Annotated in this window: 46 protein-coding genes and 2 pseudogenes; 19 read left to right on the top strand and 29 right to left on the bottom strand. The window is 67.8% G+C overall.

Translation table 11 applies throughout. The features are described 5' to 3' along the window. Nucleotides 1-503 (top strand): annotated as a pseudogene (locus HMPREF2581_RS33660) (IS3 family transposase); the annotation flags it as partial. Between the two features lie 44 nt (nt 504-547). On the opposite strand, the gene HMPREF2581_RS25705 reads toward HMPREF2581_RS33660, so the two are convergent. The 8 genes from HMPREF2581_RS25705 to HMPREF2581_RS25670 all read right to left on the bottom strand — a co-directional run bounded on the left by HMPREF2581_RS25705 (nt 548) and on the right by HMPREF2581_RS25670 (nt 12,633). Continuing rightward, nucleotides 548-1,897, bottom strand: coding sequence for a coiled-coil domain-containing protein (locus HMPREF2581_RS25705; RefSeq protein WP_003138852.1), 1,350 nt, complete (start codon nt 1,895-1,897; stop codon nt 548-550). After that, nucleotides 1,894-8,190 carry an AAA domain-containing protein gene (locus tag HMPREF2581_RS25700; protein WP_003138853.1) on the bottom strand — a complete coding sequence of 2,099 codons (6,297 nt, stop codon included), beginning with the start codon at nt 8,188-8,190 and terminating at the stop codon, nt 1,894-1,896. The genes HMPREF2581_RS25705 and HMPREF2581_RS25700 overlap by 4 nt, the downstream gene beginning before the upstream one ends. Nucleotides 8,191-8,204: 14 nt before the next feature. Next, nucleotides 8,205-8,843, bottom strand: coding sequence for a 4Fe-4S single cluster domain-containing protein (locus tag HMPREF2581_RS25695; RefSeq protein ID WP_003138856.1), 639 nt, complete (start codon nt 8,841-8,843; stop codon nt 8,205-8,207). Between the two features lies 1 nt (nt 8,844). Beyond that, the gene (locus tag HMPREF2581_RS25690) at nt 8,845-10,728 is read right to left on the bottom strand and encodes an AAA family ATPase (protein ID WP_003138858.1); all 1,884 of its coding nucleotides are present in this window, start codon (nt 10,726-10,728) and stop codon (nt 8,845-8,847) included. A 76-nt stretch (nt 10,729-10,804) separates the two neighbouring features. Then, nucleotides 10,805-11,347: a hypothetical protein gene (locus tag HMPREF2581_RS25685; protein ID WP_003138859.1), complete on the bottom strand. Its 543-nt coding sequence runs from the start codon at nt 11,345-11,347 to the stop codon at nt 10,805-10,807. Between the two features lie 74 nt (nt 11,348-11,421). Then, nucleotides 11,422-11,700, bottom strand: a complete 279-nt coding sequence (locus HMPREF2581_RS25680; RefSeq protein WP_003090604.1) for a hypothetical protein — start codon at nt 11,698-11,700, stop codon at nt 11,422-11,424. 29 nt (nt 11,701-11,729) lie between these two features. Then, a complete protein-coding gene (locus tag HMPREF2581_RS25675; RefSeq protein WP_003090602.1) occupies nt 11,730-12,122 on the bottom strand; it encodes a GFA family protein in 393 nt (130 codons plus the stop codon). Nucleotides 12,123-12,153: 31 nt separating this feature from the next. Continuing rightward, entirely contained in the window at nt 12,154-12,633 is a 480-nt protein-coding gene (locus HMPREF2581_RS25670) for a VOC family protein (RefSeq protein WP_003090600.1), read from the bottom strand. A gap of 168 nt (nt 12,634-12,801) precedes the next feature. On the opposite strand from HMPREF2581_RS25670, the gene HMPREF2581_RS25665 reads away from it, so the two are divergent. From HMPREF2581_RS25665 to HMPREF2581_RS25655, 3 genes are all read left to right on the top strand, one after another. Further along, entirely contained in the window at nt 12,802-13,341 is a 540-nt protein-coding gene (locus HMPREF2581_RS25665) for a sigma-70 family RNA polymerase sigma factor (RefSeq protein ID WP_003131039.1), read from the top strand. A gap of 2 nt (nt 13,342-13,343) precedes the next feature. Beyond that, complete coding sequence (locus HMPREF2581_RS25660) at nt 13,344-14,279, top strand: FecR domain-containing protein (RefSeq protein ID WP_016254227.1); 936 nt, start codon at nt 13,344-13,346, stop codon at nt 14,277-14,279. Nucleotides 14,280-14,707: 428 nt separating this feature from the next. After that, entirely contained in the window at nt 14,708-15,346 is a 639-nt protein-coding gene (locus HMPREF2581_RS25655) for a DUF6348 family protein (protein ID WP_003138862.1), read from the top strand. A 159-nt stretch (nt 15,347-15,505) separates the two neighbouring features. Here the strand turns inward: HMPREF2581_RS25655 and HMPREF2581_RS25650 are convergent, their stop codons facing one another. Both HMPREF2581_RS25650 and HMPREF2581_RS25645 read right to left on the bottom strand, forming a co-directional pair. Next, on the bottom strand, nt 15,506-16,192 hold the full coding sequence (locus tag HMPREF2581_RS25650; RefSeq protein WP_003138864.1) for a type 1 glutamine amidotransferase domain-containing protein: 687 nt from the start codon (nt 16,190-16,192) through the stop codon (nt 15,506-15,508). Nucleotides 16,193-16,291: 99 nt separating this feature from the next. Further along, on the bottom strand, nt 16,292-16,780 hold the full coding sequence (locus HMPREF2581_RS25645; RefSeq protein ID WP_003090587.1) for a MerR family transcriptional regulator: 489 nt from the start codon (nt 16,778-16,780) through the stop codon (nt 16,292-16,294). A 232-nt stretch (nt 16,781-17,012) separates the two neighbouring features. On the opposite strand from HMPREF2581_RS25645, the gene HMPREF2581_RS25640 reads away from it, so the two are divergent. Both HMPREF2581_RS25640 and HMPREF2581_RS25635 read left to right on the top strand, forming a co-directional pair. Continuing rightward, nucleotides 17,013-17,843 carry an alpha/beta fold hydrolase gene (locus HMPREF2581_RS25640; RefSeq protein ID WP_003116692.1) on the top strand — a complete coding sequence of 277 codons (831 nt, stop codon included), beginning with the start codon at nt 17,013-17,015 and terminating at the stop codon, nt 17,841-17,843. A gap of 126 nt (nt 17,844-17,969) precedes the next feature. Further along, a complete protein-coding gene (locus HMPREF2581_RS25635; protein WP_003138867.1) occupies nt 17,970-19,205 on the top strand; it encodes an NADH:flavin oxidoreductase/NADH oxidase family protein in 1,236 nt (411 codons plus the stop codon). A gap of 14 nt (nt 19,206-19,219) precedes the next feature. On the opposite strand, the gene fdxA is transcribed toward HMPREF2581_RS25635, so the two are convergent. Both fdxA and HMPREF2581_RS25625 read right to left on the bottom strand, forming a co-directional pair. Next, nucleotides 19,220-19,558 carry a ferredoxin FdxA gene (gene fdxA / locus HMPREF2581_RS25630; protein WP_003090580.1) on the bottom strand — a complete coding sequence of 113 codons (339 nt, stop codon included), beginning with the start codon at nt 19,556-19,558 and terminating at the stop codon, nt 19,220-19,222. Between the two features lie 16 nt (nt 19,559-19,574). Beyond that, a complete protein-coding gene (locus tag HMPREF2581_RS25625; RefSeq protein WP_003138868.1) occupies nt 19,575-21,884 on the bottom strand; it encodes a molybdopterin oxidoreductase family protein in 2,310 nt (769 codons plus the stop codon). Between the two features lie 353 nt (nt 21,885-22,237). Here HMPREF2581_RS25625 and HMPREF2581_RS25620 point away from each other — a divergent pair, with 353 nt between their 5' ends. Beyond that, on the top strand, nt 22,238-22,717 hold the full coding sequence (locus HMPREF2581_RS25620; RefSeq protein WP_003090577.1) for a winged helix-turn-helix transcriptional regulator: 480 nt from the start codon (nt 22,238-22,240) through the stop codon (nt 22,715-22,717). A 47-nt stretch (nt 22,718-22,764) separates the two neighbouring features. Here HMPREF2581_RS25620 and HMPREF2581_RS25615 read toward each other — a convergent pair whose 3' ends face one another. The 4 genes from HMPREF2581_RS25615 to cysK all read right to left on the bottom strand — a co-directional run bounded on the left by HMPREF2581_RS25615 (nt 22,765) and on the right by cysK (nt 26,985). Next, on the bottom strand, nt 22,765-23,628 hold the full coding sequence (locus HMPREF2581_RS25615; protein WP_003131044.1) for a DMT family transporter: 864 nt from the start codon (nt 23,626-23,628) through the stop codon (nt 22,765-22,767). A 419-nt stretch (nt 23,629-24,047) separates the two neighbouring features. Beyond that, a complete protein-coding gene (locus tag HMPREF2581_RS25610; protein WP_003090575.1) occupies nt 24,048-25,139 on the bottom strand; it encodes a polyamine ABC transporter substrate-binding protein in 1,092 nt (363 codons plus the stop codon). A 198-nt stretch (nt 25,140-25,337) separates the two neighbouring features. Continuing rightward, nucleotides 25,338-25,952 carry a LysE family translocator gene (locus HMPREF2581_RS25605; protein WP_003090574.1) on the bottom strand — a complete coding sequence of 205 codons (615 nt, stop codon included), beginning with the start codon at nt 25,950-25,952 and terminating at the stop codon, nt 25,338-25,340. 58 nt (nt 25,953-26,010) lie between these two features. Continuing rightward, nucleotides 26,011-26,985, bottom strand: a complete 975-nt coding sequence (gene cysK, locus HMPREF2581_RS25600; protein WP_003090573.1) for a cysteine synthase A — start codon at nt 26,983-26,985, stop codon at nt 26,011-26,013. Nucleotides 26,986-27,105: 120 nt separating this feature from the next. On the opposite strand from cysK, the gene HMPREF2581_RS25595 reads away from it, so the two are divergent. From HMPREF2581_RS25595 to HMPREF2581_RS25575, 5 genes are all read left to right on the top strand, one after another. Continuing rightward, nucleotides 27,106-28,191: a DUF748 domain-containing protein gene (locus tag HMPREF2581_RS25595; RefSeq protein WP_003090572.1), complete on the top strand. Its 1,086-nt coding sequence runs from the start codon at nt 27,106-27,108 to the stop codon at nt 28,189-28,191. Nucleotides 28,192-28,353: 162 nt separating this feature from the next. Next, nucleotides 28,354-29,199 carry an AAA family ATPase gene (locus HMPREF2581_RS25590; RefSeq protein WP_003090571.1) on the top strand — a complete coding sequence of 282 codons (846 nt, stop codon included), beginning with the start codon at nt 28,354-28,356 and terminating at the stop codon, nt 29,197-29,199. A 64-nt stretch (nt 29,200-29,263) separates the two neighbouring features. Next, nucleotides 29,264-29,659: a GFA family protein gene (locus HMPREF2581_RS25585; RefSeq protein WP_003131045.1), complete on the top strand. Its 396-nt coding sequence runs from the start codon at nt 29,264-29,266 to the stop codon at nt 29,657-29,659. Nucleotides 29,660-29,707: 48 nt separating this feature from the next. Next, complete coding sequence (locus tag HMPREF2581_RS25580; RefSeq protein WP_003090569.1) at nt 29,708-30,889, top strand: vWA domain-containing protein; 1,182 nt, start codon at nt 29,708-29,710, stop codon at nt 30,887-30,889. 113 nt (nt 30,890-31,002) lie between these two features. Continuing rightward, nucleotides 31,003-32,022, top strand: coding sequence for an AraC family transcriptional regulator (locus HMPREF2581_RS25575; RefSeq protein WP_003090568.1), 1,020 nt, complete (start codon nt 31,003-31,005; stop codon nt 32,020-32,022). Nucleotides 32,023-32,058: 36 nt separating this feature from the next. Here HMPREF2581_RS25575 and HMPREF2581_RS33655 read toward each other — a convergent pair. The 6 genes and pseudogenes from HMPREF2581_RS33655 to HMPREF2581_RS25550 form a co-directional block, all read right to left on the bottom strand. After that, nucleotides 32,059-32,244 (bottom strand): annotated as a pseudogene (locus HMPREF2581_RS33655) (DUF6434 domain-containing protein); the annotation flags it as partial. Between the two features lie 59 nt (nt 32,245-32,303). Next, nucleotides 32,304-32,537 carry a type IV secretion system immunity protein Tsi2 gene (gene tsi2, locus HMPREF2581_RS25570; RefSeq protein ID WP_003090566.1) on the bottom strand — a complete coding sequence of 78 codons (234 nt, stop codon included), beginning with the start codon at nt 32,535-32,537 and terminating at the stop codon, nt 32,304-32,306. A gap of 9 nt (nt 32,538-32,546) precedes the next feature. Beyond that, nucleotides 32,547-33,023 carry a type VI secretion system effector Tse2 gene (gene tse2 / locus HMPREF2581_RS25565; RefSeq protein WP_003090565.1) on the bottom strand — a complete coding sequence of 159 codons (477 nt, stop codon included), beginning with the start codon at nt 33,021-33,023 and terminating at the stop codon, nt 32,547-32,549. 146 nt (nt 33,024-33,169) lie between these two features. Then, nucleotides 33,170-34,759 carry an MFS transporter gene (locus HMPREF2581_RS25560; RefSeq protein ID WP_003131047.1) on the bottom strand — a complete coding sequence of 530 codons (1,590 nt, stop codon included), beginning with the start codon at nt 34,757-34,759 and terminating at the stop codon, nt 33,170-33,172. Nucleotides 34,760-34,761: 2 nt separating this feature from the next. Then, nucleotides 34,762-36,069, bottom strand: coding sequence for an OprD family porin (locus HMPREF2581_RS25555; RefSeq protein ID WP_003131049.1), 1,308 nt, complete (start codon nt 36,067-36,069; stop codon nt 34,762-34,764). A gap of 48 nt (nt 36,070-36,117) precedes the next feature. Then, nucleotides 36,118-37,956, bottom strand: a complete 1,839-nt coding sequence (locus tag HMPREF2581_RS25550) for an amidohydrolase (protein WP_003131051.1) — start codon at nt 37,954-37,956, stop codon at nt 36,118-36,120. Nucleotides 37,957-38,563: 607 nt separating this feature from the next. Here HMPREF2581_RS25550 and HMPREF2581_RS25545 point away from each other — a divergent pair. From HMPREF2581_RS25545 to HMPREF2581_RS25525, 5 genes are all read left to right on the top strand, one after another. Continuing rightward, nucleotides 38,564-39,244 carry a hydrolase gene (locus tag HMPREF2581_RS25545; protein WP_003090561.1) on the top strand — a complete coding sequence of 227 codons (681 nt, stop codon included), beginning with the start codon at nt 38,564-38,566 and terminating at the stop codon, nt 39,242-39,244. A 56-nt stretch (nt 39,245-39,300) separates the two neighbouring features. After that, nucleotides 39,301-39,582 carry a XapX domain-containing protein gene (locus HMPREF2581_RS25540; RefSeq protein ID WP_003090560.1) on the top strand — a complete coding sequence of 94 codons (282 nt, stop codon included), beginning with the start codon at nt 39,301-39,303 and terminating at the stop codon, nt 39,580-39,582. Nucleotides 39,583-39,751: 169 nt separating this feature from the next. Further along, complete coding sequence (locus HMPREF2581_RS25535; protein WP_003119473.1) at nt 39,752-40,645, top strand: helix-turn-helix domain-containing protein; 894 nt, start codon at nt 39,752-39,754, stop codon at nt 40,643-40,645. A 113-nt stretch (nt 40,646-40,758) separates the two neighbouring features. After that, nucleotides 40,759-41,862 carry a DUF1615 domain-containing protein gene (locus tag HMPREF2581_RS25530; RefSeq protein ID WP_003119474.1) on the top strand — a complete coding sequence of 368 codons (1,104 nt, stop codon included), beginning with the start codon at nt 40,759-40,761 and terminating at the stop codon, nt 41,860-41,862. A gap of 80 nt (nt 41,863-41,942) precedes the next feature. Beyond that, nucleotides 41,943-42,269, top strand: coding sequence for a thioredoxin family protein (locus tag HMPREF2581_RS25525; RefSeq protein WP_003131054.1), 327 nt, complete (start codon nt 41,943-41,945; stop codon nt 42,267-42,269). A gap of 27 nt (nt 42,270-42,296) precedes the next feature. Here the strand turns inward: HMPREF2581_RS25525 and HMPREF2581_RS25520 are convergent, their stop codons facing one another. After that, nucleotides 42,297-42,797 carry an acyl-CoA thioesterase gene (locus tag HMPREF2581_RS25520; protein WP_003090555.1) on the bottom strand — a complete coding sequence of 167 codons (501 nt, stop codon included), beginning with the start codon at nt 42,795-42,797 and terminating at the stop codon, nt 42,297-42,299. 169 nt (nt 42,798-42,966) lie between these two features. Continuing rightward, complete coding sequence (locus HMPREF2581_RS25515; RefSeq protein ID WP_003090553.1) at nt 42,967-43,491, bottom strand: RrF2 family transcriptional regulator; 525 nt, start codon at nt 43,489-43,491, stop codon at nt 42,967-42,969. A gap of 268 nt (nt 43,492-43,759) precedes the next feature. On the opposite strand from HMPREF2581_RS25515, the gene HMPREF2581_RS25510 reads away from it, so the two are divergent. Continuing rightward, on the top strand, nt 43,760-44,965 hold the full coding sequence (locus HMPREF2581_RS25510) for an NAD(P)/FAD-dependent oxidoreductase (protein ID WP_003138874.1): 1,206 nt from the start codon (nt 43,760-43,762) through the stop codon (nt 44,963-44,965). A 34-nt stretch (nt 44,966-44,999) separates the two neighbouring features. On the opposite strand, the gene HMPREF2581_RS25505 is transcribed toward HMPREF2581_RS25510, so the two are convergent. The 5 genes from HMPREF2581_RS25505 to HMPREF2581_RS25485 form a co-directional block, all read right to left on the bottom strand. Beyond that, the gene (locus tag HMPREF2581_RS25505; protein ID WP_003138876.1) at nt 45,000-46,118 is read right to left on the bottom strand and encodes a hypothetical protein; all 1,119 of its coding nucleotides are present in this window, start codon (nt 46,116-46,118) and stop codon (nt 45,000-45,002) included. Nucleotides 46,119-46,450: 332 nt separating this feature from the next. After that, the gene (gene pfeE / locus HMPREF2581_RS25500; RefSeq protein ID WP_003122580.1) at nt 46,451-47,365 is read right to left on the bottom strand and encodes a ferric enterobactin esterase PfeE; all 915 of its coding nucleotides are present in this window, start codon (nt 47,363-47,365) and stop codon (nt 46,451-46,453) included. A gap of 19 nt (nt 47,366-47,384) precedes the next feature. Next, a complete protein-coding gene (pfeA, locus tag HMPREF2581_RS25495; protein WP_003138878.1) occupies nt 47,385-49,625 on the bottom strand; it encodes a siderophore enterobactin receptor PfeA in 2,241 nt (746 codons plus the stop codon). Between the two features lie 98 nt (nt 49,626-49,723). After that, the gene (gene pfeS, locus HMPREF2581_RS25490) at nt 49,724-51,064 is read right to left on the bottom strand and encodes a two-component system sensor histidine kinase PfeS (RefSeq protein WP_003138880.1); all 1,341 of its coding nucleotides are present in this window, start codon (nt 51,062-51,064) and stop codon (nt 49,724-49,726) included. After that, on the bottom strand, nt 51,064-51,780 hold the full coding sequence (locus HMPREF2581_RS25485; RefSeq protein WP_016254225.1) for a response regulator transcription factor: 717 nt from the start codon (nt 51,778-51,780) through the stop codon (nt 51,064-51,066). Before HMPREF2581_RS25485 ends, pfeS begins: the two co-directional genes overlap by 1 nt. 257 nt (nt 51,781-52,037) lie before the next feature. Here HMPREF2581_RS25485 and HMPREF2581_RS25480 point away from each other — a divergent pair. Continuing rightward, nucleotides 52,038-52,392 (top strand): contractile injection system protein, VgrG/Pvc8 family (locus HMPREF2581_RS25480; RefSeq protein ID WP_049265251.1); only part of this gene is annotated, 355 nt, incomplete at its 3' end.

Here is a 52,392-nt window from a genome sequence, read left to right as displayed (position 1 = left end):
CGCGGTCTTGCTACTACGTCCACCGTCTTCGACGTCGTCGGGTCGATGCGCGCCGCGTGGCGCTACGCAGCCAGCTCAACCAGTTGTTCTACCAGAGTCGGGGCTCGGCTGGCAGTCGCAGCATCCTGGGCATGCTGCGCGAAGAGGGCGTGACCATTGGCCGTTTCCGAGTGCGTCGGTTGATGCGTGAGCTGGGCTTGGTCAGCAAGCAACCGGGCTCGCACGCCTATAGACAGGCCATGTTGAGCGGCCGGATATCCCAAATCGGCTGAACCGCGAGTTCGCGACCGAGCATCCCAATCAGGTGTGGAGTGGCGACATCACCTACATCTGGGCGCAAGGCCGCTGGCATTACCTGGCGGCGATGCTGGATCTGCAGACACGGCGGGTGATCGGCTGGGCGTTCTCGATCAAGCCGGATGCCGAGCTGGTGATCAAGGCCCTGGACAATGGCCTACGAACAGCGCGGCAAGCCACAGCAGGTGCTGTTCCATTCGGATCAGGACTGCCCGGATCGAATGCCTCGCCGAGGCGCCAGCCGGCCCCTTCACAACCCCCTCTGCCGCGCCACCCCCATCTCCCGCTGCTCCTCCTCGCCAATCTCCTTCAACGCCACTTCTCCCACTCCCAGCGCGCGTTCCACGCTGAGTTCGCCGCCCTGGGCGGCGAGCAGGGCCTGGAGGCGTTGGAATTCGCCGCACCAGAGGGTTTCGATGTCGCGGTCGCGCTGGCTGTCGCGGTTGGCGTTGAGGGCGACGGCGCGTAGTTGCAGGCGGCCGTTGACGGCCTTGCCGCCGACTTCCAGGCCGTAGCCGGGGGTGGCGGGTTTGCGCAGGACGACCCTGCCGGTCTGCGCCCAGGCGGTGGCCATGCCTTCGCGGACTTCGTAGCCGAGGCTGGCGAGGCCCTGGAGCACGGCCTGGCGGCGGGCGAGGGCGGCCTGTTGCTGGAGGTGGGCGGTGAGGATGGCGTTGCATCGTTCGGTGAGTTCGGCGAGTTGCTGCGGATCGCTGTCGGGCTGGCAGGCGGCGGCGCGCTGGAGCAGTTCGGCGTGTTCGGCGGCGCCCAGGGCGGCGACTTCGCTGGCGAGGTCTTGCAGGTGTTCCAGGCGCTGGCGTTGCTGCTGGTGTTCGCGGGCGGCCTGGGCGAGGTCGAGAACCAGGCTGTCGAGCAGCAGGTTGCGGCGCTCCGGGCGCTGTTCGGCTTCGGCGCGGGCCAGTCGCTCGAGGAACGCTTGGGCGCTGGCCTCGCCTTGCAGCAGTTGCAGTTCGGCGATGTGCCGGTCGATGCGCGCCAGGCGCTGTTCGCGCGGGGCGTCCTGTTGCTGGCGGGCGCGCCACTGTTCCAGGGTGATGGGCGTTTCGTCGGTCTTCAGGCGCTGGGCGAGTTCGTGCTGGGCTGCGCTGAGGCGTTCCTCGGCGGGGGCGCTGGCGAGGGCGGCGAAGCCTTGGGCGAGCAGGGCTTCCGCGTCGTCGCGGAGGGCGCCGTCGGCCAGCGCTTGCAGGGTTTGCCGGAGTGCCGCGCTGGCGGCATCGGGCCTGGCGTCGAGGGCCTGGAGCAGGGCGCTGGCGTTTTCCTGGAGGCGGCGGTGTCGCTGGCGCGTTTCCGCAGCCTGGCGAATGGCGCGCTCTTCGCGTTCGGCGAGGTCGCGCTTGAGGAATTCGCTTTCGATCTTCACCTGCAATTGCACATCCAGCCAGCGTTCCTCTTCGAGCAGGGCGTGCAGGCTGGCGCGGCGGGCGTGGGCGGCGGCGCGCTCGGCGTCGCTGAGCTGGGCGAGCCGGCTGGCCTGGTTTTCCCAGCGCGCGAGGGCCTTGTCCAGGCGTTGCAGGTCGCGCTCGCAGGTGGCGATGGCTTCTTCCCGGGTGACGATTCGTACGACTTTCGGTCCGCTCATTGGGAGGCCTCCGCTGCTGCCGTGGGATGGGTTTCCGCGCTGGGCGCCAGGGCCTTCTCGATGGCGGCGCGCAGCCGTGCGCGTTCGTTGTCGCCGTCGTGGTACCAGCCCTGGGAGGAAACCCGGTGGAGGTACGGGATCGCCCGCCGCAGCACCGAGGGGCGCCAGATTTCCCGGGCGCGGGCGCGTTCCAGCAGCGGGTGGCAGGGGGCGTCGCATTCGATGCCGATGGCGTAAAGGCCGGTGGCCGGGTTCTCGATGGCGAAGTCGAGGCCGAAGGCGTCGCCTTCGCTGGCGGGCGCGGCGGACCAGCCCAGCGAGCGGATATACTCGCCGACGATCTCGCTGAAGCCGTCGTGCCGCTGGTAGTGCTGGCGGCGCTGGTCGCTGCGGTCGGTTTGCAGGCGCTCGAGCAGCTGGCCGGTGCCGGCGAATTCGCCGGCGGACAGTGCGCGGGCGTATTCCAGGTAGCCTTGCAGGTAGTCGCGCGGGCTGCTCGGCGAGCGCTGGGTGCCGAGCATGTCGGAGATGTCGCCGATCGGCATCGAGGTGATCATCACCACCTTGCGCCGCGCGCGGGTCACCGCCACGTTGAGGCGGCGCTCGCCGCCGGTCTGCCCGAGCACGCCGAAGTTGCGCCGGAAGCTGCCCTGGCCGTTGCGGCCGAAGGTGGAGGAGAAGACGATCACGTCGCGCTCGTCGCCCTGCACGTTCTCCACGTTCTTCACGAACACGCCCATGTCCTCGCCGTCTTCGCTGCGCTCGCGCTCCTCGCTGTAGGCGGCGCGGAACGTCTCGTCCTGCTCGGCGCGCAGTTCCAGGCGCTCCTCGATGAGGTCGGCCTGCTTGCGGTTGAAGGTGACCACGCCCACCGACGGCCGCGCCGCGTAGGGTTGGCGCCAGAGTTCGGCGAGGTAGTCGACGACTCGCTCGGCCTCGCGCTCGTTGCTCTGGTTCTGGTACAGGCCGTTCACCTGGATCAGTTCCAGCGGCTTGATGCGCAGGATGTTGGCCTGCGGATGGCGTACCGGCACGCTCAGGCGGTTGCCGTAGAACGAGGCGTTGGAGAAGCCGATCAGCTCGCGGTAGGCCGAGCGGTAGTGGATCTGCAGGGTGGTGCTGGGCAGGGCGTTGCGCGCCAGTTGCAGGAGGTCCGGGCAGTCCTTGATCTCGCGGCGGTTCCAGGTGTCCTCGTAGGCTTCGCGCTGCTCCTCGTCGGCGTCCTCGTCGGGCGCTTCGCCGTCGAAAAGTTCGGCCTCGTCGCTTTCCACGCGGCTGGAGAAGAACGCGGTCGGCGGCATCTGCTTCTCGTCGCCGCTGACCACCGTGACCCGCCCGCGATAGAGGGTCGGCAGGGCGAACTCCACCGGCATCTGCGAGGCTTCGTCGTAGATCACCATGTCGAACAGCCCGGCCTTGAGCGGCAGCACGCGGCTGGCCAGGTCGGGGTTCATCAGCCAGACCGGGCGCAGGCTCATCAGGCCGAGTTCGGCGCCCAGCTCGATGAACTCGCGCAGGCGCCGCGAGCGCTTGCCGGTCAGGCGGGTGACGTCTTCCCATTGCTTGCGGCTGCCCAGGCGCGCGGCGTCGATGCCCTTGCCGAGCAGTTCGCGGTTCAGCGCGCGCATCTGCACATCGGCTTCGGCGAGGCTGGCGACCCTGGCCCTGGCTTCGTCCTGGCTGAACAGCAGTTCCGGATTGTCTTGTTCCAGGCGCTGCTTCCAGCCCAGCCGCGCTTCGCGATTGAGCATGCGGCGCACCGTGGCTTCGAGTGCTTCGGCGGGAATCGCGTCGAGTCGTTCCTGGCGCTGGCGCAGCAGGGCCAGGAATTCCAGCTCGGCGGCTTCGAGCTGGCCGGCGCGGCCACGGAAGCGCTGGTAGGCGACCAGTTGCGGTAGCGCCTCGCGCAGGCGGCCGAGGGCCGGCAGGTTGCTCTGGTTGCCGGCGATGGCGCGGTGCAGCTGTTCCAGCAGTTCGTCGCCGAGCCAGTCGGCGAGCACCTTCAGTTTGTCCAGGCTGAGCTGGCGTGCGGCCTGGCGGATCAGCGCGGCGTCGAGGTCGCCGAGCAGTGCTTCGAAGCGCTGTTTCTCGCCGGTGAGGATCACCGCGTCGAGCTGCTCGGCGCGCGGCGCTTGGGCCAGGCCACGAGCCAGGGTCTGGATCTCGCGCAGCTGCTGGCTGGCGTGGCCGGCCAGGCCGGTCAGTTCCGGACCGGCATCGGTGGCGACTGTCGCCAGCCCCAGGCTCTGTTGCAGCGCCGCCAGTTGCCGGCGCAGCGGCCGCCACTGGCGCTCCAGGTCGCAGGCGCCGAGGAGGGCGGCCAGGCGGCTGTCGTCGTCGGCCTCGCCGTGCTCGCGCAGGAAGCGCCGCAGGCGGCCGCGCCGCAGCAGGCGCAGCGGGTTGAGCCGAGCCAGCCAGGTGCGTGCCTCGAGCACCTGGCGGGCGTGGGCCTGGAAGCGTTCGAGGTTGTTCTCTTCGAGCATGGCGAGGGCCGGCGACAGCAGCGGCGCATGCCGTTCGAGGTCGAGCTGGCGCAGTTGCCGTTCGATCTGCTCGGCCTCCGCCAACAGGCCGTCGCCACGGCTCGGCTGCCCTGGCGTGGCGTCGCGGAACAGCGGCAGCCAGTGGGCCAGGCGCTGGCGCTGCTCCTCGCGCAAATTCAGCAGGGTACCGACCTGGCTTGCCAGCCAGGCGCGGTAGGGCGTCGGGTCGTCGACCTCGAAGCTCGCCGGGTGTTCGTCGAGGGCTTTCTGCCGGGCGTTCTCCGCTTCGCCGAAGGCGCGCAGGCTGTCGGCGAAGGCTTGCAGGGTGGCCTGATCGGTGGCGAAGGCGCGCAGTTGCGCCAGCGGGCTGCCTTCGTAGCGGGCCGGTAGCCAGAGGCGGACCAGCGGCGCGCAGTTTTCCTCCAGGCGCGCCAGGCTGCCGATGTCCAGCGCCGCCAGGCGCTGGCGCAGGGCCGGGAAGTCCAGCGGCGGCGAGCCTTTCTCCAGCTCGATCAGTTCGCCGAGCAGGCGCCGGTAGCTCAGCCCGGTGGCCTCGTCCACGCGGTGCAGGCTCTGGTGGTAGCGGTCCAGTTCGCCTTCCAGCGCCTCGATACGCGCCGCCAGGCGCTCGCGCTGGCGCTCCCAGCCCTGGGCGCCGCCGGCGTCGGCGAACAGCGCTTCGAGCTGCTCGCGGATGTTGCGGATCACCGGTTCGCGGTCGCGGTTGACGTCGTTGAGCATGACGATGCGCTGGCCCAGGCCCTCGGCCACCAGGCGCTTGTGCACCACTTCCAGGGCGGCGTGCTTCTGGCAGACGATCAGCAGGCTGCGCTGGCGGCCGATGGCGTCGGCGACCATGTTGACGATGGTCTGGCTCTTGCCGGTGCCGGGCGGGCCCTCCACCAGCAGCCCCGGGCTCTGCCGGGCCTGCAGCACGGCGGCCTCCTGGGACGGGTCGCTGGCCACGGTGAAGTAGCGCTGCAACTCCGGCGGGCTCTCGCGGGCTTCCGGCTCGTCGTTCTCGCGCAGGCGCAGCGCGGTCTCCAGGCCGGTGCCGGAGGGCGGCAGGCTCTTCAGCTGGCGCAGGTCCTCGCCGATCGCCTGGCCCATGAAGGTGACGTGGAACAGCACCGCGGCGCAGGCCAGTTGGTCCTGGTAGGGCGTGACCTCGGTGGAACTCGGCGGCAATCCTTCCAGCACCCGCGCACGCGGGGTGGCGAGCAGGCCGAAGGCATCCATCACGTCGGCGGCGCGCAGCGCGGAGCGGCCGAGCAATTCGTCGGCGACCTTGCGCCAGCGCTTGCACGGCTCGGGGCCGAGCAGGCTTTCCAGGGCCGGGTTGAGGCGCACTTCCTCGCGTTCGCCGTCGAAGGCCAGCGCCACCTGGCCGCGGCTGCCGACTTCCAGTTGCAGCTTCAGCGGCCACAGTAGCAGCGGCACGATGCGCGTGCGGGTGGTGCCGCGCGGGTCGCGGTTGAGCAGGAAGGGGAAGCCCAGGTAGAGGCCGTCGATGCCGGTGTCGCGCTTGTACAGCGAGCTTTGCCGGGACAGCGCGTTGAGCCGCACTTCCAGTTGCGGGTTGGCGAGGAAGCTGTCCGGGTCGAGGCTCACCGCGCGGGCGTTGCGTTGCAGCAGGTGGTCGAGCAGAGCGGCGGCGGGGCGTCGCGCGCTATCCAGTTCGTTGAGGTCGATGCGTGGAGTGCTCTTGCCGATGCTCATGCGCACCAGCGGCCCGCGCATCACTGCGGCGACCACTTTCTTCTCGAAGAAATCGAGGATCTGCGACACGTACTGCTGCTTCTGCGGTTCCAGCCACTGTTCCGGCGGGATCGCCAGCAGCACCAGGACCCTCGCCAACGGCATGCGCCGCTCCAGGCGGAACTGCTCGGCCCATTCGTCGACCCTGGGCACGCCGCTGCGGGCGAAGCCGCTGATGCGTTCGTCGACGCGGCGGTACAACTCCTGCCGCGAGTGCTGCAACAGGCCGCGCGCGGTCTCCGCGTCGAACAGGTGCACATCGGCGTCGCGGGCCAGGCCGGTGGCTTCCTCGACGATCGCCTCGGCGGCACGGAACTGGCCGATGTTGGCGCTGAGCAGGACGATCAGGTCTTCCTCGGCGATCACCCGGCGCTCGGCCAGGGCCAGCAGGCCGGGGTGCTCGGTGTCCGGCAGGAGGCGCTGGCGCTCCTGCCACTGCGCGGCGAGGCGCGCCCGCGAGGTCGACAGCAGGTAGATGCGCAACTGTTCTTCTGCGAGTTCGATGTGCTGGTGCAGGGCACGCTGGCGGACGTTCTCGGCGCGGGTCTTGAGCCGCGACAGCCAGCTTTCGGTGTGCAACTGTTCGAGCAGGTCGGGCACCGAGCCGCTGATCAGCCGGTGGCCCTCCAGCGGATGCTCCAGCAGCCAGCCGGGGGTGACGATCTCGCCGCGCTGGATCAGCGGGATTTCCGGGTTCAGCAGCTTGAGCGCCAGCATCAGCCGGAAGTCGTCCTCCAGCCCCTCGTGCTGGGCCACCTGGCGCAGGCCGGCGAGCAGCCTGGGCGACAGGCCGATGTGCTCGGCCCAGGTGACGATCGCCCCGCGCAGCAGGTGGTCGAGGGCCTCCGCCCAGTGCTCGGCCTGGGCCGCGGCCAGGGCGAAGACCGTCGGCTTGCGGAAGCGCCGGGCGCCGAGGGCGATGCTGGCGCCTTCGGCGTCGTCCTTTTCGCTGTCCGCCGAGGCCGGCGCGTCCACCGCCTCGCCGTTCAGCCAGGCCTGTACCTGCGGCCACTGCCAGCGCTGGTGGCGGTCGCGTGCAAGCAGGCCGCGCAGCAGCAGGTGCAACTGCGGGTCGAGGTCGTCGGGCAGCGCCACGCCGTTGGCCAGTACGTGGATCAGGAAGGCGTTGGCGTTGACCCCTTCGAAGCAGGCGCCGCGGGTCAACTGCTCCAGCAGGATCATGCCCAGGCTCCACCAGTCGGAAGCCGCCGCCACGCCGCCGGCGATCGCCTCGGGGGCCATGTAGCGGCTGGTCTCCAGCGGCGAGACGATATCCAGGTCGAACTCCGACAGGCGGGCCGAGCCGAAGCCGCTGATCACCAGGTCCAGTGGCTCGTGGCTGCGCACCAGCAGGCTGGCCGGGCGCAGGTCGCGGTGGCGCAGGCCGGCTTCGTTGAACACGTGCAGGGCGTGGCCCAGCTCGCGGACCACGTGGCGCACCGCCTCGCGGTCCTCCAGCACGGTGCCGAGCTCGGCGAGGCTGCCGCCGGTGAGTTCCTCGACCACTTCGTAGGCGCGCTCGTCCCAGCGGCCGCTGGCGAGGATTTCCGGCACGTGTTCGCGCGGCAGGCGGCGGATCACGTCGTAGATCGCCGGGTCCGGCTCGGCGCCCGGGCGATACAGGGTGAGCACCGCCTGACGGGCCCTTTCCGCATGTTCGGCCAGGTAGCGCTCGCGCACGCCGTCGCTGCTGACGATCTGCCGCAGCAGGCGCCAGCCGTCGATCAGGGTTTCCGTGACGGCGGGCTGCGGCGTGGCCTCGGCCTGCATCGGCAGCGGGCCTTCGGCCGGCGCGGCGCCGCACTCCAGGCACATCAGGTCGCCGGGTTGCAGCGGGTGGCCGTTGGCGCAGAGCGGGGCGGACGCCGCTGGCGGCTCGCTGGCGGGTGGCGCGATGGCTTCCTGGGTCAGCACCGGTTGCGGTCGCCAGCCGGCGGGATGGATGGCTTCGGCGGAAAGGTCCCAGCCGCAGGGCTGGCCCTGGATCGAGCCTTCGCAGAAAATTTCCGAAAGCGAGCGTTCGCTCTGGCAGTTGGGGCAGAAACGTATCATCGGTATCGATCCATTCAGCGCGGCCGATGGGCGCTGACGCTAAGTTGGTGGCCCTGGTCGCGCAGCAGGTCCTGTAGCCGCAGCAGGTCGTCGCGGCGCGGGATGCCGGCCATCCACACGCTGCCGTCGTGGTCGAACATCAGGTCGAGGGCCTTGTCGTCTTCGCGCAGTGGCCGCTGGTAGCCGCCGAGGCGCGCGCGGCCGAGTTCGGTGAGCAGGCTCAGGCGCTGGTTGTCGCTGCCGCGCAGGGCCAGGCTCTGTTCGGCGTGCTGTTGGTAGGGGTCGCTGATCAGCGCGTCGATCAGCCCGGCGGCCTGTTCCAGTTGCACGTGCAGATGCTCCAGCGGGTAGCCGCTGTAGACCAGGATGTCGGCGCGGCTGCGCTGGCGCAGTTCGCCGAGCAGGGCGAGGAGGGCAGCGAACTGCTCGAAGGGTTCGCCGCCGGAGACGGTGATGCCCTCGGCCTGCTCCAGCCATGGCTGGATGTCGGCGAGCAGGCGTGCCAGGGCGATGCGCTGCCGTCCCGGCCCCCAGGTATCGGCGGAGATGCAGCCGGGGCAGCGGATGCTACAGCCCTGGAACCAGATGCCCAGGCGCCGTCCCGGGCCCAGGGTGGTCACCGGGAAATGCACCCGCGACAGGCTCAGTTCCATCTCAGCGGCGTTCCAGGGTCAGGCCGTCGGCGTCCAGGGCGCTGATCAGGAAGCGCTCGCCCGGCTGCGCGTCCTGGTCGAACAGTGCTCGCGACAACGGGTTGAGCAGGCGCGCTTCGAGCTGGTTGCGGATGCCGCGGCCGCCGTTGGACAGGTCGCCCAGGCAGAGGTCGTGCAGCGCCTGGCGCGGCGCTTCGGCCAGCTCGATGACGAGGCGCTGCTCGCGGAGGTCAGCGAAGGTGCCGTCGACCATCTGGGTGAAGATCTGCTCGGCGACGTCGGCGCGGATGAAGTCGAAGACGATGATGTTCTCGCCGATCCGGTTGAGGATTTCCGGGCGGTTGAGAACCAGCTTGAAGTAGCGCTCGATCTCGCCGTGGACCTTGCCCTGCACCGCCTCGAAGGATTCGCCGGGGAGCACGTTGGCGACCCGTTCGCCGTTCTCCCCCTGGCGGTAGATGCCCAGGTTCGAGGTGAACACGATCAGCGCCTCGGAGAAGTACACGCGATCGCCGCGCCCGGAGGTGAGCACGCCGTCGTCGAGGATCTGCAGGAACTTGTCGAGGATCCGGGGGTGGGCTTTCTCGATCTCGTCGAAGAGCACCACGCTGAAGGGTTTTTCGCGGATCGCGTTGGTCAGTTCGCCGCCGACGTCGTAGCCGACGTAGCCGGGCGGCGCGCCGATCAGGCGCTGGTCGGCATGCTCGGCGCTGAACTCGGACATGTCGAAGCGGATGTAGGCGCTCTCGTCGCCGAACAGCAGGCTGGTGACGGTCTTCGCCAGCTCGGTCTTGCCGACCCCGGTGGGCCCGGCGAGGAAGGCCACGCCGCGCGGGCGGTTGCCCTTGCGGCTGGCGCCGACCCCGGTCATCGCGCGCTTGACGATGTCCAGCATGTGGGTCACCGCGTGCTGCTGGCCCTTGACCCGGCGGCGGACGATCTCGTCGGCCTGGCGGATGCGCTGGCGGTCGATCTTCAGCCAGGGGTCTTCGGTGACGCCGACCTTGTAGCGGCGCACGGCGTCGGCGATGCGTTCCATGGCCAGGCCTTCCACGCGCGCCAGTTGGACGATGGCGTTGAGATCGAGGAGCAGCAGGCCTTCGGTGTTCTCGACGAAGGTTGCGGCGGCCTGTTGCAGGGCCTCCTCGGCGACGCCCGCGCCGCCGAGCCCGCGGAGCAGCGCCGGGGCCAGGGCCCGGCGCGCCGGCTGGTCGGGCTTCGACACCGGGATATGGCGCAGGCGCGGGTTGTCCACCAGCAGCCAGTCGGGCAGGTCGCCTTCCTTTTCCACCACCCACAGCACGCTGTTGAAGAACGGTTTGCGCTGTTCCCCGGCGGGACGGCTGCGGGCCTGGTGGGAGAGCACCAGGGCCTGGGTGAACAACTGATGCTCGGCGGCGCTCAGGGCGTCGTTGCGCACCGCCAGGCGCGAGGCGAAGTCGACGATCAGGGCGATCGGCTCGCCGCTACGGTTGACCAGGCGTTGCAGGGTTGCGCCGAGCAGGTCGGTGCCGGCCGGCGCGGCGCCGTCCACCGGGGTTAGGCCGAGGTCGAGAAGCACCTGCGGAGTGGCGCCCGCCTCGCTGCCCGGCCGGCCGAGCACGCGGAACCCGGCCAGCGGATCCCAGGCCAGCACCTGGGTGTAGCCGGCGTCCAGCAGGGCGTCGCAGAGGGTCTGGTTGAAGCTCTGCGCGGTGACCGTACCCGGCACCACTTCACAGGCTTGCAGGTCGCGGATGTTCCCGGAGAGGACGAATTGACTCTTGAGGGGCAGGAAGCGCAGGAGGTCGCGCAACCAGCGTGGCTTTTCGAACAGTGCAGTCCCTGGCATCGATAGTCGCTCACAGCGTGTGTCGTGGCCACAGCATATTGCCCCGAGGGCCATGTCTCCAACCCTGACCTCGCCGGAGGCGACGAAAACCGCTACGAGTTCCGGGTGCCAGGCTTGGCGGAGCGCCTGCTCAACCGTCGTAGCTCCGGCAGCCCCAGCGGAACGCCTGCGCCGCCGCCTCGATCCCGCGCCCGATCACCAGGCGCGGCGGGCTTTCGTCGAGGCCGGGACGCGGCGACAGCGGCCGGCTGTAGAGCACCTCCAGCTCGCCGAAACCATCCAGCGCGGCGCGTTCCGCCGGGTGCGGCGTCGCGCCCTGGCGCCGGGCGAAGTCTTCGAGGTCGCCCTCGGCGTAGGCCATCACCAGCACGCCGCTGTCGCCGCGTACCCGCACCGCGTTCACCAGGCTGCCGTCGATGCGCAGCGGGGTGGCGAAGCGGTAGAGCAGGTCGAGGGTCTCGCCGGGCGCGCGATCCAGCACTTCGACGCCCTCGGCGCGCAGGCGCTCGGCGGTTGCGCGGGCGCGGGCGTCGGGGAAGTCGCCGCGGCAGTGCAGGGCGTCGGCGAACAGCTCGGTCAGGTTCGGTGCTGGCGGGGCAGGGGACGTGCAGGCGGCCGGCAGGAGCAGCGCCAGGCCGGCGGCGAGACGGAGCAGGTAGGGGTGGGCGTTCATGTAGCCTTCCGTTGGCGGACAGTGCGGTGGGAGGAATTGCCAGCAGATGCTTCCGCGATACTGGCGGCCTGCGCTCAGAGCAGTACGGGCAGCGCGTCTTCGCCCAGCCCCGCTTCTCTCAGTCGCGCCCTGGCCCTGGCGGTCGCGCGCACGGCGTCGAGGTCGCAGCCGCGAGGAATATAGACCGGATCGAAGCCTTCGAGCACCAGGTAGGTGGAGGCCTGGCCGCGGGCATTCAGGTAGGCGTTGAAAGCCCGGTCGGCCGGGCGCAGAAAGACATCGCACCAGTACGGCAAGCGCTGGGCGAACAGCGCCTTGGCGATCTCCAGGTGCTCTTCGAACAGTTCGTCCATGCTGCCTCCCTTCTCCTGGCGGAATAACGTCACTCTTCGCTACGGCCGTCGCCTTCGCGATCCCTTTCATAGTGCCGTGCCAGCGGAAACGCCGGCAACCAGCCCTCGCGGCGGATGGTCCAGAGTTCGTAGGTGGGCTGGAACTGGTCGGGAGCGTCGAGGGCGCCGAGGCTGACCTCGATCTCGTCGGCGCTGCGCGAGAACACCGACGAGCCGCACTGCGGACAGAAGAAACGCCCGGCGTAGTCGCGGGTCTCGCCCTCGATGCTCACCGCCTCCTCGGGGAAGATCGCCGAAGCGTGGAACAACGCGCCGTGGTGCTTGCGGCAGTCGAGGCAGTGGCAGAGGCCGACCCGATAGGGCTGGCCGCTCGCCACCAGGCGGACCTTGCCGCAGAGGCAGCCGCCGGTGAATCGATCCATTTCGGTACTCCTCTGCAAGGCGTTGGGGCGCTCAGCCCTTGAAGGCCTTCTCTATGGTGGCGATATCGATCCTGCCCATCGTCATCATCGCCTCGAAGGCGCGCCTGGCCGCCGCGCGGTCGGGGCTGGCGATGGCTTCGCTGAGAACGCGCGGGGTGATCTGCCAGGAGATGCCCCATTTGTCGCGGCACCAGCCGCAGGCGCTTTCCTCGCCGCCATTGTCGACGATGGCGTTCCACAGGCGGTCGGTCTCGGCCTGGTCGTCGGTGGCGACCTGGAAGGAGAACGCTTCGCTGTGGCGGAAGGCCGGGCCGCCGTTGAGGCCGAGGCAGGGAATGCCCATCACCCGGAACTCCACCGTCAGCACGTCACCCTCCTTGCCGGAAGGGTAGTCGCCGGGCGCACGATGGACAGCCAGCACGGCGCTGTCAGGAAATGTCTCGGCGTAGAAGGTCGCGGCCTCCAGGGCGGCACTGTCGTACCAGAGGCAGATGGTGTTCTTGCTGATCATGGCTGGGTCTCCATGGGCGGGGGCGACCGTGGAAGTCTAGACCTGCGGGCGTTTCGAGCCGTGCTGGGCGCCGAACGGTGGCGCTGCCGGGCGATCGCATGCGCAGTTGCAGTTCCGCTTCGGGCGTAAATAGAATGAGACTCATTATCATAAGTGTCGTGAACTGCCATGCTCCCTCCCGCCAGCCCCCATCCACCGCAAGAAGAACGGCCAGCGTGCCCGACGGCCTCGATAGGCAAACCCCGCGTCGAGCATGGAAGCCGGCTCCGGCAATGGCTTCGCCTGTGCCTGGGCAATGCCCAGGATGCCGCCGATTTCGCCCACGGCACCTTCGTGCGCGTGTTCGCCTCGCGTAGCGCCGAGGCCCTCCGCGAACCGCGCTGCTATCTGAGCGCGAGCGTCCGGGCGCTGATGAGCGACAGCTTCCGCCGCTGCGCCACCGAGCAGGCCTATCTGGACAGCCTGGCCGCGCGGCCGGAGCCGCTGGACATTCCAGCGCAAACGCGACTGTCGATCCTGGAGACCCTGACTGCCATCGACCTCGCCCTCGACGGCATGGGCGAGCGTACCCGCCAGGTGTTCCTCGCGGTACAGCTCGAAGGGCTTACCTACAGGTCGGCCGGCGAGCGCCTGGGCGTCTCGATGACCACCGTGGAGAACCACATGGTTCGCGCCATGACCCGCTGCCTGTTGCTCTGCAAGGACTGACCATGGAACTGGAGATCGAGGTGCTGGAGGCCGCCGCCACCTGGTACGTGCGCTTCGGCGCGGAACCGCCGAACGATGGCGAGCGCCAGGCCTGGCGCGAATGGCTGGAGGCCGACCCGCGACACCGTCGGGCCTGGGAGCGTATCGAGCGCTTGCAGGGCCAATGGGCGGCGCTGCCGGCGGAGACCTCCTTGCACACGCTGGCAGGCGTGCGTGCGCGGCGCCGAGCGCTGCTCAAGACGCTCGCCCTGCTGGCCTGCGCCGCGGGTAGCGGCTGGCTGGCGAGCGGCGGCCTGCCTTACCGTGCGCTCCTCGCCGGGGAGCGCACGGGCGTCGGCGAACGCCGCCAACTGCGCCTGGCGGACGGTACCCGGGTCGACCTGAGCAGCGCCACCGCGCTGGACCTGGCCTACGACGAAAGCCTGCGCCAGGCGTACCTGTGGCGGGGCGAGATCCTCGTGGAAAGCGCGCAGAGCGCTCGCCCGTTCCTCGTGCACACCGCACAAGGCAGCGTGCGCGCGCTGGGAACCCGTTTCAGCGTGCGTTGCGAGGGGCCGCGCACGCGCGTTTGCGTCCTCAGCCATGCAGTGGAGCTACGCCCGTTGCAAACGCCGACCCGGCCGATGCGCCTGCCAGCCGGCCAGCAGGCTCTCTTCGACGAGCGACGCGGCTACTCGTCGACGCCCTTGCGCGAAGGCGAAGGCAGTTGGACGCAGGGCGTGCTGACGGTGGTGGACTGGCCGCTGGGCGAGTTCATCGCCGAGCTGTCCCGCTATCGCACCGGGGTGTTGCGCTGCGCCGCCGAGGTGGCGGAGCTGCGCCTTTCCGGCGCCTACCGCCTGGACCGGATCGACGCGGTCCTGCAGAACCTGGGCAAGTCGCTGCCGGTGCGCGTGCGCTACCTGACGCGTTACTGGGTCACCGTCGAGTCGGTCTGAAGGACAGACGCAGAACAACGTCGCGGGCTTGCCGATGGTCATTCTTGTTCGGCCAACACATGAAGCAGCCGCGGACGTTGCCAAACAGAAAAATCTGATGTCGCATTCCCTTCCGGGTTCCTGCGCACTACGTCCGGCTCATCGTTACCGATGCGTTTCCCTGCCTATGCGCCCGAGTTCTCGGCCAGGGCCTGGGAGGGTGCTTCGGCCCGACCTGTCCCACGCCTGCGCCAGACCAGCCAGGTGGACGAGGCCCCGCTCGCAGCAGCGACGGCAGGAGGGCTCTTGGCTGTCGCTGCGCCAGCGTGGCGAAGCTGGCGGCGCCGAGGGTTCCGATCTGCGCTACCCTATGCCGCGTTTCGCCCGGCCTCGCCGGCCTCGCCGGGCAGCGCCTCGGCGGCGCGCCCTCGACCATGCAAGGACAACCCATGGAAGCGGTCTCCGTCTCGCAGCATCTGGCTGCTCTGTTCGAATCCCACCGGATCGACTGCGTCGTGCACGGCGAATGGGTGGCGCCAGCCGGGCGGCTACCGGCGATCCGCGCCACCTGGTATGCGGGGGAGAAGACCGGGCGGCTGGATGTCGACGTGCTGCTGGAGGACGAGCGCCAGTTGCAGGAAGCCTTCGCCGGCATCGGCAGCGGCGAGGACGGCTTGCAGGACGCGTTGCGTAACTTCGCCTCCAACTCTTTCCACGTGCTGCTTTCCGCGCTCTGGGGCCAGGCCGAGGAGGACCAGGTGATGGTGGAGACCTGGGAGATCGGCGAGCGGCGTTTCGAGGTGCATATCGGCAACCTCGGCCTGCGCGGCGCCGAAGGCAAGGCGCCGCCGCTGCCGGCCGGGCTGTTCCCGAGCATCGAGCGAGCGATCCGCACCGAGCCGCTGGACGCGCGCCTGCACTGGTTCCGGCATTTCTTCTGTGCCTTCGGCAACCAGCGCACGGTGGAGGCGCTGTTCGACAACCAGCCGTGGGAGGCCGGCATGCAGAACCTGGCTGCTCTCGACTGGCAGGATTCGCAGGGTTACTACAGCGTGCGCAACTTCCTCATGCTCAAGCCGCTGGCGTAGGCCGCCGCGTCGCCCTTCGACGAGTTCGACCCCTACCACACGACCAGCACTGCGACGATCCTGCGGCCCCTGGCCGACGGGACGATGCAGAATCGTTCTTCATCGGCAAGCGGCGCCATGACTTCCAGATGAGGCGCGCGCAGGACTGACACGCCGCGTTCAGCCGAGCAGGGCGGCCACCTGCTCGGCCGTGGCCTTGGCCGACTGCGGGTTCTGCCCGGTGACCAGGCGGTCGTCGACCACCACCTTGCTGGTGAACGGCAGCAGGCTTCTTTCGTAGAGCGCACCGCGTCGTTTCATTTCTTCCTCGACGTTGTACGGCACCTTGCGGGCGACCCCGGCGAGCACTTCCTCGATCCAGGAGTAGCCGGTGAGGCGGCGCCCGGCGACCAGCAGGCGGCCATCGTCCAGGCGTGTGTTGAGCAGGCCGCAATAGCCGTGGCAGACCGACGAGACGATGCCGCCGCGCTGGTAGATCTCGCGGGTCAGGCGCTGCAGCCCGGCGTCGTCGGGGAAGTCCCACATCACGCCGTGGCCGCCGGTGAAATAGATGGCGTCGAACGCCTCCGCGTCGACCTGCTCGGGAGCGGCAGTGTCGGCCAGCAGCGCCAGGCGTGCCTCGTCGGCCAGCCAGGCCTTGGCGCTGGCGTCGGCGTGGGGCCAGCCGAGGGCGCGCGGCTCCAGCGGCGACTCGCCGCCGCGGGGGCTGACCAGGCGTTGCTGGTAGCCCCGGGCGGCGAAGATCTCGTAGGCATGGGTCAACTCCGACAGCCACAGCCCGGTGGGCTGGGTCGGATCGGCATAGTGGGCGACGTTGGTGACGACGTGCAGGATGCGCTTGGTCATTGCGTTGACCTTCCTCGGTGAGTGATCCCGTCGGCAGCCGGTTTCGGCAGGCTGTCCGGGTGGGTTGGCGTCACTCTAAGATTCAAGTCGACTTCAAGGTCAAGCGTCGGAAAGCCGCTGCTCCGCCGGCGTGGGAGAGGACCCCCGCGAGCGGGTTTGCCGTGGACGCCCGACCGTCTGGGGAGGGCCTTCCTCGCGCAGGCGCTCCAGCACGCGCTGGGTGTTTTCCGTGCACTGCAGGCCGTCCGGCTTGTTCTCGATGCTTTCGATGGCCACCAGCAATTGTGCCTTGTTCTGTTCCAGGCGTCGTTGCAGGGCCTCGATCTCGGCCACCTTGCGGCGCAAGCCTTCGAGCAGCTCGCCGTGCTGCCAGGCGCCGTCGCCGCTCGGCAGCAGGCGAGCGATCTCCTCCAGGGAGAAGCCGGCGCCCTGGGCGCCGGTGACCAGCTCCAGGATCCACACGGTGTCTGCCGCATAGTCGCGGTAGCCGTTGGCCTTGCGCTGCGAGCGGATCAGGCCGCTGGCCTCGTAGAAGCGGATGCGCGATGTCGCCAGGCCGGTGAGCTTGGCCAGTTCGCCGATTTTCATGTCGCACCTCGAAACGCGTTGACCTTCAAGCCTACTTCAAGCCTAGGGTGGTTTCACGGCCGGGCGACGAACTCGCCTCCATCGACGGGTTCGCCAGGCCGCATGGGCGCTACCGCCGGTCGCGTTTTCCTCGTCCAGGCGGCGCAACGCAGGCGGCTTTCTACTCTACACAGGGGACGGCGGCCGCAGGGTGGCGCCGTTGCCTGCATCCACACCGATCGGGAGAAGCGACATGGGTTACGTGACAACGAAGGATGGCGTCGAACTCTTCTACAAGGACTGGGGGCCGCGCGACGCCCAGGTGATCTACTTCCATCATGGCTGGCCACTGAGTTCCGACGACTGGGATGCGCAGATGCTGTTCTTCCTCGCCGAGGGCTTTCGCGTAGTGGCCCACGACCGCCGTGGCCACGGTCGTTCCAGCCAGGTCTGGGACGGCCATGACATGGACCACTACGCCGACGACGTGGCGGCGGTGGTCGAGCGCCTCGGGGTGCGCGGGGCGATCCATGTCGGCCATTCCACCGGCGGCGGCGAGGTCGTCCACTACATCGCCCGCTATCCCGACGACCCGGTGCCGAAGGCGGCGATCATCAGCGCGGTACCGCCGCTGATGGTGAAGACCGAGGGCAATCCGGGCGGCCTGCCGAAGAGCGTCTTCGACGATCTCCAGGCGCAGCTCGCGGCCAATCGCGCGCAGTTCTACCAGGACATTCCCGCCGGCCCGTTCTATGGCTACAACCGTCCCGGGGCGCAGCCCTCGGAAGGGATCGTCCGCAACTGGTGGCGGCAGGGCATGATGGGCGGCGCCAAGGCCCACTACGATGGGATCGTGGCCTTTTCCCAGACCGACTTCAGCGATGACCTGAAGCGCATCGACATCCCGGTGCTGGTGATGCATGGCGACGACGACCAGATCGTGCCCTACGAGAATTCCGGCGTACTCTCGGCGAAGCTGTTGCGCAACGGCACGCTGAAGATCTATCCGGGGTTCCCGCACGGCATGCCGACCACCCAGGCCGAGGTGATCAACGCCGACCTGCTGGCCTTCATCCGCGGCTGAGCGCGCCGGGTGCCGGGGCGCGCTCCCGGCACCCGGTCGGGGCTCAGGCGGCGCGGAAAAAAAAGCGTTGACCTTGAAGTCGACTTCAATCTTATCGTCGGGCCACTGTCCTCATGAGGTAGGCCCATGAACCTGTTCGACACGCTGACGCTTCCCAACGGCTCGACCATTCCCAATCGCCTCGCCAAGGCCGCCATGGAGGAGAACATGGCCGATGCCGCGCAGGCCCCCTCCGAACGCCTGATGCGCCTCTACCAGGCCTGGGCCGACGGCGGCGCCGGGCTGCTGATCAGCGGTAACGTGATGGTCGACAGCCGTGCCATGACCGGCCCCGGCGGGGTGGTCCTGGAAGACGACGCGCAACTGGAGAAGTTCCGCCACTGGGCGCGCATCGGGCGTTCCGCCGGCGCGCAGTTCTGGTTGCAGATCAACCATCCCGGCCGGCAGATGCAGGCCAATCTCGGCCAGCAGGCCTGGGCGCCCTCGGCGGTGCCGCTGGAACTGGGCGGGATGTCCAGGCACTTCGCTACGCCGAAGGCGATGGACGAGGCGATGATCGCCGAGGTGATCCAGCGGTTCGCCCGCAGCGCCGTCCTGGCCGAGCGGGCCGGCTTCAGCGGGGTGGAGATCCATGCCGCCCACGGTTACCTGCTCAGCCAGTTCCTCTCGCCGCTGAGCAACCGCCGCAGCGACGCCTGGGGCGGCTCCCTGGAGAATCGCGCGCGCCTGCTGCTGGAGATCGTCCGGGCGGTGCGCGCCGAGGTTGCCCCTGGCTTCGCGGTGGCGGTGAAGCTGAATTCCGCCGATTTCCAGCGCGGCGGCTTCAGCGCCGACGATGCCCGCGAGGTGGTACGGATGCTCGATGGCCTGGGCATCGACCTGGTCGAGCTGTCGGGCGGCAGCTACGAGGCGCCGGCCATGCAGGGCGAAGCGCGCGACGGGCGGACCCTGGCCCGCGAGGCCTACTTCGTCGAGTTCGCCCGCGACATCCGCGCGGCGGCGCGGATGCCGGTAATGGTCACGGGCGGCATCCGCCGGCGGCCGGTGGCCGAGCAGGTGCTGGCCAGCGGGGTGGACATGGTCGGCATCGGCACGGCGCTGGCGATCGAGCCGAACCTGCCGCGCGACTGGCGCGCCGGCAAGGACTCGGCGCCGCAGTTGCGGCCGATAACTTGGAGGAACAAACCCCTGGCCTCGCTGGCGAACATGGCCGCGGTGAAGTTCCAGTTGCGCAAGCTGAGCCGGGGCAGGGCGACCAACCCACGGGTGTCGCCGCTGTGCGCGTTGCTCGCGCAGCAGGCCGGCGCGCTCCTGCAGACCCGCCGTTACCGGCGGCTCATGCGTTCGCGCGCCGAAGCCTGAGCACCGTCAGCGCCTCAGGCGCCGTTGCGGTCGAGTTCGGCCAGCTTGCCCGGCAGGCCGAACCAGGCGTCGTGGTCGTCGGGCGCCGGCTTCTTGCGGGTGATCTGCGTCCAGTTGGGATGCGCGGCGAGTTCGCCATTGAGGGCGATGAACTGCCGTTGCCCGAGCGGCACCTCGTCCTCGGCGCGAATCGCGGCGACCGGGCATTCCGGCTCGCAGAGCGCGCAGTCGATGCATTCATCGGGGTGGATGACGAGGAAGTTGGGGCCTTCGTAGAAGCAGTCCACGGGACAGACTTCCACGCAGTCGGTGTGTTTGCAGCGGATGCATTCTTCCAGCACGACGAAGGTCATGATCGTCCTCCCTGGCTCAGGCGTTCGTAGCGGCGGGCGTCGCCAGCCGTTCCAGGCGCGCCGGCACGTACTTGTGCCAGGGCGTGCCGGCGAGGAAGTCGCGCTGGGTGCAGTCGGTCACCTCGTTGGGCGCCACGCCCCGGCGCACCACCTCGCCCTCGGCGTTGCGGTAGTCCAGGCCCTGGCCGTTGGGCAGGGAGATATTGCCCGGCTGCATCATGTCGCTGATCTCCACTTCCGCCTCGACGTCGCCGCGGCGGGTCACCACGCGCAGCACCTCGCCGTCGGCGCAGCCCAGCGCCTCGGCGTCCTGCGGACTGATGCGCAGGGTGCCGTAGCGCCCGCGGCGGTGCCAGCCGGTGTCGCGTACGGCGGTATTGCTGGTGTCGCTGCGTCGCTCGCCGGCGGCGAGGATGAACGGGTAGGCCGGATCGTGGGGTGGCGCGCTGTGGGCGAGCTTGGCCAGTTCCGGCAACAGTTCGGGGATGTGCAGGTTGATCCGCTGTTCGGGACGGGCGACGGCCTGCCAGCTTTCGGCGTGGGTGGTTTCGGCGAAGACCACCCCGGACGGGTTGTCGAGCATGGCCTGGAACAGGCGGTCGGCGGCCAGCGGCGGCAAGCCGTCGAAGCCGGCGCGGGCAGCGGTCTTGCGGTTGTTCAGCACGTGCAGTTGGCAGATGCCCCAGATCGCCGCGGCCGCTTCCATGCCGGCGGGCAGGGTCGGGCCGAGGGTACGGTAGAGCAGGACCGGCGCGTATTTCATGACCTTGGGGCGGGTCGCCGCGGCGGCGAGGAAGGCCGCCGAGAACGCCTTGCGCCCGAGCTTGAGGGCCAGGCGCAGCGGCCGGTAGTCTTTCTCGCCGAGCACGCCCATGGCTTCTAGCAGGCGGGCGTGGATCTCCGCTTCCGGCAGGGTGCCGGGGCGCGCCGGGAACAGCGGCGCGCGCAGATGGAAGGCGTTGCGCGGGAATTCCAGGTTGAAGAAGGTCGCCTCGGCCTTTTCGAACTGGCTCGCCGCCGGCAGCACGTAGTCGGCGTGGCGCGCGGTCTCGGTCATGGCCACGTCGATCACCACCGACAGCTCCAGGGCGCGCATGGCTTCGCGCATGCGCTGGCTATCGGCCAGCGAATGCAGCGGGTTGCCGGTCTCCACCAGCATGGCGCGATAGCGCTTGGGATGGTCGGTGAGGATTTCCTCTGGAATCACGTTGCAGGGAATCAGGCCGATGATGATCTTGGCGTTGGCCACCGGGCTGCGCTTCTCGACGCGTGGCGCGCCCTTCTTGCCCATCGAGGTATCGCCCTTGCTGGCCTTGGACAGCGAGAGGAAGGGCACGAAGGCGTTGCTGGTGCCGGGGCGCCCGTAATGGCCGGTGAGCAACCAGACCAGGCGTTGCAGGTAGCTGCCGAGGGTCGAGTGCAGGTTCATCTGCATGCCCAGGTCTTCCAGCGCCGATACGCTGCTGGCGCTGGCGATCCGCCGGGCGGCGGCGCGCAGCTTGTCTTCCGCCACCCCGCAGGTCTCGGCGCAGTAGGCCACTGGGATGGCGTTCAGTTCGTCGACGATGTGCTCGTAGCCGCTGGTGTGCTCGGCCAGCCAGTCGCGCGCCAGCAGCCCGTCCTGGACGATGATCCCGACCAGCGCCGCCAGGCACCAGGCGTCGGTGCCCGGACGGATCTGCAGGTGGAAGTCGGCCAGGGCGGCGGTTTCGCTCAGGCGCGGGTCGATCACGATGATCGAGCGCGCGGGATCCTTGGCCATGGCGTTGAGCAGCACGCGGGCGCGGGCGAAACCATGGGATTGCCAGGGATTCTTGCCGATCAGGATGGCCACCTCGCAATGCTCGAAGTCGCCGTGCACGCCGGTACCGAACATCTTGCCCTGGACCCAGAACTCGCCGGTCTTTTCCTGGGCCAGGGCGTTGGAGCGGTACTTCACCCCGAGGGCCTTCAGCGTGCTGTCGCCGTAGGCGCCGCCGAGGTGGTTGCCCTGCGCGCCGCCGCCGTAGTAGAGGATGCTTTCGCCGCCATGCCTGCGCTTGATGGCGAGGAACTTCTCCGCCACCTCGCGGATCGCCGTGTCCCAGTCGATGGCTTCGTAGCTGCCATCGGGGCGCCGGCGCATCGGCGTGTCCAGGCGGTCGGCGCCGTTCTGGTAGTAGTCCATGCGCTGCGATTTCTCGCAGACGTAGCCCTGCGAGGCGGGGTGGTCGTCATCGCCGCGGATCTTGCTGATGCGGCCATTCTCGGTCTGCACTTCCAGCCCGCAGTTGAGGCTGCAGAGGATACAGGCGGTCTTCTTCCATTGCGGGGACGGCGTAGTCACGGTGTGTTCCTCGTTGTTGTCGTTGCCGGCGCAACCTGGGGCACACCCCAGCCGTGCGGGCTTCGTTCTTTCGGGACTGCCTGACGCTGTGCTGCAAGGACGACGCGCGGGCGGCACACGGCGCCCCGTCGTATCGGCCTTTCCCTCTCATGCTCGACGCTTCTACAGTTCCGAATCGGAACTTACTATGCGGGCGCTGATATGGGACCCGTCCGTAGTGCTGGTTTGTCCGATCCTGGCAGGAGCGCGCCGGGTCCATGACCTTTTCGGCCGGATACTAAGTTCCAATTTGGAACTGGTCAAGCTCCGAAGCGGCCCCCTAGAATGGACGGAGGTTTTTCCGGGAGAACCCCATGAAATGGCAAGAAGTCGGCGAAACGCCCTGTTCGATGGCGCGCAGCCTGGCGATCCTCGGCGACCGCTGGACGCTGCTGATCCTGCGCAACTGCTTTCTCGGCATGCGCCGCTTCGATGAGTTCCAGGCCAGCCTCGGGGTCACCCGTCAGGTACTGGCCGACCGCCTGAGCCGGCTGGTGGAGGCGGGCGCGCTGAAGAAGGTGCCTTACCAGGAGCGACCGCCGCGCTACGAGTACCGCCTCACCGAGATGGGCCACGACCTGCATCCGGTGCTGCTGGCCCTGGCCAACTGGGGCGACCGCTGGCTCGACGAGGGCCGCGGCGCTCCGGTGGAGTATGTGCACAAGGCCTGTGGCCACAAGTTCCGGCCGACCATGGTTTGCCCGGAGTGCGGCGAGCCGGTGGGGTCGCGCGATGTGACGGCGGTGCCGGGGCCGGGGTTCGCGGCGATGGCTGGCAAGCTCGCGCAGAACTGAATCCGCGCGCGCTCTGCCATGGGCGGGCCGCGACCCGCTCGGTTCGCTCAGCCGGCCTTGCGGAAGACGAACATCAGCCCCACCACGATCAGCCCCATGCCCAGCAGGCTGAGCCAGCCGAGGCGGTTGCCGAAGACCATGAAGTCCATGATCGCGGTCACCGCCGGCACCAGGTAGAACAGGCTGGTGACGTTGACCAGGTTGCCCTGGGCGATCAGCCGGTAGAGCAGCAGGGTCGCGCCCACCGAGACCACGACGCCCATCCATAGCGCGGGGACCAGGAAGCCGGCGTTCCATTCGAACTCGAACGGCTGGAAGGGCACGAACGCCAGGCACAGGCCGAGGCCGGCGAGGTACTGCAGGGGCAGGGTGCCCAGCGGGTTCTCGCGGATGCCCTTCTGCATGATCGAGCCGCCGGTGACGCCGGCCAGCGCCAGCAGTGCGCAGAGGATGCCGGCCGTGGACATCCCGGCCAGACCGATGCCCTGGTAGACCACCAGCACCAGGCCGGCCAGGCCCAGCAGCAGGCCGAACAGGCGCGCCGGCGACTGCCGGCGTTCGAGGATGACGGCGGTGAGGATCGGTTGCACGCCGAGGATGGTCGCCATCATGCCGGGAGTGACCTGCAGCTTCAGCGAGAAGATATAGAAGATCGGATAGACCCCCAGCATCACCAGGCCGGTGAGCAGGGCCTTGCCGCGCTCACGCGCGCTGCGCGGCGCGCGCAGCCTGAGCAGCGGGGCGAGCGGCAGCAGGCAGGCCAGGGCGATGCCGAAGCGGAACACCAGGAAGGCGAACGGCGAGGAGTGCGCCAGGCCCCATTTCGAGGCGATGGCCCCGCTGCTCCAGAGCAGGACGAAGAGGCTGGTGCTGGCCAGGCCGGCCAGTGCGGATTTGTTCAGTGCAAACATGGATCTGCCACCTTGTAGTCGGGCATGCCGCGGGCTCGGGCCGGCGGCGGACGGCACGCCTCGGCAGCGGATGGCGCTGCTTGCGGCGGGCTGTGGAAGAGAGTTGGGGCGCTACCGCGCTCGTCAGGGACTGACGCCCGGCGGCGGGCAGGCGGCCGAACCGGGAGGGGGAGGCGGAGGCGAGGCGACTACAGGAGGGGAAACGCAGCCCAGGCTGGCGCACGGCTGGCGCGCGCCGACCTCGCCGGTGGCTACCGGAAGGGCGGGGAGCGAGCTGTGCGAGCGCTGGTTCATGGAGGCTATCCGGTCGATGAAGACAACGAGAGGGACTATAGCGGGCCGTCCGGGATTTGACGAGCCTGTGGGCGAGCCTTGCGCTAAAACGCCAGCCCGGCGACAAACCGGGCCGGCGCTGGGCTTCACTTGCCGGTCTTCACCGTGTTCCAGGTGCGCGTGCGCACGCGGTCGATCTTCTGCGGCATGGATTCCAGGGCGAACAGCTTGGCCATCTTCTCCTGCGGCGGGTAGATCGCCGGGTCGGCCTTGATCTCGGCGTCCACCAGCGGGTCGGCGGCCAGGTTGCCGTTGGCGTAGTGCACATGGTTGCTGATCGCCGCCATCACCTCGGGACGCAGCAGGTAGTTCATGAAGGCGTAGCCGGCCTTCTCGTCGGGCGCGTCGACCGGCATCGAGACCATGTCGAACCACAGCGGCGAGCCTTCCTTCGGCGTCGAGTAGCGCACTTCCACGCCGTTGTTGGCCTCCTTGGCGCGGGTCGCGGCCTGCAGGATGTCGCCGGAGAAACCGACCACCATGCAGATCTCGCCGTTGGCCAGGTCGCTGACGTACTTCGAGGAGTGGAAGTAGCGGATGTACGGGCGCACCTTCAGCAGCGCCGCCTGGGCCTGCTTGTAGTCGTCGGCCTTCTGGCTGTGGTGTGGCAGGCCGAGGTAGTTGAGGGTGATGGGCAGCAGCTCGGGGCCGTTGTCCAGCACCGCCACCCCGCACTTGCTCAGTTTCTGCATGTATTCGGGCTTGAAGAAGATATCCCAGGAGTCCAGCGGCGCGTCGTCGCCGAGCACCGCCTTGATCTTCGCCGGGTTGTAGCCGATGCCGGTGGTGCCCCAGAGGTAGGGGAAGCCGTACTGGTTGCCCGGATCGTTGACCTCCAGGGCCTTGAGCAGCACCGGGTTGAGGTTCTTCCAGTTGGGCAACTGGGACTTGTCCAGCTTCTTCAGGGCGCCGGCCTGGATCTGCTTGGCCATGAAGTGGTTCGACGGGAATACCACGTCGTAGCCGGATTGGCCGGTCATCAGCTTGCCGTCGAGGGTCTCGTTGCTGTCGTAGACGTCGTAGGTGGCCTGGATGCCGGTTTCCTTGGCGAAGTTCGCCACGGTTTCGGGAGCGATGTATTCGGACCAGTTGTAGATCTTCAGGTTGTCCGCGGCGAGGGTTGCGCCGCTGCCGCAAGCGAGGGCGAGGAGGGTGAGGGAAGCGATGCGGGTCTTCATTGTTGTAGGTGTCCTGTCGGCTGACGACAGCGTCGGCGACGGACTGGTTCGCCGCCGGCGCTCAGGGGGCGCCGGCAACGCTGGCCGGCACCCGGGTTTTATCCCGCGTTGCCGGAAGCGAGGAAAGGGGCGGCTTTTACCTGCGGGCCCGCAGACAGGAGGCGGCACCGCAGCGGGGCGTCGCTCCGCCCGCCTGCCTCAACTCAGGGCGACCTTGACCCCGAGGGCGATCAGCAGGCCGCCGAGCAGCTTGTCCACCACCCCCTGGGCCCTGGCCAGGCCACGGCGCACCACCGCGCTCTGGATCAGCACCACCAGCAGCGGCCACCAGAGTGCGGCGAGGCCGACGATGATGCCGGCGTACCAGAGCTTCTCGGCGAAGCTGGAGTCCAGGCTCAGCACCTGGGTGAACACGGCGAGGAAGAACAGCGTGGCCTTGGGGTTGAGCAGGTTGCACAGGTAGCCCTGGAGGAACGCGCTCCAGTGGCCGACGCGCTGCACGCCGCCGACCGCCAAGTCGAGCGTGCCGCCGCCGCGCGAGCGCAGGGCCTGGATGCCGATCCAGATCAGGTAGACCGCGCCGGTGTACTTCAGCGCGTTGAACAGCCACGGCGTGGTGGTGATCAGCACCGCCAGGCCGGCGACGCAGTAGGCCATGTGGGTGGCCACGCCGAGGATCACCCCCAGCGAGGTCATCATCGCCGCCGAGCGCTGGTAGCGCGCCGCGTTGCGGATGATCAGGAAGAAGTCCGGGCCGGGCGAGAGCATGCCCAGGGTGGCGAGGGTGGCTACGAAGAGCGAGGTTTCCAGCATGATTCGATACGCCTGGCGCAAGGCGGCGCCGGTTCGCTGCGGCGCCGCGGGTCGGTGGTTACTGGGTCAGTTCCTGTTCGCTGAACAGGCCGTCGAAGAGCATGCTCGAAAGATAGCGCTCGCCGGAATCGGGGAGGATCACCACGATGGTCTTGCCCTGCATGTTCGGCTCCTCGGCCAGGCGCACCGCGGCGGCCATCGCCGCGCCGGAGGAGATGCCGCAGAGGATGCCTTCTTCCTGCATCAGGCGCAGCGCCATGTTCTTCGCTTCGTCGTCGCCGATCTTCTCGACCCGGTCGACCAACGACAGGTCGAGGTTCTTCGGCACGAAGCCGGCGCCGATGCCCTGGATCTTGTGCGGGGCGGGCTTGACCTCCTCGCCGGCGAGGGTCTGGCTGATCACCGGCGAGGTCACCGGCTCCACCGCCACGGCGAGGATCGGCTTGCCCCGGGTGTTCTTGATGTAGCGCGAGACGCCGGTGAGGGTGCCGCCGGTGCCGACCCCGGAGACCAGCACGTCCACCGCGCCCTCGGTATCGTTCCAGATCTCCGGGCCGGTGGTCTTCTCATGGATCGCCGGGTTGGCCGGGTTGTCGAACTGCTGCGGCATGAAGTACTTCCCGGGATCCCCCGCGACCAGTTCCTCGGCCTTCTGGATCGCACCCTTCATGCCCTTCGCCGGTTCGGTCAGGACCAGCTCCGCTCCCAGCGCCTTGAGCACCTTGCGTCGCTCCAGGCTCATCGACGCCGGCATGGTCAGGATCAGTTTGTAGCCGCGTGCGGCGGCGACGAAGGCGAGGCCGATGCCGGTGTTGCCGGAGGTCGGCTCGACCAGGGTCATGCCGGACTTCAGTCTGCCGCTGGCTTCGGCATCCCAGATCATGTTCGCGCCGATCCGGCACTTCACCGAATAGCCGGGGTTGCGCCCTTCGATCTTGGCCAGGATGGTGACGCCGCGCGGGGCGATGCGGTTGATCTGGACCAGCGGCGTGTTGCCGATGGACTGCGCGTTGTCTGCGAAGATGCGGCTCATGATGGTGTCCTTGTCGCATGGAGAAAGATCAATCAGCCTATTCCGCCCCCGCCCGCGCGTCCAGACGCGTTCGAACCAGCGGCGCGGCGCGCGTGTCCACTGTCCAGGAGGGCCGTACCGATGAAGAAACGCTATGCCATTCCCCTGGGCAGCCTGGCGGCGCTGCTTCTGTTGTTGCTGGCGCTGCACCTGGCGCTGCCGTACCTGGTGCGCGACTACCTGAACGGCAAGCTGGCCGACATGGGCGACTACCGTGGGCACATCGCCGACGTCGACCTGGCGCTCTGGCGCGGCGCGTATCGGATCGACGGGCTGAGCATCGTCAAGGACAACGGCAAGGTGCCGGTGCCGTTCCTCGACGCGCCGAGCATCGACCTGTCGGTGAGCTGGCAGGCGCTCTGGGATGATCACGCAGTAGTGGCGCGGGTGGTCTTCGAGCGTCCGCAGCTCAACTTCGTCGATGCCGGCGGCGACCGCGACGCCTCGCAGACCGGTGCCGGCACCGACTGGCGCGAGCAACTGGACAAGCTGCTGCCGATCACCCTCAACGAGGTGCGGGTGGTGGACGGCACCCTGCGTTTCCGCAACTTCACTTCGAAGCCGCCGGTGAACCTCCACGCCTCGGCGCTCAACGCCAGCATCTATAACCTGACCAACGTGGCCGACGCCCGGGGCGAGCGGCCGGCGCGTCTCGAAGGCACGGCGCGGATACTCGGCCAGGCGCCGCTGGAAGTGGCGGCGCATTTCGACCCGCTGAGCGACTTCGAGGACTTCGACCTGCGCCTGCGGGTCACCCGGGTCGAGCTGAAGCGGCTCAACGACTTCGCCAGCGCCTATGGCAAGTTCGACTTCAATGCCGGCACCGGCGACCTGGTGCTGGAGGCCCAGGCTAAACGCGGCCAGCTGGACGGCTACATCAAGCCGCTGCTGCGCGACGTGGACGTGTTCAACTGGCGGCAGGACGTGGAGGATGGCGACAAGAACCTGTTCCGCTCGGTGTGGGAGGCGCTGGTCGGCGGGGGCGAGACGGTGCTGAAGAACCAGCGCAAAGACCAGTTCGCAACCCGTGTGAGCCTGAGCGGTAATATCCACCAGCGGGACGTCAGCGCGTTCCAGGCGTTCCTCGGGATTCTCCGCAACGCGTTCGTCGAGGCGTTCAACGCCCGTTTCGAGCGTTCCCCGGCGACGCGCGACGACGACGGCTGAAGACGCGGGCGGAACGGCGGGTCGCGAGGTGGCCGGGCATTCAGTGACTGAATGACCCGTCTGCGTTCACAGTGCGCTTGTCCCCGCGTTATAGTCGGGTTTTCAAACAATACTGAACTGCCCGGTTTTCCAGCCAGGGCGTTACCGTTCGAGGATTTCCTGATGAAGTTCGAAGGCACCCAGTCCTACGTCGCCACCGACGACCTCAAGCTCGCGGTCAACGCCGCCATCACCCTGCAGCGGCCGCTGCTGGTGAAGGGCGAACCGGGCACCGGCAAGACCATGCTCGCCGAGCAGCTGGCCGAGTCCTTCGGCGCCAAGCTGATCACCTGGCACATCAAGTCCACCACCAAGGCCCACCAGGGCCTCTACGAGTACGATGCGGTAAGCCGCCTGCGCGATTCGCAGCTGGGCGTGGACAAGGTCCACGACGTGCGCAACTACATCAAGAAGGGCAAGCTCTGGGAGGCCTTCGAGGCCGAGGAGCGGGTGATCCTGCTGATCGACGAGATCGACAAGGCCGACATCGAGTTCCCCAACGACCTGTTGCAGGAACTCGACAAGATGGAGTTCTACGTCTACGAGACCAACGAAACCATCAAGGCGAAGCAGCGCCCGATCATCATCATCACCTCGAACAACGAGAAGGAACTGCCCGACGCCTTCCTGCGCCGCTGTTTCTTCCACTACATCGCCTTCCCCGACCGCGAGACGTTGCAGAAGATCGTCGATGTGCACTACCCGAACATCAAGCAGTCGCTGGTCAGCGAGGCGCTGGACATCTTCTTCGACGTGCGCAAGGTGCCCGGCCTGAAAAAGAAACCTTCGACTTCCGAGTTGGTCGACTGGCTGAAGCTGCTGATGGCCGACGAGATCGGCGAAGCGGTGCTGCGCGAACGCGATCCGACCAAGGCGATCCCGCCGCTGGCCGGCGCCCTGGTGAAGAACGAGCAGGACGTGCAGCTTCTCGAGCGCCTGGCGTTCATGAGCCGCCGCGCCAGCCGCTGAGTGCGTCGGCCCTTTCCGGGGAAAGGGCTGCGGGGCGGCACGCCAGACAGCGGAGGAATATCCCATGCTCAGCGGAAGTTGCCTGTGCGGCGCGGTACGTTACGAGATCGACGCGCCCATCGAATCGGCCAGCCATTGTCATTGCAGCCAGTGCCGCAAGGCCCACGGCGCGGCGTTCGCCACCTACGGCAAGGTGCGCCGCGAGGCGTTCCGCTATGTCGCCGGGGCGGACGCGGTGGCCGAATACCACTCGTCGCCAGGCGTCACCCGTACCTTCTGCCGCCACTGCGGATCGAACCTGCAGTGGCTTGGCGGCAACGAGGACCCGACGTACACCTCTATCGCCCTCGGCACCCTCGACTCGCCGCTGCCATCGGTAGCGCAGCGGCACATCTACGTGGGTTCGAAAGCCGACTGGTACGTCATCGCCGACGACCTGCCGCAGGAACACCAATACTGACCGGCGCTCGCGCGCCGGGATCAACGGACAACAGACGAGGTCGCAGCCATGCTGCTCAACCTGTTCAACGAAATGCGCGCAGCCAAGGTGCCGGTGTCGGTGCGCGAGTTGCTCGACCTGATCGACGCCCTGAAGCACCGCGTGGTGTTCGCCGACATGGACGAGTTCTACTACCTGGCGCGCACCATCATGGTCAAGGACGAGCGCCACTTCGACAAGTTCGACCGGGCCTTCGGCGCCTACTTCAAGGGCCTGGAGAAGCTCGACGACCACCTCAAGGCGCTGATCCCCGAGGAATGGCTGCGCAAGGAATTCGAGCGCCTGCTGACCGACGAGGAAAAGGCGCAGATCCAGTCCCTCGGCGGCCTGGACAAGCTGATCGAGGAGTTCAAGAAACGCCTCGAGGAACAGAAGGAGCGCCATGCCGGCGGTAACAAGTGGATCGGTACCGGCGGTACCAGTCCGTTTGGCTCCGGCGGCTTCAACCCGGAGGGCGTCCGCGTCGGCGACGCCGGCAAGCGCCAGGGCAAGGCGGCCAAGGTCTGGGACCAGCGCGAATACAAGAACCTCGACGACCAGGTCGAACTGGGTACGCGCAACATCAAGATCGCCCTGCGGCGCCTGCGCAAGTTCGCCCGTGAGGGCGCGGCGGAGGAGCTGGACATCGACGGCACCATCGACCACACCGCGAAGGACGCCGGGCTGCTCAACATCCAGATGCGCCCGGAGCGGCGCAACACGGTGAAGCTGTTGCTGCTGCTGGACATCGGCGGCTCGATGGACGCCCACGTCAAGGTCTGCGAGGAGCTGTTCTCGGCCTGCAAGACCGAGTTCAAGCACCTGGAGTATTTCTACTTCCACAACTTCATCTACGAGTCGGTGTGGAAGAACAACCTGCGCCGCAGCAGCGAACGCACCGCCACCTTCGACCTGCTGCACAAGTACGGTCCGGACTACAAGGTGGTGTTCGTCGGCGACGCGGCGATGGCGCCCTACGAAATCACCCAGGCCGGCGGCAGCGTCGAGCACTGGAACGAGGAAGCCGGTTACGTCTGGATGCAGCGCTTCATGGAGAAGTACAAGAAGCTCATCTGGATCAACCCCTATCCGAAGGACACCTGGAACTACACGGCGTCCACCGGCCTGGTCCGCGAACTGGTCAAGGAACAGATGTATCCGTTGACCCTGAGCGGCCTGGAGGAGGGTATGCGCTTCCTCTCGCGCGGTTGAGCCAACTGCCTGCGGGACCGGCGACAGGCGCGGCGGCACGCAACTTGCCTACCCTGTGTATCCCGTCCGCGCGGTAACAGCGCGGCGCGGCCACCGGTAACGATGGGCACGCCATGATCGATTCGACCTTCTCCCGCGCCACCTGGCTCAACTCGCTGCACATGTCGACCCTCACTCTCTCGCTGCTGGAGAAGGAAGGGTTCGCCCGCGAGCAACTGCTCGAAGGCAGTGGCATCACCCCCGCCGACCTGCTCGACCTGCGGCGCCTGATCAGCCCCTGGCAGGAGCAGCAGGTGTTCGCCAACGCCTGCCGGCTCAGCGACGAGCCGGCCCTCGGCCTGCGCCTGGGGCTGCGCACGCGGATTTCCGCCTACGGCCTGCTCGGCTACGCGCTGCTCTCCGCGCCGACCCTCGGCGAGGCGCTGCGCATCGGCCTCAGCTATCCGGTCTTGCTCGGCACCTACTTCCACCTGTCGCTGGAAGTCGCCGACGGCCGCGCCTGGCTGGTGGCCACCGGCTACGGCGAGGACGAGGCGCTGCGGCCATTCAACACCGAGCTTTGCCTGGGCTCGCTGAAGGTCACCTGCGCCGACCTGCTCGGCCAGCCGCTGCCCTTGCTGGAAGCGGCCTTCGACTATGCCGGCGACGAGGCGATGGTGCGGGCCTACGCCGAGGGTTTCGCCTGCGAGTTGCACTTCGAACGCGAGCGCAGCGCCATCGGCTTCGCCGCCGAATGGCTGGAGCGCCCGTTGCCGCTGGCCGACCCGGTGACCCACCGGGAGATGCTGGAACAGTGCCGGCGGCAGAACATCGACCTGGCCGCGCGTCGTGCCTGGCTGGACAAGGTCCGGGCGATCCTCGCCGAGCGCTTGCAGGACCCGCCCGGCCTGGAGGAACTGGCCAGGCGCCTGAACTGTTCGTCGCGCAGCCTGCGCCGGCACCTTCAGCAGCAGCGCACCAGCTATCAGCAATTGCTCGACGAGTTGCGCTTCGCCCGCGCCAAGGAGTTGTTGCAGAGCGGCGACATGCCGATCTACCGGATCGCCGAGGAACTCGGCTTCAGCGAGACCGCCAGCCTGCGCCATGCCTTCCAGCGCTGGAGCGGCCAGCCGCCGAGCCATTTCCGCGCCTGAGCGCTCGCTCAGGCGGAGGGGCTGGCGCCGCCGCCGTTCGTCCGCCACCTCACCCAGGGATTTTGCCGCGCCGTCGCCAATCCAGGCCATGAAGGCACGATCGAAGCGGAAGTCGGCGCCGCGCAGCCCGACGCGGAAGCGCCGTACGTCCTGGGCGTTGCGCTAGTCGCGGCACACTGCGGTGTCGCGGGTGATGGTGTCGCCGTGCCAGCCGAAGACCATCTGTCGTTTCTCTGCGCGCGCTGGAGCGGGCGGGCCAACGACGGCCCGCCCACGGGCCGTCAGGACACCGGGTCTTCGATCAGCCGGTCATAGGGCGGCAGGCCGCTGTATTGGCCCAGGGCTTGCTCGTAGGCGTTCTTCAGGTCGTCGGCGGCGAGGTCGTAGCCGACCAGCAACTGTTCGAGTTCAGCGGCGTTCTGCGGGTCGTCGTTCTGCAACTGCGCGTCGAGTTCGCGGGTGCGCGCGGCGACGCACTGGATCGCCACCATCAGGGTCTGGGGTTTCAGGTTCATGGTTCACTCCTAGAGCCCGCGGGCTTTTTCCCATTGGCGGCGGATGGCGTTGCGCACGAAGTTGTCCAGTTGGCCCATGAGGACCTCCCGGTACATCGGCTTGGCCGGCATGATGGTGTAGTGGGTGGCTTGCAGGCGCTTGTTGTAGCTGTCCTGTTTCACCTTAAGGTCCGGCGGGATGTCGGTGCCGTCGGGTATCACGAAGTCGCCGTCGGCGCGGCGCAGCACGCCGGCGCGGTCGAACACCGAGGTGCCGCCGGTGTCCGGGGCGTAGAGGCCGTCGCGGCCGGCGACGATGTCCGGCGCGCGGGCGGGGACGCCAGGGGTGTTGGGGCTGTCGAAGGTCGGATGCAGCAGCGGGGCGACTTCCGCAGCCTCGGCGAGTTCCTGGTCGGGGCGCAGGTAGCGACCGACGTCGCCGTCGTAGTTGGCCTTGAATACCGCCCGGTAGAGGGTGAGGCTGGTTTTCTCGTAGTCGTAGGACATGCGTGGACTTCCCTGTGGGTTGCGTTCGCGGCGCCGCGGGTGCGCGGCATCGCTACCGACCACCGTCCTTGTGGCGCCATCGGCGAGCAGGATAACAGCCGTGGGCGGATCCGCCAGGGGCAGGCGACGACCGTCGCCCGGGAGGCTCAAGGCCTGGCCGCGCCGTGCAGGTAATGGCGGATGCGCACCTCCACGCCGGCGCTCTGGAAGCGCCGGGCGGCGGCCTCGACCCGCAACTCGCCGCGGGTCACCCGCTGGTGGTGGCGCAGGTGCTCCAGCCAGGATTCGTCGATGAAGAACTCCAGCCACAGGCGACGGTTGCCGCTGTCCTGGACCAGCCCCCAGGACACCGCGCCGTTGCGCCGACGCATGGCGCGCACCTCGACCATCGCCGCCTGGAATGCCGCGGCGTCCTGCGGGTCGATGTCGTATTCGAGGGTGACCATCACCGGGCCGCGTTCCTGGTCCACCTCTTCGTCGACCAGTGGTGCCGGCCAGTGCAGCGACGGCGCGAGGTCCTCGGCCTCGGTGACCGGCAGCCGGCAGCGCAGCGACGCGAACAGGCCGAACAGCAGCGCGGCGCTGGCGCAGAGCAGGGCGAAGGTGATCGACAGGTGGCTGGCGAGCAGACCCCACAGGGCGCCGCCGGCGGCCATGCTGCCGAAGAACACCAGGATGTAGACCGCCAGCGCGCGGGCGCGGACCCAGGCCGGCACGGAGGTCTGCGCGGCGACCTGCAGGCTGGAGAGCACGGCGATCCATGCCGCGCCGCTGAGCAGCATCACCGGCACCAGCAAATAGAGGTTGCGCAGCAGCGCCAGGGCCACCAGCACCAGTGCGTAGAGCACGCTGGAGAGCAGCACCAGGCGGTCGCTGCCGAGGCGTTCGCGCAGGCGCGGCAGGAACGCGGCGCCGAGCACCGCGCCGACGCCGACGCTGCCCAGCAGCAGGCCGAAGTCCATGGCGTTGCCATGCAGTTCGCCGCGCACGATCAGGGGCAGCAGCGACATGCCGGCGCTGGCGCCGAGGAAGAACGCCACCGCGCGCACCAACACCGATTGCAGCGGCCTCGAGCTGCGGCTGTAGCGCCAGCCGGCGCGCAGGGCGCCGAACAGGCGTTCCGCCGGCAGCACCGAGGGCACGGCCTCGCGTTTCCAGGCCAGCAGCACGGCGATCACCGCGAAGAAGGAGAGGGCGTTGAGGGCGAAGGTCAGCCAGGGGCCGACCAGGCTCACCAGCACCCCGGCGATGGCCGGTCCGACCGCCCGCGCCAGGTTGACCCCGACACTGGACAGCGCCACCGCCGCCGGCAGTTCGTCCTTGCCCACCAGTTCCGGAGTGGTGGCGCTCCAGGCCGGCATCATCAGCGCGGTGCCGATGCCCATGCACAGGGTCAGGCCGAGCAGCAGCCAGACGCTGGTCAACTGGAGCAGGGTGAGGCTGGCCAGCAGGGTGGCCACCAAGGCCATCCACAATTGCACGCCGAGCAGGTAGCGGCGCTTGTCGACGATATCGGCGAGGGCGCCGGCCGGCAGGGCCAGGAAGAACATCGGCAGCGATCCGGCGACCTGCACCAGGGCCACGTTCAGCGGGCTGGCGGAGAGCGAGGTCATCAGCCAGCCGGCGCCCACCTCGTGCATCCAGGTGCCGATGTTCGAGGCGATGCTGGCCAGCCATAGCCAGCGGAAGGTGGCTTGGCGCAGGGGACTCCAGGGTGAGGCGGCGGGTGCGGTCATGGTCAGAGCGAGCCTTTGAGTGGGTATTCGACGATCAGGTAGAGGCGGTCGATGTCGTCGCCGGCCTGGGCCGCGTTGGCCCGATGGCTGAGGTGCGAGACGTTCAGCGAGAGGTCCTTGAGCGGGCCCGAGGCGAACACGTAGCGCAGGTCGAGGTCGCGCTCCCAGTGCTTGCCGCCGCTGCCCTGCAAGGGCCGGTAGCGGCCATCGGCGCCCAGCGGGTTGTAGGCGCCGCCGGCCGGCGCATGGCTGCCGTCGATGGCGCGGCCGCTGACGTAACGCGCCATGAAGCTCAGTCCCGGCAGGCCGAACGGGGCCAGGTCGAGGTCGTAGCGGGCCTGCCAGGAGCGTTCGCCGGGACCGTTGAAATCGGCGTACTTGATCGAGTTGGCGAGGTAGATGGAGTCACCTCCGACGAAGTCGAACGGCGTATCCCCATGGACACGCTGGTAGGCCAGGGAGAAACCCTGTGCGCCGACGCGGTACTTCAGTTGCAGGCTGTAGGCCAGGGTGTCGATCGCGCCGGCCCGGCTGCGGCCCTGGTCGCGCGTGCGATAGAGGTTGCCATCCAGGCTGAACGCGGCACGTTGCAGGTTCATGTTGAGATAGACCTGGCGCCAGACGTTGTCCAGTTGCGCGGCGAACAGCGAGCCGCTCAGGTTGTCGCTGGCCGCCAGGCTGGCGCCGGCGAAGCCGATGGCGCTGCCGGCGGTGCTCGCGCCGTAGCCGTCGAAGTCGCCATGGCCGGAGCTGGAGGCCTGTTCCTTGAAGGCGGTGAAGCGCCCGGCCTGGATCCGCACGCGGTCGAGGTCGTCGCTCTGCAGGAAGAAGCCCCTGGCGTACTGGGGTTGCAGGCGCTTGTCGCTGGTATCGAAGACCGGGGTCTCGACGGTCATCTCGCCGACCTTGAGCAGGCTCTCGCCGAGCCGCAGCTTGAGTGCGGCGCCGGCGTCGGAATACTCGCTGGCGTTATCGCCGGATGAGTCCAGCGGCAACAGGCCGGTGCCGGCATGGCCACGTCCGCCGTCGAGCTTGAAGCCGGCGAAGCCGTGGAGATCGAGGCCGAAACCGACGCGGCCGGGGGTATAGGCCGACTCCAGGTCGGCGATCAGGCCGTGTGCCCATTCCTTGCGGTAGCCGCGCCTGGCGTCCGCGCGGCGATAGTCGTTGTAGAGGAAGTAGTTGCGGTTGAGCAGGCGCCACTCCAGGTAGTCGGGTGCCTTGGCTTCCTCTGTCGCGGCGTGGCATGGCGAGGTGCCGCCCAGCGCCAGGAAAAGGGCCAGGCGGCCGACCGGTCGAACGCGGATCATCGGGAAAACTCCGGGCGAGGCGGGCCGCGAAGGGCCCGCCCGGGTACGTCAGAAAGCGAAGCAGGAACAGCCGAATGCGCCCCAGAAACCCTGGAAGTCGCTCACCGGTACGTTGGAGTGGCGCGCGCGGTTGTGCTCGTGGGCGTGTACCGCGCAGGCACCGACGCACTGGTGGACCTGGGCGGTCAGCGGCGCGCCTTGCCGCCAGTGGCCGGGTACCTTGGCCACCGGCGACCAGTCCGGCAGCACCGGCGGCGCCGGCGGACCGAGCTTGTCGAACTCGGCGGCGGCATAGACGATCTTGCCGTCGACCACCGTGAGCACCGACTCGATCCACTTGATGGCCTCTTCCTCGACGCTGAAGAAGTCCGCCGACAGCGCCGCCAGGTCGGCGAGCTGTCCAACCTTGATCTGTCCTTTCTTGCCCTGCTCGCTGGAGAACCAGGCGCTGCCGTGGGTGAACAGCTGCAACGCGGTTTCCCGCGGCAGGCCCTGCGGATACAGGGCCATGCCGCCGACGGTGCGGCCGCTGACCAGCCAGTACAGCGAGGTCCAGGGGTTGTAGCTGGAGACCCGGGTGGCGTCGGTGCCGGCACCCACCGGCACGCCCTCGGCGAGCATGCGCTGGATCGGCGGCGTGGCCTCGGCGGCCTTGGCACCGTAGCGGTCGACGAAGTACTCGCCCTGGAAGGCCATGCGGTCCTGGATCGCGATGCCGCCGCCGAGTGCCCGCACCCGCTCGATGTTGCGCGGGGTGATGGTCTCGGCGTGGTCGAAGAACCAGGGCAGGCCGTTGAACGGAATGTCGCGGTCGACCTTCTCGAACACGTCGAGCATCCGCGAGATCGATTCGTCGTAGGTGGCGTGCAGGCGGAACGGCCAGCGCTGCTCCACCAGGTGGCGGACCACCGGCTCCAGCTCCTGCTCCATGGTCTGCGGCAGGTCCGGGCGCGGTTCGAGGAAGTCCTCGAAGTCGGCGGCGGAGAACACTAGCATCTCGCCGGCGCCGTTGTGGCGGAAGAAATCGCTGCCCTGGCCGTACTTGACGCTGCCGGTCCAGTTCTTGAAGTCGGCGAGTTCTTCCTTCGGTTTCTGGGTGAACAGGTTGTAGGCGATGCGTACGGTGAGCTGGCCCTGGTCGGCCAGTTCGCGAATCACCTGGTAGTCGTCCGGGTAGTTCTGGAAGCCGCCGCCGGCGTCGATCGCGCTAGTCAGGCCGAGGCGGTTGAGTTCGCGCATGAACTGGCGGGTGGAGTTGACCTGGTACTCCAGCGGCAGCTTCGGTCCCTTGGCCAGGGTGGCGTAGAGAATCATCGCGTTGGGCCGGGCGATCAGCATGCCGGTGGGTTCGCCGCTGCTGTCGCGGACGATCTCGCCGCCGGGCGGGTTGGGCGTGTCCTTGGTGTAGCCGACCACGCGCAGGGCGGCGCGGTTGAGCAGGGCGCGATCGTACAGGTGGAGGACGAACACCGGGGTGTCCGGCGCGGCCTTGTTCAATTCCTCCAGGGTCGGCATGCGCTTCTCGGCGAACTGGAACTCGTTCCAGCCGCCGACCACCCGCACCCACTGGGGGCTGGGCGTGCGTTCGGCCTGGTTCTTGAGCATGCGCAAGGCGTCGGCCAGGGAGGGCACGCCTTCCCAGCGCAGCTCCAGGTTGTAGTTGAGGCCACCGCGGATCAGGTGCAGGTGCGAGTCGTTGAGACCGGGGATCACGGTGCGCTTCTGCAGGTCGATCACCTGGGTGGCGCTGCCGCGATGGAGCATCGCCTCGGCGTCGTTGCCGACGGCAAGGAACTTGCCGTCCTTGATCGCCACGGCGGTGGCGGTGGGGTTGTCGCGGTCCACGGTGTGGAAGCGGCCGTTGTGCAGGATCAGGTCGGCGGTCATGGAACCTCCTGGGTTGCTTGCGGGAGAAAGGCTGGCGGCGTTGGCGAAGGGCAGGGCGGACCACAGGACCCCGGCGGCGCCCAGCACCGAACTGGTAGTGAGGAAATGGCGGCGGTCCTTGCTCGGCGGATCGTGGCTCATGGCGTGCTCCTGGCAGCAGGGCGGAATCGGTCAGCGAGGGCGGCGGCGAGAGAGGCCACCGGACAGGATAGGTGCGGCGGGAAACGTACGGGACGAAAGAGCGGTTTTCCCGAATGACGCATCCTCCTGCAAGCGCAACTTGCTGGTGGTCGATAGCAAGTAAGGCGCGAGACATGTCCTGAACTTCATGGGGGCTTTTTCTTATAGGGCGGACTGTCGATTCTGCTAGCTGGTAATCCTTCTTTTATTGTCTCTGTGTGCGCTTTTTGTATGGATGTGTCGAATATTTTGAATATCGCCGTTCAACTTTATCCAGGGCCGCAGTTCAGTGATTTATTTTCTCGAAAAGTTTGTTTTTTCCAATATTCATGCTTCATAGTCTGGCCGGCCACGGGAAATTATCTGTTGGCCCGCGTGCTGTTGTGCGCAACAGCTGGAATTCATCGTTCGTTGTCAGGAAACAATCATGAGCCACTATCTCGAAGTTCTAACTCCGCAGAACAGCCAGATCATCTTCATCGACCAGCAGCCACAGATGGCATTTGGTGTACAGTCCATCGATCGCCAGACGCTGAAGAACAACGTAGTGGGCCTGGCCAAGGCGGCGAAGGTATTCGACATCCCGGTCACCATCACCACGGTGGAAACCGACAGCTTCTCCGGCCCGACCTATCCGGAGCTGCTGGCGGTGTTCCCCGAGCAGAAGATTCTCGAACGCACCTCGATGAACTCCTGGGACGACCAGAACGTGCGCGACTCGCTGGCCGCCGCGGGCCGCAAGAAGGTCGTGGTCGCCGGGCTGTGGACCGAGGTCTGCAACACCACCTTCGCCCTCTGCGCCATGCTCGAGGGCGGCTACGAGATCTACATGGTGGCCGATGCCTCGGGCGGCACCTCCAGCGACGCCCACAAGTACGCCATGGACCGCATGGTCCAGGCCGGCGTGGTACCGGTGACCTGGCAGCAGGTCCTGCTGGAGTGGCAGCGCGACTGGGCCCGCCGGGATACCTACGACGCCGTGATGGCCATCGCCAAGGAGCATTCCGGGGCCTACGGCATGGGCGTGGACTACGCCTACACCATGGTGCACAAGGCGCCCGAGCGGGTGACCCACGGCGAACGCATCGGCCCGAATCCGGCCAAGTGAATGCCGGCCGTGCCGCTCCGGCCCGCCGGGCGGCACGGCCGCGAAGGAGAACGAAGATGAAGCTCTACGTATTGTCGCTGGGCGCCGGACTGTTGGTGGGGATCGTCTACAGCCTGCTGCAGGTGCGTTCGCCGGCTCCGCCGCTGGTGGCGCTGGTGGGGTTGCTCGGCATCCTGCTCGGCGAGCAGGTCATCCCGGTCGGCAAGCAATTGCTCGGCGGTTGCGCGTTCGCCTCGGCCTGCGACAAGGCGGGTTCGGTCGGCCATGTGCTGGGGCAACTACCGGGTCGGCATCGCCTCGACCAGGCCGCTGGCCCGTCGGAACAGGAAAAGGGTTGAGCGCTATATCATCGAGTAACAGCGCAGTAATCTGGTAGTTATCTTCGTCGGTTAGATTTCCCCGGAACGGCTCCCTCGGATTAATCTCTGGGGGAGCTTTCGTGCGTCGTTTTTCGCGTCGAGAGAAAAGTGTCACGAGATCATCAGGCGCATGGAATCAGGGGGAGTCATGACTGTTGCCATAGACAGAACAAAGGGCGACCAATCCACGCCAGGGAACATCATAAGGGGAGAAGGGTACGCCTTGATTCGCAATAGTGAGGCGACTCCCGATCCGGACAAGGTGATCCATATTCCTTGTGCCGATTCGTTTTCCGTCATCGTGCAGTTGCGCGATTTCAATTCCCATCGTCTCTGGAATGGAAACAAACTGGTTTTCGATGGCGGACATCCACGGAAAAGTATCTCCATCGCCTATCTTGGCGATGAAATAAAGTGCCAGCACCGGACAACTTACGACAATGTCCGCTTCATGTTGCCGCGCGCTTCGATAAAGGAGTTTCTCTACGAAGAAGGGCAACGCGCGTCCGCCGAGCCGGAGCGGATCATCGGTGTCGACGATCCGGTGGTCTATCACCTGGCGCTGGCGCTGCTGCCCAGCTTCGCCAGGGCGGGCGAGCGCAACGAACTGTTCATCGAACAGGTCATGCTGGCGCTGTTGACCCACGTTCAGGATCGCTTCGCTTCGACCCAGGTCCCGGTCTGCACCGGCAAGGGCCTGGCGCCCTGGCAATTGCGCAGGGCCAAGGAGCTGATCGCCGGGCATCTGGCCGAGGGCGTATCGGTGGCGCGCCTGGCCGAGGAGTGCGGGCTCTCGCGCAGCTATTTCACCAAGGCCTTCAAGTGCAGCACCGGTGTTTCGCCCCACGAATGGCTGATGCGCATGCGCGTCGACCGGGCCAAGGAGCTGATGCTGGGCAGCGACGAACCGCTTTCGCAGATCGGCGTCGCCTGCGGCTTTTCCGACCAGCCGCATTTCTCGCGGATCTTTCTCCGGCTGGCCGGCGCCTCGCCCTCGACCTGGCGTCGGGTCAAGCGGCAGCGCACCGACGCAGCGCTCTGAACCGCGACCGTGCGTGACGGACGGTACGGAAGCCGCCGGATGCTCGGCTAGAATGCCCTGGCTTCGGCGGTCGCCACCGGCCGCCCACTTCGCAACGGAACAGGGAATCGCAGATGAAAGCAGTACGCCAGGGTCGCGGCGTAACGGGGTTGCTCATGCTCCTGGCGCTGGCCGGGTGCAGTTCGCGGTCGGCGGAGCCGCCGCCGCCCAACCCCGACGAAGTACGGGCGAAGATCGTCCGCCTGATGCCGGCCACGGTGCGCGATCGCCAAGGGTGGGCCAGCGATATCTACGCGGCCTTTTCCGCCCAGCAGATCTACCCCAGCGACGAGAATCTTTGTGCGGTGCTGGCGGTGACCGAGCAGGAGTCCACCTACCAGGTCGACCCGCCGGTGGCCGGCCTGGGCAGGATCGCCACCCGCGAGGTCGAGCGTCGTGCCGGCAAGCTGCACGTGCCGGCGTTCCTGGTCAGCTCGGCGCTGAATATCAAGTCGCCCGATGGCCGCACCTACAGCCAGCGCCTGGCCGCGGCGCGCACGGAGAAGGAACTGAGCGAGACATTCGACGATTTCATCGCCATCGTGCCCATGGGCGGCAAGCTGTTCGGCGGCTTCAACCCGGTACACACCGGCGGGCCGATGCAGGTCAGCATCGCTTTCGCCGAGCAGCACGCGGACGGCTATCCCTATCCGCTGGACGGCAGCATCCGCCGCGAGGTGTTCAGCCGACGCGGCGGCATGTATTTCGGCATCGCCCACCTGCTTGGCTATCCGGCGGACTACCCGGCGCCGCTGTACCGCTTCGCCGACTTCAACGCCGGCTGGTATGCCAGTCGCAACGCCGCGTTCCAGAGCGCGGTGAGTCGCGTCTCGGGGATTCCGCTGGCGCTGGATGGCGATCTGATCCGCTACGGCACGCGCACGCCGGGCTCCACCGAACTGGCCGTGCGCAGCCTCGGCAAGCGCCTGGACATGAGCGACGCGGCGATCCGCCGGGCGCTGGAGCAGGGCGACAGCCCGGAGTTCGCCGACAGCGCGCTGTACCGCAAGGTCTTCGCCCTGGCTGAAAGCGCCACCGGCAAGACGCTGCCCCGCGCCGTGCTGCCGGGGATCGCCCTGGAGAGCCCGAAGATCACCCGCAAGCTGACCACCGCCTGGTTCGCTAAGCGCGTCGACGAACGCTACCAGCGCTGCATGGCGCGCGTGCGGAAACGCTGAGTCCATCGTCGCGCGGGTCGAACCTGGCGCCGCCGCGGGAGTCTGCCGTCCTGTCAGCCAAGTTCATGGAGAAGCAGCGTATGAAGACCCGATACAGCGCCGAGGCACCGGCGCGCGACGAACTGGACCGGCTCGCCGGTCCGACGCTGGTGGAGTTCGGTACCGACTGGTGCGGCCATTGCCAGGCCGCCCAGCCGCTGCTGGCGGAAGTATTCGGCGACTATCCGGAGGTCGGCCACCTGAAGGTCGAGGACGGTCCCGGGCGCCGCCTGGGGCGCTCGTTCCAGGTCAAGCTGTGGCCGACCTTCGTCTTTCTTCGCGACGGCCGGGAGGTAGCGCGGGTGGTTCGCCCCGGCAGCGCCAGCGTGCTGGAAGAGGCGTTCGAAAGCCTGGTCGGCGAGGGCTGAGAACCCGGCCCGCGGGCCGGGCGGTGTTCAGGCCGGCATCGCGTGATCCACCTGTTCGCGGATCTCCTGGTAGCGCAGTTCCATCAGCTTGCGCTGCTCGCGCCGGGCCAGGGCCTGGGCGTAGCGGCGTTTCTCGATCGCGGTCTCCGGTTCCAGTGGACGCACCGCCACCGGCCGGCGCTGGTCGTCCATCGCCACCATGGTGAAGAAGCAACTGTTGGTATGGCGCACGGTGCGCTCGTGGATGTTCTCGGTCATCACCTTCACCCCGACCTCCATCGAAGTGCGCCCGGTGTAGTTCACCGAGGCGAGGAAGGTCACCAGTTCGCCGACATGGATCGGCTCGCGGAAGATCACCTGATCCACCGACAGGGTCACCACGTAGCGTCCGGCGTAGCGCTTGGCGCAGGCGAAGGCCACTTCGTCGAGGAGCTTGAGCAGCGCGCCGCCGTGGACGTTGCCGGAGAAGTTCGCCTTGTCGGGGGTCATGAGCACGCTCATGGTCAGTTGGTAGCTGCCAGGTTCCATCGTTCACCTATCACGCAAGTTGGTCACGGGCCATTGCAGTGGGCCGGCGGCCGCTCTGCGGCGGCCTCTGGCGATAGGGTAGGGAGAAACGCCGGCGCGATTAGCACCGCAGTCGACAATGGTGTTTTCCGCGAAACGGGCTTGCGGCGCCGCTCCGTATGCGCCAGGGCTAGTCGCGGGAGCCGCCGCGTCCTTCCCGGCTGGCATCCATCCAGCGCAGCACTTCTTCGCCGAACTCCGGCGGCGCGATACGCCCCACCCGGCGTACCAGGTCGAGGATGGTCTGCTGGGCCAGCGCTTCTTCCATGCGCTTCTGCGCGGTGAGCATCACCGCGTGGATCGAGCAGGTGTTGCGGGTCGCCCAGGAAGGCGGGTTGCCTTCGAAGATCGCGCAGCGCTCGCGGACCTCGCGGCATTCGAAGATCGATTTGTCGCCGTCGATGGCGCGGACCACGTCGAGCACGCTGATTTCGTTGGCCGGCCGCGCCAGGCGGAAGCCGCCGCGCACGCCTTCGGTGGCAGCCACCAGGCCGGCCTTGGCCAGGCGGGTGAAGACCTTGGCCAGCAGTTCCGGCGGCACGCCCTGCAACTCGGCGAGGGTGCGCACGCTGGACTCGCGGCTGTCGCCTTTCTCGTCGGCGAGGAACAACAGGCAGTGGATGCCGTATTCGACGCCGGCGCTATAGAGAGCCATCACTAACTCCGATAGAAATATTCGCAATATTCTGCGCGGTTTTCAGGTCGCTCACAAGGACAGGTCGTCCGCTGTCTTCCGCCTTGAAGCGCTCTATCTCGGCTTATTTCCGTATGTTTTCGCCGTCTTTCCCTCTCTTTCACGGCGAGGGGCGGTTGCCTGTCGGAGCGCTTTTCGGGGATTGATCTCCGTAACTACGACAAATATAGTCGTAGTTACGGAGAGGCCTTTCTCCGGACATCCCGTCCTTTCCCTCCAGGAGCCCCCAATGAAACAACGTATCCTGATCGTCGGTGCCGGATTCGCCGGCATGTGGAGCGCGCTGAGCGCAGTCCGCCAGCTCGACCGCCAGGGCCGCGACGACGTCGAGGTCGCGGTGCTCGCGCCGCAGCCTGAGCTGCGCATCCGCCCGCGTTTCTACGAGCCTGACGTGCAGCGCATGGCGGCGCCGCTGGGCGAATTGTTCGCCGCGGTCGGCGTGCGTTTCGTGCAGGGCAGCGCGCAGCGCATCGACGTGGCCGGCAAGCGGGTGGAGTACCGCGATGCCGAGGGCACGCCGGCGCAGCTGGACTACGACCGCCTGGTACTGGCGGCCGGCAGCGGCGTGTGGCGTCCGGCGAGTGTCGTCGGCATCGACGCGGCCTTCGATGTCGACCAGTTGGAAGACGCCCTGCGCCTGGAGGCACACCTGCATGCCCTGCGCGACTTGCCGGATTCGCCGGCACGCAACACCGTGGTGGTCGCCGGCGGCGGCTTCACCGGCATCGAGACCGCCACCGAGATGCCGGCGCGCCTGCGGGCGATCCTCGGCGAGAAAGCGGCGCTGCGAGTGATCGTGGTCGACCGCGGCGCCGCCATCGGCGCATCGATGGGCGCGGACCTGAGCGGCTTGATCGCCGAGGCCTCGGCGGAACTGGGCGTGGAGTGGTGCCTGGGGCGTTCGGTGGCGGCGGTGGATGCCGAGGGCGTGACGCTCGACGACGGCCAGCGGATCGAGGCGAAGACCGTGGTCTGGACCGTGGGCGTGCGGGCCAGCACGCTGACCGGACAGATTCCGGGCGAGCGCGATGCCCAGGGTCGCCTGCATGTCGACCGCAACCTCAAGGTGCTCGGCCTCGACGATGTCTACGCCACCGGCGACGTGGCCCGCGCGGCTACCGACGACCTCGGCAACCATGCCCTGATGACCTGCCAGCACGCCATCGCCCTGGGTCGCTCGGCCGGCAACAACGTGGCCGCCGACCTGCTCGGCGTCGAGCCGATTCCCTACAGCCAGGTGAAGTACGTGACCTGTCTCGACCTCGGCGGCTGGGGCGCGGTGTTCACTGAGGGCTGGGACCGCCAGGTACGGTTCGTGCGCGAGGAGGGCAAGAAGATCAAGACCGAGATCAATGGCGTGTGGATCTACCCGCCGGCGGCGGACCGCGCCGTGGCGCTGGCGGCGGCCGACCCACTGATTCCGGTGGTGGCCTGAATCCTGACCGGAAGGGGCTGGAGGAGGCGCTCGCCTACTGGGCTGGCGCCGTCTCCGCAGCCATGAGCTTGAGGCTTTGCTCCAGCACCTTGGCGAACGTGTCCGGCGGGACATCCGCGCGACCCAGTTGTTCAAGGAATGCAGCGGTCGCGGTGGAAACGTCCTGCGCCGAGGCTTGCTCATGGTCTTCGCGGGCAACCCGTACCAGCAACCAGGAGCCGCCTCGATAGAGTTGCCCGGTCTTCGCTTCGACCAGCAGGGGATTGTGGGACCCGGTGGGCACTGTCAACTGCCCGAAGGCCGGCAGGCGGTCACGCTGCTCCATTCTCACGAAGGCGTAGTACCCCTCGCGCAAGGGAGCCCGGCTGCTGATGCTGGTCCCGTTGCGTGGCTGCGTATCCGTTTTCCGCGTGCGTCCCTGGTACGGCGGATCGAACTCCATCTGGTAGCGAAGTTCGACGTCGTCGCCGTTGGCGCTGAGCAGCGCGTCGCCGAGGCTGTTCAGCAGATTGAGAACCGGCGTGCCGGGGGCGTAGGAGGCGCTGCCGACCTTGGCCAGCTCCTGCAGGAGCTTGCGGCTCTGTTTGTTCTCGTTCTCGTCCAGTTCGAGTATCGCCAGGTCGACGAAGAAGGTCCCGCCGTCGTAGGTCTTCGGACCGTAGATCGGGATGTTGAGCGCGTTGATCAATTGGCCGCTCTCGCGGATGTCCTCGTTGTAATAGACAACCCGGCCGTTGCGCTTGATGTCGGCGGGATTGAAGCTGAGGCCGTTGGAGGTCGCACCGCGTTCGCCGGCACTGGCGGTGATGGCGATCTCGCCCTGAGTGCTGCGCGCATTGTCGAACAGGCTGCCGTCGCCACCGGTGCAGAGGCTGGATTCCTTGTTGCCGCTCGCCAGAAGGTCGCCATTGCCTTTCTCCTCGCGAAAATCGCAGAGGTAGGCCGCGATCAGCTTGATCGACAGGGCTTCGCCCTTTTCGATGGCGGTCGTCGAGTTGCGTCCGGACGGTAGGAAGATGCTGCTCATCGCACGGTTGTCCGGGCTGTGCGCTACCTGTGTCGCCCCCTCGTTATGTTGCAGGCTGCTGGAGCAACCGCCGACCAGCAGCAGGCTGATGGCGTAGAGAGTATTGCCGCGTCCTTTGCCGTTCATGTCGTCCTTCCTGATTCGATGCCTCTTCTGTTTGCAACGCTAGATCAGATTCGAGTGATGGCAAGTTGGCATTGCTGGCAGGATTTCTGCGCTGCTCATGTGAGCGGGGCTTGAGGGGGAGGAGCCGGGGATCGCGGGGACAAAAGACTTCGGGATAGCTCCTCTTCCCATCGCCGCAGAGGGTTGCAGTGGAGGCGTTTCCGGGGTCGGTGTCCGGAGGACGCAGCTCTTTCGGTAGGACGAAGAGCCGCCAGGCGGTTGTCCTTCAATCCGACCTTCTCTCGCGGGCGGAAGAAAAGGGCGGCGTAAAGGGCTCCTGGGAGCGTGCGCCTTCAGCGCTGGCGTTCCACCGCCGGACGGGCGAGCAGAAGGCGCAACGAGGCCCCCAGCGTTTCGCCATGACCCAGGCCGTCGAGCGGCTGGAAGTCCAGCGTCAGCCCGGCAACCCGGCGCAGGTCATCTACCAGCCGCGCCATCGCCTGGCCCGGCTCGGCTTTCAGCGAGCCGCGCGGGCTGGCCGGTTCGGCGCTGCCGCGCCAGAGCAGGAGTTCCGCGCGCTTTCCGCGCAGGCGCTGTTCGAGCCCCGCTCGCTCGCCGAGGATCGCCCCGTCGCGCCACCACAGCGACGGGCTGGCCGCGGCGTAGCGGGCGAACTCGCCGGGACGGGTGAACAGTGCGTGGAGCACCAGCAAGCCGCCGTAGGAGTGTCCCCAGAGGGTTTGTCGCGCAGTGTCCAGGGGCGCCTGCGCCGCCACGGCCGGGCGCATGCCGTCGCGCAGCAGGTCGAGGAAGGCGTCGGCGCCACCGCTGGGCAGGCCGTTGAGCGGGTCGCGCTGATCGGCCTGGCCGGGACTCGCGGGGGTGTAGTCGAAGGTACGCCCGGCGCGGTCGATGCGCAGCGGCGTGCGGTAGCCGATGGCGACCAGCAGCGGTGCGTCGCCGTCGGCCAGGCGTCTCAGGGTGGACGCGTCGAGGGCGCCGACGGCGGCGTTGCCGTCGAGCATCCAGACCACCGGGTAGCCGGCGGCGGGCGGTGCCTGCAGCGGTCGGCCGAGCCACAGCCGGTAATGCCGCTGGCCATCGACGGAGTCCAGGTCCACGGCGCTGAAGCGGTAGGGCAGGTCCTGGCGTTGCAGCAGGCTGCGGTCCATGGTCGCCTCGGGGTCCGGTTGCGCCAGAGGCGCGCCGCCGGGCAGGGCCGCCGCCAGGGCGAGGCCCAGGGCGGCGACGAGCAGGGAAGTTCTCATCAGGCTTTCTCGTTATGGCTCAGAACGACGCGGTCAGGCTGGTATAGAAGGTCCGTCCGGGCTCGTTGTAGGTCGCCGCGCCGGCCCCGTCGATGCCGACCACGCCCTGGGCATTGCCGGCGCGGAACAGGCGCTTGTCGAACAGGTTGTCGACGCCGGCGCCGAGGCTCAGGTTCTTGCTCAACCGATAGGTGCCGCCGAGGCCGGCGATGGCGTAGGGCGAGAGCTGGTCGTTGGCGCTGCCGGTGACACGGTCGCCGTGATAGTCGTATTTCTTCGGCTTCTGCTTGCCGTACCAGGTGACCGTGGCTTGCAGTGAGAGGTCGTCGGTGGCCTGCCAGTCGAGCATCGAGTTGAGGGTGTAGCGCGGCGTCACCGAGAGCACGTCGCCGGTTTCCTTGTTCTTCGATTGCAGCATGTAGGTGAAGTTGTTGCTCCACTTCAGGCCGTCGGCCAGGGGCAGGGTCAGGGTGCCTTCGAGGCCCTCGACCACCGCCTTGGGCACGTTCTCCCACTGGTAGATCGCCGCGTTGGCGTAGTCGCCCTTGCCGCCGCTGGCGTGGTCGACCGGCGACAGGCCGGATTCGATCTTGTTCTTGTAGTCGTTGCGGAAGTAGGTCAGCCCCGCTACCAGGCCGTCGTGGCTGTACTCGATGCCCAGTTCCTTGTTCACGCTGGTCTCGGCCTTGAGGCCGTCGTTGCCGCGCAGGTAGCAACTGGTGCTTTGCCCGTAGCAACCCTGGCCACGGCTGTAGAGCAGGTAGTCGGGGTTCAACTGGTACAGGTTGGGGGCCTTGTAGGCGCGGGCGATACCGGCCTTCAGGGTGACCCGCTCGGTGAGCGCGTGGGACAGGTTCAGCGATGGACTCCAGTTGTCGCCGACGATGTCGTGGTGGTCCCAGCGCAGGCCTGGGGTGAGCATGGTGCCGGGCATCAGCTCGATGTTGTCCTCGGCGAACAGCGAGAAGATCCGCGCCGAGGAACTGCTGCTGCGGTTCTTTCCGGCGAGACCGGGGATCGAGCCGCCTTCCTCGGTGTTCTGGGTGTTGGAGCTGGGGTCGTCGAGCTTCTGCTCGGTCCACTCGCTGCCGAGGGTCAGGGTCTGCTCGTAGCCCAGGTGCAGCGGCAGGTTGACCTCGCCGTGGGCGGTCAGGTCGCGCAGGGTGGCGGTGTAGAAGCCGGCGTTGTTGGGGTCGAAGATACCTTCGGTGCCGCCGGCCAGGCCTTCGTTGATCCGGCTGTTGCGGGTCTTCTCGTACTGCAGGTAGGCCAGCGAGCTGCCGAAGTCCCATTCGCCGCGATGGGTGACCGAGTAGGTCTCGCGGTACATGCGGTTGGTCTCGTGGCCGAGCATCTGCTTCACGTAGTTGTTGCTGTTGGTGTTCTGCGTGTCGCCGGTGTAGATGTTGCCCTGGCGGCTGAAGCCGGCCTCGAACTCGAGGGTCTGCTCGGGCGTCAGGCGCCAGCTGAGCAGCCCGTCGATGTCCTTGTTGCGCACGCCTTCGCGACCGGCGGGGAGGGTGCCGGCCTGCTTGCCGGTGCGGTTGGATTCGTGGCCGGCGTTGATGTCCCAGTCGTCCGAGTCGGTCTTGGCGATGTTGCCGTAGACGCGGTAGCTGAGGTTTTCCGTGAGCGGCCCGTTGAGACCGAAGCTCATCCGTTCGCTGGCGCCTTCGGCCTTGTGTTGCGGGAAATTGCTGTAGACGCTGAGATTACCGTGGGTTTCCGCGCCGGCCTGCTTGGTGATGATGTTCACCACGCCGCCCGCCGCGCCGTTGCCGTAGCGCGCCGCCGCCGGGCCGCGGATCACTTCGATGCGCTCGACCTGGTCGGCCGGCACCCAGTTGGTGTCGCCGCGGCTGTCGCGCTCGCCGCGCCAGCCGTAGCGCACCGAGTTGCGCGAGCTGACCGGCTTGCCATCGACCAGGATCAGGGTGTTCTCCGGCCCCATGCCGCGGATGTCGATCTGCCGGTTGTTGCCACGCTGGCCGCTGGAGCTGTTGCCGGTCAGGTTGACCCCCGGCATGGTCCGGATGATCTGCGACAGGTCGTTGCTCGGCGGTCGCTTGGCGATGTCCTCGGCGGTGATGATGGAAACCCCCGGTGCCTGCTTGGTTTCCTCCTGGGCGGTGGCGACCACGGTCTGCTCGCCCAGCTCGATGACGGAGCCGTCGCCCTGGCCTGCGGCGTGTACGGCGTTGGTGAGCAGGCAACTGGACAGCAGCAGGAAGGGAACGGCGGGAAGGGCGCGTGAGGACATCGGTGATCTCCGGGCAATGCAGCGAAATGCAAGAGATCACGAATGATATTGATTGCTATTTGAGAGTAAAGCGCATTAACTTTCTAAACACTTCGCCCTCAGGCGGCTGCCGGCAGCCACAGGTGCAGGCACAATCCGGGCTTGCCGTTGCTGGCCCAGAGCCGGCCGCCCTGTAGCTCGATGGCGCGCCGGGCGATCGCCAGGCCGAGGCCGAAACCTTCGCCGGCGCTATCGTCCAGGCGCTGGTAGGGGAGGAAGATGCGTTCCAACTGGTCTTCCGCCACGCCAGGGCCCTGGTCCTGCAGGCGCAGGTGCCAGAAGTCGCCCTCGCGCTCGCCGTCGAGGCTGACCGTGCCGTCCTCGGGCGAGTGACGGATGGCGTTGCGCAGGAGGTTTTCCATGGCCTGGGCCAGGCTGTCCAGGTGGACCTCGACGCGACAGTCGACGCCCAAGCGGCAGGGTAGCCGCGCCGGGTCCCAGCCGCTTTCGAAACAGGCGTCCTCGCGCAGCGCTTCCCACACCGACAGCGCCAGCACCGGCTCGGTGGGCAGTTGCGGGCGCTCGGTGTCCATCCAGGCGAGGTCGAGGGTGTCTTCCAGCAGTCGTTGCATGTCGCCGATTTCGCGATCCAGGCGCTGGCGCAACTGTTCCGGCGGTAGCTCGCTGTCGTGGGCGATGCGCAAGCGCGCCAGCGGCGTGCGCAGTTCGTGGGACAGGGTGCGCAGCAGCAGGCGCTGCTGGGCGAGACTCAGGCTCAGGCGCTCGGCCATGTGCTCCAGGGCCTGGGCCAGCTCGCCGAGTTCGTCGCGGCGGGCCGCCAGCGGTGCGGCGAGGGGAGTGCTTTCCAGTTCGTCGGCGCGCAGGGCGTCGGCGCGATCGCGCAAGCGGTTCAGCGGCACCACCAGGTGGCGGTAGAGCAGCAGGCCGAGCAGGGCGGCCAGCAGGGTCGGGACTATGCCGTGGGTGACCAGGTGGGTCCAGGGGGTCAGTCCGCCGGGCAGCAGGCGCTCCGGTAACTGGATTACCAGCCGGCCCTGCTCGGGATGTCCGGGGAACTCGATGCTGACGTACGGCAGTTCGTCCTGCAGGCGCCGGCTCATCGGCCAGTCGAGCTTGCGCATGAAGGTCAGGTGGCTCGACTCTTCGGCGCTCAGCGGCATGCTGCCGAGGCTTTCCAGGTGCGGTCCGACCAGCGCCACCCAGGTATCTTCCTTCGCCGACAGTTCCTTGCGGAAGCGTTCGGCGCCCGCGGCGCCCTCGCTGCGCCAGGCATCCTCCGCCTGCCGCGCGTAGTCCGCCAGGTAGCTGCGGTCGGCCGGGGCGAGGAAGTAGGTGCTGCGCTCCACCGACAGGCCCCAGGTGTAGATCAGCCAGGTCAGCAGCAGGCAGAAGCCGACCTGCAGCAGCGCCAGTTTCCATAACAGCGGGTGCCTGCGCATCAGGGGTGTTCCGTCTCCACCAGCAGGTAGCCCTGGCCGCGCACCGCCTGGATCTGCAGGTGACGGACGGCGACCGCGGCGAGCTTGCGCCGCAGGTTGCAGACGTGCACGTCGAGACCGCGGTCGAGGCGCGTGTAGCTGCGGTGCAGCACGCTCCGGTAGAGGAACGGCTTGCTCAGCGCCTCGCCGGCATGTTCGCGGAGCGTCGCCAGGAGGCGGTATTCGGATGGCGTCAGCCCCGCCGGAAGGCCCTGCTGGAGCACATCCTGGGCCTGGTCGTCGAACACCAGCCGGGTATCCCGCCGCTGCGGCGACGGCAGGCGGTCCAGTCGTACGCGGCGCAGCAGGGCGTCGGTGCGGGCATCCAGCTCGGCCAGGCTGAACGGCTTCGGCAGGTAGTCGTCGGCGCCGCGGGTGAAGCCGCTGATGCGATCCTGCTCGGCGCCCAGGGCCGACATCAGCATCACCGGCGTGGCCTGCTCGCGGCGCAGCGACTCCAGCAGGGCCAGACCGTCGAGGCCGGGCAGCATGATGTCCAGCAGCACCAGGTCGAACGCTTCGCGCCCGGCGGCTTCCAGCCCGTGCGAGCCATCGCCGCAGACGGTTACGCGGAAGCCGCGCCGGCGGAAATGCGCGTCGAGATCCTCGCGTAGGCGCGGGTCGTCTTCGACCAGCAGCAGGCGGGGAGATGGGATTGAAATATGAGAATGATTCACGTTCGTGAATATCTCATTTTTGCCGGGTATCGGGCAATGGGCCAATGCGCCGCAGCGTGCTCGGAGCGGAAATACTTTTCGACAAAGCCGTCGTTGCTTCGGTTTTTTTTCTGGCTTAGGGTCCGCAGGAGGCGGGCAGGGGTGTCGTGGCTATTGGCTAGCCTTTCGCGACGGCACGGGGTTGTACGATCATCTTGCGCGCTGCTGGCGCGTTGTTCGGGCCGCCCGCCGCAGGTGACTATCAAGGAAGATTGCCCATGCTGTTCTCCCAACATACCCGTCTGGTGCACGTGGACTCCCCGCTGGGGCCCGAGGTCCTGCAACTGCAACGGCTGGAAGGCCGCGAGGAGCTGGGCCGGCTGTTCAGCCACGAGCTCGAACTGGTCTCGAGCAATCCCGCCTTGCCTCTGGATGCCCTGTTGGGCAAGCCGATGAGCCTCGCGCTGGAACTCCCCGGCGGTAGCCGGCGGCACTTCCACGGCATCGTCGCGCGCTGCAGCCAGGGCGCCGGCGCCGGCCAGTTCGCCAGCTACCAGGTCACCCTGCGGCCCTGGCTGTGGCTGCTGACGCGCACTTCGGACTGCCGCATCTTCCAGAACCAGAAGGTCCCGG

The sequence above is a fragment of the Pseudomonas sp. HMSC057H01 genome (assembly GCF_001836405.1).
Classification (GTDB): domain Bacteria; phylum Pseudomonadota; class Gammaproteobacteria; order Pseudomonadales; family Pseudomonadaceae; genus Pseudomonas; species Pseudomonas aeruginosa.
Note: the sequence above shows the minus strand (reverse complement) of the source record. Positions and strands in the feature narration are given on the sequence as shown.

Excerpts from the sequence above, each read along its gene's own strand:
- HMPREF2581_RS25705 (WP_003138852.1), bottom strand. The coding sequence starts at position 1,897 with ATGAGCGGACCGAAAGTCGTACGAATCGTCACCCGGGAAGAAGCCATC.
- HMPREF2581_RS25700 (WP_003138853.1), bottom strand. The coding sequence starts at position 8,190 with ATGATACGTTTCTGCCCCAACTGCCAGAGCGAACGCTCGCTTTCGGAA.
- HMPREF2581_RS25695 (WP_003138856.1), bottom strand. The coding sequence starts at position 8,843 with ATGGAACTGAGCCTGTCGCGGGTGCATTTCCCGGTGACCACCCTGGGC.
- HMPREF2581_RS25690 (WP_003138858.1), bottom strand. The coding sequence starts at position 10,728 with ATGGCCCTCGGGGCAATATGCTGTGGCCACGACACACGCTGTGAGCGA.
- HMPREF2581_RS25685 (WP_003138859.1), bottom strand. The coding sequence starts at position 11,347 with ATGAACGCCCACCCCTACCTGCTCCGTCTCGCCGCCGGCCTGGCGCTG.
- HMPREF2581_RS25680 (WP_003090604.1), bottom strand. The coding sequence starts at position 11,700 with ATGGACGAACTGTTCGAAGAGCACCTGGAGATCGCCAAGGCGCTGTTC.
- HMPREF2581_RS25675 (WP_003090602.1), bottom strand. The coding sequence starts at position 12,122 with ATGGATCGATTCACCGGCGGCTGCCTCTGCGGCAAGGTCCGCCTGGTG.
- HMPREF2581_RS25670 (WP_003090600.1), bottom strand. The coding sequence starts at position 12,633 with ATGATCAGCAAGAACACCATCTGCCTCTGGTACGACAGTGCCGCCCTG.
- HMPREF2581_RS25665 (WP_003131039.1), top strand. The coding sequence starts at position 12,802 with ATGCTCCCTCCCGCCAGCCCCCATCCACCGCAAGAAGAACGGCCAGCG.
- HMPREF2581_RS25660 (WP_016254227.1), top strand. The coding sequence starts at position 13,344 with ATGGAACTGGAGATCGAGGTGCTGGAGGCCGCCGCCACCTGGTACGTG.
- HMPREF2581_RS25655 (WP_003138862.1), top strand. The coding sequence starts at position 14,708 with ATGGAAGCGGTCTCCGTCTCGCAGCATCTGGCTGCTCTGTTCGAATCC.
- HMPREF2581_RS25650 (WP_003138864.1), bottom strand. The coding sequence starts at position 16,192 with ATGACCAAGCGCATCCTGCACGTCGTCACCAACGTCGCCCACTATGCC.
- HMPREF2581_RS25645 (WP_003090587.1), bottom strand. The coding sequence starts at position 16,780 with ATGAAAATCGGCGAACTGGCCAAGCTCACCGGCCTGGCGACATCGCGC.
- HMPREF2581_RS25640 (WP_003116692.1), top strand. The coding sequence starts at position 17,013 with ATGGGTTACGTGACAACGAAGGATGGCGTCGAACTCTTCTACAAGGAC.
- HMPREF2581_RS25635 (WP_003138867.1), top strand. The coding sequence starts at position 17,970 with ATGAACCTGTTCGACACGCTGACGCTTCCCAACGGCTCGACCATTCCC.
- fdxA (WP_003090580.1), bottom strand. The coding sequence starts at position 19,558 with ATGACCTTCGTCGTGCTGGAAGAATGCATCCGCTGCAAACACACCGAC.
- HMPREF2581_RS25620 (WP_003090577.1), top strand. The coding sequence starts at position 22,238 with ATGAAATGGCAAGAAGTCGGCGAAACGCCCTGTTCGATGGCGCGCAGC.
- HMPREF2581_RS25615 (WP_003131044.1), bottom strand. The coding sequence starts at position 23,628 with ATGTTTGCACTGAACAAATCCGCACTGGCCGGCCTGGCCAGCACCAGC.
- HMPREF2581_RS25610 (WP_003090575.1), bottom strand. The coding sequence starts at position 25,139 with ATGAAGACCCGCATCGCTTCCCTCACCCTCCTCGCCCTCGCTTGCGGC.
- HMPREF2581_RS25605 (WP_003090574.1), bottom strand. The coding sequence starts at position 25,952 with ATGCTGGAAACCTCGCTCTTCGTAGCCACCCTCGCCACCCTGGGCATG.
- cysK (WP_003090573.1), bottom strand. The coding sequence starts at position 26,985 with ATGAGCCGCATCTTCGCAGACAACGCGCAGTCCATCGGCAACACGCCG.
- HMPREF2581_RS25595 (WP_003090572.1), top strand. The coding sequence starts at position 27,106 with ATGAAGAAACGCTATGCCATTCCCCTGGGCAGCCTGGCGGCGCTGCTT.
- HMPREF2581_RS25590 (WP_003090571.1), top strand. The coding sequence starts at position 28,354 with ATGAAGTTCGAAGGCACCCAGTCCTACGTCGCCACCGACGACCTCAAG.
- HMPREF2581_RS25585 (WP_003131045.1), top strand. The coding sequence starts at position 29,264 with ATGCTCAGCGGAAGTTGCCTGTGCGGCGCGGTACGTTACGAGATCGAC.
- HMPREF2581_RS25580 (WP_003090569.1), top strand. The coding sequence starts at position 29,708 with ATGCTGCTCAACCTGTTCAACGAAATGCGCGCAGCCAAGGTGCCGGTG.
- HMPREF2581_RS25575 (WP_003090568.1), top strand. The coding sequence starts at position 31,003 with ATGATCGATTCGACCTTCTCCCGCGCCACCTGGCTCAACTCGCTGCAC.
- tsi2 (WP_003090566.1), bottom strand. The coding sequence starts at position 32,537 with ATGAACCTGAAACCCCAGACCCTGATGGTGGCGATCCAGTGCGTCGCC.
- tse2 (WP_003090565.1), bottom strand. The coding sequence starts at position 33,023 with ATGTCCTACGACTACGAGAAAACCAGCCTCACCCTCTACCGGGCGGTA.
- HMPREF2581_RS25560 (WP_003131047.1), bottom strand. The coding sequence starts at position 34,759 with ATGACCGCACCCGCCGCCTCACCCTGGAGTCCCCTGCGCCAAGCCACC.
- HMPREF2581_RS25555 (WP_003131049.1), bottom strand. The coding sequence starts at position 36,069 with ATGATCCGCGTTCGACCGGTCGGCCGCCTGGCCCTTTTCCTGGCGCTG.
- HMPREF2581_RS25550 (WP_003131051.1), bottom strand. The coding sequence starts at position 37,956 with ATGACCGCCGACCTGATCCTGCACAACGGCCGCTTCCACACCGTGGAC.
- HMPREF2581_RS25545 (WP_003090561.1), top strand. The coding sequence starts at position 38,564 with ATGAGCCACTATCTCGAAGTTCTAACTCCGCAGAACAGCCAGATCATC.
- HMPREF2581_RS25540 (WP_003090560.1), top strand. The coding sequence starts at position 39,301 with ATGAAGCTCTACGTATTGTCGCTGGGCGCCGGACTGTTGGTGGGGATC.
- HMPREF2581_RS25535 (WP_003119473.1), top strand. The coding sequence starts at position 39,752 with ATGACTGTTGCCATAGACAGAACAAAGGGCGACCAATCCACGCCAGGG.
- HMPREF2581_RS25530 (WP_003119474.1), top strand. The coding sequence starts at position 40,759 with ATGAAAGCAGTACGCCAGGGTCGCGGCGTAACGGGGTTGCTCATGCTC.
- HMPREF2581_RS25525 (WP_003131054.1), top strand. The coding sequence starts at position 41,943 with ATGAAGACCCGATACAGCGCCGAGGCACCGGCGCGCGACGAACTGGAC.
- HMPREF2581_RS25520 (WP_003090555.1), bottom strand. The coding sequence starts at position 42,797 with ATGGAACCTGGCAGCTACCAACTGACCATGAGCGTGCTCATGACCCCC.
- HMPREF2581_RS25515 (WP_003090553.1), bottom strand. The coding sequence starts at position 43,491 with ATGGCTCTCTATAGCGCCGGCGTCGAATACGGCATCCACTGCCTGTTG.
- HMPREF2581_RS25510 (WP_003138874.1), top strand. The coding sequence starts at position 43,760 with ATGAAACAACGTATCCTGATCGTCGGTGCCGGATTCGCCGGCATGTGG.
- HMPREF2581_RS25505 (WP_003138876.1), bottom strand. The coding sequence starts at position 46,118 with ATGAACGGCAAAGGACGCGGCAATACTCTCTACGCCATCAGCCTGCTG.
- pfeE (WP_003122580.1), bottom strand. The coding sequence starts at position 47,365 with ATGAGAACTTCCCTGCTCGTCGCCGCCCTGGGCCTCGCCCTGGCGGCG.
- pfeA (WP_003138878.1), bottom strand. The coding sequence starts at position 49,625 with ATGTCCTCACGCGCCCTTCCCGCCGTTCCCTTCCTGCTGCTGTCCAGT.
- pfeS (WP_003138880.1), bottom strand. The coding sequence starts at position 51,064 with ATGCGCAGGCACCCGCTGTTATGGAAACTGGCGCTGCTGCAGGTCGGC.